Raw genomic sequence first — 57,429 nt, 5'->3', positions numbered from 1 at the left:
CCCTGGCCAACGTCCGGGCGATTGTCGCCGCCAGCGACCTGCCGGTCGCGGTTGATCTGGAAAACGGGTTTGCCGATGATCCTGCCGAGTGCGCCAAAAGCATTGTGCGGGCCGCCGAAGCGGGTGCCGTCGGCGGCTCCATCGAGGACTTCACTGGCCGTGAAGACAGCCCGATCTATTGCTTCGAGCATGCCGTGGCGCGCATCGAGGCTGCCGTCGCTGCCGCTCGCAGCTTGCCTTTCCCTTTCACACTGACGGCCCGGGCCGAGAGTTTTCTGCATGGTAATCCTGATCTTGATGACACGATCCGCCGCTTGCAGGCCTTTGCTGAAGCCGGCGCGGACGTGTTGTACGCGCCGGGTCTGCGCAGCGCCGAAGACGTACTGGCGGTGGTCCGCGCCGTGGCGCCGAAACCGGTCAATGTGCTGATGTCCGGCGGCTTGAAGCTGACGGTGCAGGAGCTTGGCGAAATGGGCGTCAAGCGCATCAGCGTCGGCTCGGCGCTGGCATTGGCGGCGCTGGGCGAGTTCTACCGCGCCGCCGAAGAGATCCAGAAATCGGGCTCGTTCGGGTTCACGTCGCGGTCCATGCCGTACGCCCAAGCCAATCAATTGTTCAAAGGCTGACGATGCGGTTGCGGTGGTGGCTGTTGCTGATGCTGTCGGTCATCGGCGCGGCGGGGGTGAGTGTCTGGCGGGGATGGGTGTCGCTGCCGCCGCAGTGGAATCCCTGGGCGCCGCTGGATGTGAAGGCGCCCCCGAATCTGCTGACCCGCTACAAACTGATGCGCCTGCGCGATGACCCGCAGCTGTGTGACCAGGCTTTGAGCAGTTCAGGATTGCGCGTGACCCGTCAGGCAGACAGCCCCGACGCCAAGTGTCCGCTGACCGATGCCTTGCGTGTACAGGGCGGCGATGTGGCGCTGAGCAGCAGTTTCCTCGCCAGTTGTCGCCTGGCCGTGTCGTTTGCACTGTTCGAGCATCACGCCCTGCAACCGGCGGCGCAAGCGGTCTATGGGCAGGCGGTCGCGCGGGTGGATCATCTGGGCAGCTTTGCCTGCCGCAACGTCTATGGCCGTGAGAATGGCAGGCTCAGCCAGCATGCATCGGCCAATGCGCTGGACATTGCCGGTTTCCGCCTGGCCGATGGTCGAGCCATCAGCGTACTCAAGGATTGGCCCAAGGATAATCAGGATGCGCAGTTTCTAAGGCAGGTCCGCGATGGCGCCTGCGGTTTGTTCAGCGTGGTGTTGAGCCCGGATTACAACGCCGCCCATCGCAACCACTTTCATCTGGACGTCGGCCCGTGGTGGCGTTGTCGATGATCAGGCCGCCAGGCGCAGGTTCTGCAGGATGATCGGGCGCGCCCAGCCGTTATCGAAGTCGAGTTGTTTCTGTTGCTCGACCAGTTCTTCAGGCGAGAACGGCGGGAAGGGCTTGTCCAGCAGGTCGAGTTCGAACTCGGCGATCGGCAAGTGCAGCGGACGCGGTTGCGGTGCCGGGCCAGCTTCCGGCAAAGGCTGGCCGGCGGTCAGTACAATCGGACGCACCCAGCCGCTTTCGAAGTCCTGCTGTTTCTGCTGGGCGACGATTTCTTCCGGCGGGAACGGTGGGAACGGCTTGTCGGCCAGGTCCATTTCAAATTCGGCAATCGGCAGGAACAGCGGCTCGGGCGGACGAATTTCAGTGTCTTTCACGTCGCATTCGCGCTGGGAAATGATGTGTGCCAGCAGATCGCTGCCGACAGTGGGTTCGACCGGGCTTTGGAGATCCACCGGTGGAAAATTCAGCGATTGCGGCAGCACTTCACCCGACTGTTCGGCCAGCGCCCGGGCAAAGAAATCCTGCCAGATGTGGCTGACGCCGCTCAGTGCCTGGGTGTTTCGCAGGTTGTAGTCGCCGTAGGGCGAGATAAAACCTGTGAATGTGGGTTGAATGTCTGACATTTCTCTCGGTCGACGCTCAGCTCTGGCAAAATGCTCGATAGTTTTGTTATCGGCAGTTTTTGCCGATCATTAATTTTTTGAGCGTGTTTTCCCATGATTGAGCAACCGGCGGCGTGCCGCATCCATGTCGAAGCCTTGGGCGCGACCTTTCAGCCACAGGCCGAGCACTGGGCCGAGCGCCTGGGCCTGCCGCTGCAGGTGGATGACGGTGAGTTCGCGTTGCAGGTGGGCGATCAGGGCTTGCAGTTGCAACAGCTCGGCCCGGATGCACCGGGGCCGGTGCGGGTGGACTTCGTCGAGGGTGGCGCGGCCCATCGCCGGTTGTACGGCGGTGGCAGCGGGCAGATGATCGCCAAGGCTGTGGGCGTTGCTCAGGGCGTGCGTCCGCGGGTGCTGGATGCCACGGCCGGGCTGGGCAAGGACGCGTTCGTGCTGGCCAGCCTGGGCTGCGAGATGAGTCTGATCGAGCGTCAGCCGTTGATCGGGGCGTTACTCGAAGATGGTTTGGCCCGTGGCGCGGAAGATTTCGAGGTGGCCCCGATCGTGGCGCGCATGCGCTTGCTCAAGGGTAATTCGATCGAGGTGATGCGCAATTGGGAGGGTGAGCCGCCGCAGGTGATCTACCTCGACCCGATGTTCCCGCACCGTGAGAAAACCGCGCTGGTGAAAAAGGAAATGCGCCTGTTCCGGCCGCTGGTGGGCGATGACCCGGATGCGCCGGCATTGCTTGAAGCTGCACTGGCCCTGGCCACGCACCGGGTCGTGGTCAAACGCCCGCGCAAGGCGCCGTGCATTGAAGGACCCAAGCCGAGTCATGCGCTGGATGGCAAATCCAGTCGGTATGACATCTACCCGAAAAAGGCACTCAAGCCCTGAGATCGCGGCGCCTTCTTCGCGAGCAGGCTCGCTCCCACAGGGGATCTACGACATAGAACCAGTGTGGGAGCGAGCCTGCTCGCGAAGGCGTCAGACCAGTCGATCGAAATTTGTCAGGCTAATCCGGCCTGTAAGCCCGCATAAACAACTCCACAACCTCCCGCACATGGCTCTCCGCCGCTTCCCCGGTCAATGGCTCGCCACAGCCATACAACAACCGGAAATTCGCCGCCCCCTTGAGCAGGCAGAAGAAGTGTTCCGCCGCATTGCGCGGTTTATCGATACGTAGTACGCCACTCTGATCGACCTTGCTCAGCAACCGCTCCATACCGTGCAGCATGCGCTCCGGGCCGGCCTCGAAGAAGATCAGCGAGAGTTTCGGGTCCTGGCTGCCCAGGGTCATGATCAAGCGGTGCAGGTTCACCGACTCGTCACTGTTGATCAGCAGGTGAAAACCGCGGGCGATGTTCAGCAGCACGGTTTCCACCGCCACGCCGTCCGGCAATTCGAAAAACAGCGTCGGCAGTTGCTCTTCGCACTTGGCCACCACGGCGGCGGAGAACAGCGTCTCCTTGTCGTTGAAATGGCTGTAGACCGTGAGCTTCGACACATTGGCCTGCGTGGCGACAGCATCCATGCTGGTGTTGGCATATCCCTTGGTCAAAAACAGCGTCTTCGCCGCGTCGAGGATCGCCTGGCGCTTGGCCAGATCCTTGGGGCGGCCGGGTCCGCTGGGTGCTGAAAGATTGTTCGGCATATGCGCTTTTATTACTGGACTGGTGAGTTTGCTATTAATAACATACTGGTCAGTATAATTATTCCAAGCACCATTAGCGAAAGGTCCTTCACCATGTTCCGCTATGCCTTGCCCCTCGCGTTGCCAGTCACCCTGGCGTTTTTATTGACGGCGTGTGGTCACGAAGAGGCTCCCCAAACCAGCGTTCGCCCGGCCATGGTGGTGCAGCCAGAGCCTTCGGCCCAGGCGACGGAAAGCTATCCCGGCGAAGTCCGCGCCCGCTATGAGCCAGACCTGGCATTCCGCATCGGCGGCAAAGTCAGCCGACGACTGGTCGAGGAAGGGCAGCGGGTCAAGGCCGATCAGCCCTTGGCTGAGCTCGATCCGCAAGATGTGCGTCTGCAACTGGAGGCCACCCGCGCCCAGGTCGCGGCCGCCGAAGCCAATCTGAATATGGTGCGCGCCGAGCGCGACCGTTACAAAACGCTGATGGAGCGTCAGTTGGTCAGCCGCTCGCAGTACGACAATCATGAAAATCTTTACCGTTCCGGCGAAGCCCGTCTCAAGCAGATCAAAGCCGAATTCAACGTGTCCAGTAACCAGGCCAGCTACGCGGTATTGCGTGCACCGCAGGACGGCGTCGTAGCCAAGCGTGCGGTGGAAGTCGGGCAGGTGGTGGCTGCCGGGCAAACGGTGTTCACCCTGGCTACTGATGGTGAGCGTGAAGTGTCGATCAGCCTGCCGGAGCAGAACTTCGGTCGCTTCAAGGTCGGCCAGCCAGTGTCGGTGGAGTTGTGGACGCAGCCGGATCAGCGCTTCGCCGGGAAAATTCGCGAACTGTCTCCTTCTGCCGATCCGAAGTCCCGCACTTTCGCTGCCCGCATCGCGTTTACCGGTGGCAAAGTCCCCGCCGAACTGGGCCAGAGCGCCCGGGTGTTCGTACAGTCCGCCGAAGTGGTTCCGCTGTCGGTGCCGCTGTCTGCGCTGACCGCGGAAAACGGCGTGACCTACGTCTGGGTCGTCAGCGCCAATAACACTCTGAAGAAGACCCCGGTGCGGGTCGGCGCTTTTGGTGAGAAAACCGTTCCGGTGCTTGAAGGCCTCAACGCCAGCGACTGGGTGGTGGCCGCTGGCGTCCATGTGCTTCTCGACGGGCAGCAGGTGCGCCCGGTGGATCGCTCCAACCGCGTGGTCAATCTGGCGGACAAGGAGTAATCCCCGATGGGCTTCAATCTTTCCGAATGGGCGTTGCGTAATCGCCAGATCGTACTGTTCCTGATGCTGTTGCTGGCCATCGTTGGCGCACTGTCCTACACCAAGCTCGGCCAAAGCGAAGACCCGCCGTTTACCTTCAAGGCCATGGTGATCCGTACCAACTGGCCGGGCGCCACGGCGCAGGAAGTTTCGCGCCAGGTCACCGAACGCATTGAAAAGAAGCTGATGGAAACCGGCGAGTACGAACGCATCGTGTCGTTCTCGCGCCCGGGTGAATCCCAGGTGACGTTCATTGCCCGCGATTCCATGCACTCGGTGGACATCCCGGAACTCTGGTATCAGGTGCGCAAGAAGGTCAGCGACATCCGTCACACCCTGCCGCCGGGTATTCAGGGGCCGTTCTTCAACGATGAATTCGGCACCACCTTCGGCAATATCTACGCCTTGACCGGCGACGGGTTCGACTACGCCGTGCTCAAGGATTACGCCGACCGCATCCAGATCCAGCTGCAACGGGTCAAGGATGTGGGTAAGGTCGACCTGCTCGGCTTGCAGGATGAAAAAATCTGGATCGAGCTGTCCAACGTCAAGCTGGCGACCCTGGGTTTGCCGCTGGCCGCGGTGCAGCAGGCGCTTGAAGAACAGAACGCGGTGTCCACCGCCGGCTTCTTCGAAACCAGCAGCGAGCGATTGCAGCTGCGGGTCTCAGGGAATTTTCAGACTGTCGACGAGATAAAAAACTTTCCGATCCGGGTCGGGGATCGCACCTTCCGCATCTCCGATGTCGCCGATGTGCGCCGTGGTTTCAACGATCCACCGGCGCCGCGCATGCGCTTCATGGCTGAGGACGCTATCGGACTGGCCGTGGCCATGAAGGACGGCGGCGATATTCTTGTCTTGGGCAAAGCCCTGGAAATCGAATTCGCCCGCATCCAGAAAAACCTTCCGGCCGGCATGCAGCTGCGCAAGGTTTCCGACCAACCGGCGGCGGTGAAGACCGGTGTCGGCGAATTCGTCCGGGTATTGGTGGAGGCCCTGGCGATTGTGTTGCTGGTGAGCTTTTTCTCCCTGGGCGTGCGCACCGGCATGGTGGTCGCCCTGGCGATTCCGCTGGTGTTGGCGATGACCTTCGCCACCATGTATTACCTCGGCATCGGCCTGCACAAGATTTCCCTCGGCGCGCTGGTGCTGGCGCTGGGCTTGCTGGTCGACGACGCGATCATCGCCGTGGAAATGATGGCGATCAAAATGGAGCAGGGCTTCGACCGTGTCAAAGCGGCGAGCTATGCCTGGACCAGCACCGCGTTCCCGATGCTCACTGGTACGCTGATCACCGCGGCCGGGTTCCTGCCGATCGCCACCGCGCAATCCGGTACTGGCGAATACACTCGCTCGATCTTTCAGGTGGTGACCATCGCACTGCTGGCGTCGTGGGTGGCGGCGGTGGTGTTCGTGCCGTATCTCGGGGAAAAACTCCTGCCGGATCTGGCGAAAATTCACGCGGCCAAACACGGGCCTGATCAGCCGGATCCTTACGGTACACCGTTTTATGAACGGGTCCGGCGGCTGGTGGAGTGGTGCGTGCGTCGGCGCAAAACCGTGATCGCGGCGACGGTGATTTTATTCGTCGCCTCCGTGGTCCTGTTCCGTTTTGTGCCGCAGCAATTTTTCCCGGCGTCGGGCCGACTGGAGTTGATGGTCGATCTGAAGCTGGCCGAAGGCGCTTCCCTGAGCAACACCGCCGAGGAGGTCAAACGCCTCGAAACGCTGCTCAAGGACAAGGCCGGGATCGACAACTATGTGGCTTACGTCGGCACCGGTTCGCCGCGTTTTTACCTGCCGCTGGATCAGCAACTGCCGGCAGCGAGCTTCGCCCAATTCGTGGTGCTGGCGAAGACCATCGAGGAGCGCGAAACCTTGCGCACCTGGTTGATCGCCACGCTCAACGAACAGTTCCCGGCTCTGCGCTCGCGGGTCACGCGCCTGGAAAACGGCCCGCCGGTTGGTTATCCCGTGCAGTTCCGGGTGACCGGTGAACACATCGAAGAAGTCCGCGCACTGGCCCGCAAAGTCGCGGCCAAGGTTCGAGAGAACCCGCACGTGGCCAACGTCCACCTGGACTGGGAAGAGCCGAGCAAGGTCGTTTACCTGAACGTCGATCAGGACCGCGCCCGGGCACTGGGCGTGAGCACGGCGAACCTGTCGAGGTTCCTTCAGAGCTCGCTCACCGGTTCCAGCGTCAGTCAGTATCGCGAAGACAACGAATTGATCGAGATCCTGTTGCGCGGCACCTTGCATGAACGCACCGAACTGTCGTTGCTGCCGAGCCTGGCGGTACCGACCGACAACGGTCGCAGCGTCGCCCTGTCGCAGATCGCGACCCTGGAGTACGGCTTTGAAGAAGGTGTGATCTGGCATCGTAATCGCCTGCCCAACGTGACCGTGCGCGCCGACATCTATGGCAAGGAACAACCGGCGACGCTGGTGCAGCAAATCATGCCGACCCTCGACCCGATCCGCGCCGAATTGCCGGACGGCTATTTGCTGGATGTCGGTGGCACCGTGGAAGATTCCGCGCGCGGGCAGAACTCGGTGAAGGCCGGTGTGCCGCTGTTCATCGTGGTGGTGCTGACATTGCTGATGCTGCAACTGCGCAGTTTCTCACGCACGGTGATGGTGTTTCTGACGGCGCCATTGGGGTTGATCGGGGTGACGCTGTTCCTGATGGTGTTCCGTCAGCCGTTCGGTTTTGTCGCCATGCTCGGGACCATCGCCTTGTCGGGGATGATCATGCGCAACTCGGTGATTCTGGTGGATCAGATCGAGCAGGACATCGCTGCCGGGCTCAAGCCTTGGCAGGCGATCATCGAGGCCACGGTGCGGCGGTTCAGGCCGATTGTGCTGACGGCACTGGCCGCGGTTCTGGCGATGATTCCGTTGTCGCGCAGTGTGTTTTTCGGGCCGATGGCGGTGGCGATCATGGGTGGGTTGATTGTGGCTACGGCTTTGACGCTGTTGTTCCTGCCTGCTTTGTATGCGGCGTGGTTCAGGGTCAAAAAAGAGCCGGCGTGAGTGGCTGGACTTGGCGGCCTTCGGGCCGACCAAGCTCCTGATTGATCGAGTACATATCCGTTTCTGCGGTAACGGCCACTTATGGTTTCGCCCTTACGGCGAGTCACTTTTTTTACAAGCGCCTAAAAAAAGTAACCAAAAAAACGCTCGCCCCGAGCGTCCGGCCCCTCGCCAGGGCTCGGGGTTCCTTCGCTCCGGCATTCATCCGGGGGCATTGCCCTCCGGTTGGCTTCGCTGCACCTACATGCAATGGGTTCGACTGCGTCGAACGGCGCTGCGCGCCAATCCCCGGATGAACGCCTCCACTCAGCCTTCCGATGGGGCGGGTGGATCAAGATCAAGAGCTTAAGGCGAGCTAACGCTCGGCCTGATGAGTGGTGAAGAGCGGGGGTGGTGTTTGTGGTTTGCTCTTGCTCTTGCTTTTGCTTTTGCTCTTGCTCTTGCTCTTGCTCTTGCTCTTGCTCTTGCTTTGCTTGCCCGGGATGGCTGCCTTGCAGCCGACCACTTTCTTGCAGATATACCCGGATCCCCTGTGGGAGCGAGCCTGCTCGCGAAGACGGCTTGGCGGCTGAGGATGTTTACCGCTCAATCAAACGAGTCATGGCCATCTAGAGCAAGCTTTACTCCTACAATTATCTCAGAACCGTCCGATATTGAGACTCGGATGTCCGGATGTTGTACTCAAAACTCGGTTTCACGAGTTTTTGAGACAGTGCCAATGAAAAAACCACCCATATTCAGGGGCAGGTCAGACCCGGTTTTTGATCTACTGATAACATCGCCGCACAAGGAACGCCTCTCGGACTACCTCGCTCTACTCAAGCCTCTGGACGACCAGGGGCGATATCTGTCGTTCGATGATTTGCGCTATCGCTGGGCGCCGGGGCTGGATTCGAATCTGTGCTGGGCCTTGGTCAAGAAGGCCCGAACAGCGCAGTACTCCAGCCTGTTGCCATTGGGTGAGCCGATGCGGTGGGGAAACTTCATACTGACGCCCGTGGCACAAAAAGCGATTTCTGCCGTGGACCGACAGGCCACCACTGCCGCGCTGGAGTACATGACCAGCCAGATCGGCGAGCGCGCGCATTTCAGTTATCTGCTTAATGATTTGATCGAAGACGAAGCCATCAGCAGCAGTCAGCTCGAGGGCGCGGCGACTACCACCCGGGTGGCCAAGGACATGCTTAAGCGCCATCGCCTGCCGCGTACGCCGGATGAGCGAATGGTGATCGACAATTACAAGATGATGAACTTCGCTTGGGAAAAACGTTATGAACCGCTGAGTATCGAGCTGGTCAAGGCACTGCATCGTGTTGGCGTATCAGGTATCGATGACGGGCAATATTCGCCGGGGGATTTGCGGGTCAACGATGACGTGGTGGTGCAGGACGGACAGGGCAATACGGTTCATGTGCCGCCTCCTGCTGCCGGGCTCGCCGGGCGTTTGCAGGTGCTGTCGGCATGGATCAATCAATCCCACAACGATCCTCATCGGACGGACTATCTGCATCCGCTGATCAAGGGCATTGCGCTGCATTTTGCGTTGGGTTATGAGCACCCGTTTCGCGATGGCAACGGCCGCGTCGCTAGGGCGTTGTTCTACTGGTTCATGTTCAAGAATGATTTCTCGGCGTTTCGTTACATTGCCATCAGCGTCTTGCTGCGCAGTGCGCCGGTGAAGTACGGGCGCTCGTATCTGAAAACCGAAGCGGACGATCTGGACCTGACGTATTTCATCGATTTCCAGTGTTCGGTGGTGTTGCGTGCTGTCAGCAGTTTTACCGAGGCTTATAGGAAGAGTCTGATAAATGCCGAGTGCTTTGATCGTTGGTTGTCGGAGTCTGGATTTTTCGATCGGCTGACCGAAAAGCAGCGGACGATATATCAGGTGGCCAAGAGTGGCATGGCCAAGGAGTTTACGGCGGTCAATGTGAAGGCGAATCTGGGGTGTTCCTACAACACGGCGTCGACCACGTTGAATGGATTGGTGGGTCTGGAGTTGTTTGAAAAGCGCAAGCTGGGGCGGGAGTGGGTGTTTTTTCTACGACCCGGATCGGCGGCCTGAACCATTGTGGGAGCGGGCTCGCTCGCGAAGGCGGTGTCTCAGTCAACATAGACTTTGACTGAGACACCGCCTTCGCGAGCAAGCCCGCTCCCACAGGTTTTTTGTTGATGCTTAGAGCGTGCCGAAGACCTTCTTCGCCAAACTGGTCGCCGCAGCCGCCGGGTTGTTGCGGATGGTTTCTTCCTGCTTGCCGATCATTTCGAACAAGCCGTTCAGCGCCTGTTCGGTGACGTAGCTTTCGATGTTGGCATTCTTCGTATCGATCACGCCCATGGTCGCAGCTTGCCCGGCGAACGAGTTGTACTGCTGGGCCAGGCCGACCTGGTCGGTGGCTTGTTTGACGATCGGCAGGAACTTGGCGCGGATCTGTTCGCGGCTGGTTTTGTTCAGGTACTGGGTGGCCGAGTCGTTGCCGCCGCTGAGGATGCCCTTGGCATCATCTACCGTCATCTTTTTCACGGCATCGACGAGGATTGGCTGGGCTTGGACGACAGCGTTTTCCGCCGCTTTGTTCATGCTGGTTTCCAGTTGATCGACCTGATCACCCATGCCGAACTGTTTCATCTTGCTGGCGACTTTTCCCAGCTTGCCTGGCAGCTCGATTTTCACGTCCGGGTTGTTGCTGAATCCCCCCGGTGTGCCGAGTTGTTTCACGGCCAGTTGCGCACCTTGGGTCAGGGCGTCCTTGAGACCGCCGGTGGCGTCTTTTTGTGAAAGGTCGCTGAGCGACAGCGCCATTGCGCTGGCGCAGATCATCAAACCTGCGCACAGGCCGGCAAAGCGAAGGGTAGGGCGGAGCATGGCAACTTCCTTTCTCAAAAAGACTTATCGGGCCGCGTCGACGCGGACCTTCACAGGCTGTGGATCGGTGCCGTCCAGTCGCACGGCGTGATTCTCGGTGGTGATGAACAGCAATTTGCCATCGACTTCAATGCGCGCGTTGATCGAATAACGGTGATTGGGCTCGATCTGCGACGGGTCGTAGGTCAGGTGAAAGGGCAGCGGCACCTGGCCTTTGACCGGGCCTTTCTGCTCGTCGAGGACGACCGCAGGTGCGTCGGCCAAGGACACATCCTGCAAGCTGACGCTCAATGTCGCTGAGGGTGGCAGGGCGATACGTTGCAGATAAAAGACTTCGCCATCGAGGCTGGCCTTGGGGGCGGGGTGAGGTGTCTGGCAGGCACCCAGTAAAAGGGTAAGCCCAAGGATAGAGAGTTTTTTCATGTGGCGGATCCTTGTCATTGGCGCCCGAAGAAGACCGGCGTCAATGACAATTTAACGGATTCCACCGGCAATATCGCCCGCAAGTTTGCAGCGAGCGTGCAGCCTGTATTGCATGCTGGACGGTTCAGCCGATGTTTGAGCGGTGGTAGGGCTTAGTTGCTGACAGGGCTGACCAGTACTTCCTGCCCTTGCACGTAGTCGACGCCCAATTCCACCGAGTGATGGTGAGTAGTGGTGAAAATCAGTTCGTCGTCGGTTCTGATGTTTGCCCAGATTGCATAGGTGTGACCGGGCAGGACATCCGCCAGGCTATACGTGAGGTTGAAACTCAAACCCGCGGTTTCCGCGTGAGGCGTCACTTGACTGGCAAGCTCTTTGGCCGGGGCATCTGCCAGAGAGACATCTCGCAGGCTGACATAAAGGGTCGAGTTTGGCGGCAATGCAATCTTTTGCAGATAGCGCACGGAGCCGCCGATGGTTTTTACGGATTCGTTGATCATATTGATTTCCTTATCAGTTAGATCGTCGGAAATGACGAACGCTGATCCTACCGTCATTGCAATCGAACCTAGTGTAGGAATGCTCGTCGGGGCCGATGCGAAATCTTGACGCTCTACATCGGAAGCCTCCTTGCTCCTGAGGATGTTGGCAGCTCAGACGCGCCCGACAAGATCCGCAGCATCTTCACTGCGATGCAACGCCACCTGCTGGATCGACAAGCGAATCTCCGCCGGCAACACCCGTTTCGCCGCGCCCTCGGCCAGTTCGCCGAGCAGTTCGTGATAGCCCAGCTTGCCGGCCTCGTCGCGCTTGAACACTTCCAGATCGAGCATAGTCTGGATGAAGTGGCGGAACAGGCTCTTGTCGAAGAACTCCGGGGCGTTGAGGCCATGCAGGATCGACAGGCGTTGGGCCATGACCGTGCACAGGTCCTCCAGTTCTTCGGCGCTGATGCTGTTCTGGCCGCTGTTGAGCAGCAGGGAAACGGTCATGTAGAAGCGCTGCAAGGTCTGGGCGATGCTTTTCGACAGCAGCGTCAGCAGCACGAAATGCCGCGAGCTCGGCGCCGGACGCAGGTAAACGTCGTTCTCGAAGCGCAGCAGGCCTTGTTCGACGAACGCCTCCAGCCATTGATCGATCACCCCGTCCAGTTCGTCCAGCGACCAGCGAATGAACAACTCGGCTTGCAGGTACGGGTACAGCGCGCGGGTGTAGCGCAGGATCTGTTCGCGGCTCATGCGCGATGCGCTCTGGAAGAAACTTGCCAGTAGTGCCGGCAGTGCGAAGATGTGCAGCACGTTGTTACGGTAGTAGGTCATCAGGACGGCGTTCTGCTCGTCCAGATAGAGAATCTTGCCCAGGGCATCGCTCTGCTCGGACAGCAGATCCATATCCTTCACGTGCTCGATCAGCGCCCGGCCGTCGCCCTCAGGCAGCGTGGTGTGCGGCGAGTAAGGCACCTTGCGCAACAGCGCCAGATAGAGGTCGAGCACCCGCGCCATGGCGCGATCGTCCAGCGCCAGGCGGCTGGTCGACAACAGCGCCAGCGCTACGAGGTTGACCGGGTTGATCGCTGCTGCTTCGTTCAGATGTTGCGCGACTTTCTGGCCGAGGCGGTTGGTGGTTTCGTTGAGCCAGGCCGGTTTGAACTGCGGACCGAGTTCCTGTTTACGCCAGTCCGGCTGTTCGCTGTCGAGGAACTCCGCCAGTTTGATCGGTTCGCCGAAGTTCACCGCCACCTGGCCGAAACGCTGCTTGAGCGCGGCGATGACTTTGAAGATGTCGAAGATCGATTCCTTCTTCTTGCTTGCCCCACGCAATTCACCCAGATAAGTGCGACCTTCCAGCACGCGCTCATAGCCGATGTACACCGGCACAAACACGATCGGCATGCGCGAGGAGCGCAGGAAACTGCGCAGGGTGATCGCCAGCATCCCGGTTTTCGGTTGCAACATGCGCCCGGTGCGCGAGCGGCCGCCTTCGACAAAGTACTCCACCGGGAAGCCCTTGGTGAACAGGGTGTGCAGGTATTCGTTGAACACCGAGGTGTACAGCGGGTTGCCCTTGAAAGTGCGGCGCATGAAGAACGCACCGCCACGGCGCAGCAGGCCGCCGATCCCGGGCATGTTCAGGTTGATCCCTGCGGCGATGTGCGGCGGGGTCAGGCCGTTGCGGAACAACAGGTAGGACAGCAGCAGGTAGTCGATGTGGCTGCGGTGGCAGGGCACATAGATCACTTCATAACCCGGAGCGACCTTCTGCACGCCTTCGATGTTGTTGACCTTGATACCGTCGTAGATCTTGTTCCAGAACCAGCTCAGCACCACTTCCATGAAGCGGATCGCGGTGTAGGTGTAGTCCGAGGCGATTTCGTTGCCGTAGCGCAGGGCCTGGGCCTTGGCTTTCTCCGGGGAGATGTTTTCGCGCTCGGCTTCGTCGAGTATCGCCTGCTTGACCAGAGGCTGGTTGACCAGGCCCTTGACCAGGTTGCGCCGGTGGGAAATGTCCGGGCCGATCACGGCCGCTTTGAGGTTGCGGAAATGCACCCGCAGGATGCGTTGGGCCATGCGTACGGTGCGCTCGTGGCCCTTGTTGTGCTCGATCAGCTCGCGCAGATGGATCGGCGCGGAGAACTGCACGCGGGTCTTGCGACCCAGCACGATGATGCTGAGCAAGCGACGCAGACGCCCGGTGACCGCCCAACTGTCGGCGAACAGCAGCTTCCACGGGCTCGACTCGCTGTCCGGCGACTGGCCCCAGAACACGCTGACCGGAATGATCTGTGCGTCTTCGGCGGCGTTTTGGCTCAGGGCGCTGACCAGGCGGGTCAGGGTCGGCGGCGCACCTCGCTTGTCCTGGCGACCGAGCCAGTCCGGATCCGGCGTCAAGTAGAAGAACGCCGCCGGTTCCAGCAGGTTGCCCACCGACACCGGCAGCACCGGACGTGGCAGGCCGGCCTTGCTGCATTCGGTGTCGACCACGGCGAGGTCGGTCAGCGAAGGATTTTGCAGGACGTAGAACACCGGGCGACTGCGGTCGAGGTTGAGGGTGAACGACGACTGGTTGATCGTCTCCGAGCGAACCCAGAGGTACAACAGTCGGCGCAGGGTGCCAAACACTAGACGGCGGAGCGGGGAACGGGTCATACGGCATCTGCATGAGTGAATGAAAAAAACCGAGCGTTTGCTCGGGCGGTCGATAGTGTGCCGGATTCGCCGAAAATCGGCAAAAAAGCGGCAATCAAAGTGCTATTGAGAGATTAAACGTCTGACATATACTCGGCGCTCTGTCGCCGCTGCCCTTCAGGGGACGGCATGTGCAGGCTGACGTTCCGAGGCTTTCCTGCGAAAAGCCCGATCAATAATAAAAAGGGAGTATGAACAGATGGCAACACGTGAAACCGGCAACGTGAAGTGGTTCAACGACGCCAAGGGCTACGGCTTCATTCAGCGCGCGGACGGGGTGGATGTGTTCGTGCACTACCGCGCGATTCGCGGTGAAGGCCACCGTTCACTGACCGAAGGCCAGCAGGTCGAGTATGCGGTGGTGGAAGGGCAGAAGGGGCTGCAGGCTGAGGATGTGGTGGGGCTTTAAAGCCGATCTTCAGAACACAAAAAACAATGTGGGAGCGAGCCTGCTCGCGAAAGCGGTGGATCAGTCGACATCAATGTTGAATGACTCACCGCCTTCGCGAGCAGGCTCGCTCCCACAGTTGGTTTGTGTACGGGGTTAAGCCGTTTTCCAGGTGATTTCTTCTTCACCGTCGGCGCTGATGCGAATCCAGCGATCAGCCGTCTCCTCACCTTCTTCCTCGACCCAGCTGCCCGGCGCGCAGCGCACTTCGACGTTCAGCGCGGCAAACGCGGCGCGGGCGCAGGCGATGTCGTCTTCCCACGGGGTCTGGTCACTTTCCAGGTACAGGCTGTTCCATTTTCCAACGGCCTTGGGCAACCAGGTCACCGGCACGTTACCGGCCTTGCACTTGTAGGTCTGGCCTTTCCGCACCCAGTCGGTGCACGGGCCCAATGCCTCGCCGAGCCAGGCGGAGACGGCCTTGTGGTCGACGTCGGCGTCTTTCAGGTAAATCTCGATATCGGGCTGGCGCATGGATGTCCTCACTGCGTGTCTGAAAAATCCATTCGCGGATTTAGCCGGCCTTGAGCCGTTGCTCAAGACCAAAATTAGTAATTATTGAAGAACGAAATAATCGTAGCGCATCGAGACGGTGACCTCGAATGGCTCCGCCTGTTCGATGACCGCTGCCCGGCGTTCGGCACTGGCACGCCAGCCGTGGGGCGTCATGGCCAGCAGGTTCGCCCGGTCCTGACCGCTGGCGAGCGTCAATTTGAATGCCAGGGTTTCGCTGTGTTGCAACGCCATACCTTCAGGCACCAGAGCCAGGTGCTTGTCGTCGGTGTATTCGCGGACCTCGTCGTACAGCCGCTCGCGCAGTTCCATCAGGTGGCCGCTGGTGGGTCCGACTTTCATCAGGCCGCCGCCGGGGCTGAGCAGGCGTTTGGCTTCGTTCCAGTCCAGTGGACTGAAAACGCTGGCCAGGAACTGGCAACTGCCCGACGCCAACGGCACGCGGGCCATGCTGGCAATCAACCAGGTCAGCCGCGGGTTGCGCTTGCAGGCGCGCTTGACCGCCTCCCGGGAAATGTCCAGGGCGTAGCCATCGGCGTCTGGCAAGGCCTCGGCGATTTGCGCGGTGTAGTAACCCTCGCCGCAACCGATGTCGACCCAACGCTGCGGCGCTACACCTGCCGCCAGCTCCGCCAGCCGCCTGGCCACCGGTGCGTAATGCCCGGCGTTGAGGAAGTCGCGGCGGGCTTCGACCATTGCCAGGTTATCCCCAGGGTCACGGCTGTTCTTGTGCTGTACCGGCAACAGGTTCAGGTAACCCTGGCGCGCACGGTCGAAACGATGCCCGGCGGGGCAGGCCACACCGTTGTCCACCGCATTGAGCGGTTCGCTGCAGATCGGGCAAGCGAGCATCAGGCGAGCAACTTGATCAGGGTCTGGTAGTAGATTTCGGTCAGCACATCGAGATCGGCTGCCAGCACGCGTTCGTTGACCTGGTGAATGGTCGCGTTGACCGGCCCCAGCTCAACCACTTGCGTACCCATGGTCGCGATGAAGCGCCCGTCGGAGGTGCCGCCACTGGTGGACGCCTTGGTTTCGCGGCCGGTGATGTCCTTGATGCTCGACGACACCGCGTCGAGCAGCGCGCCCGGTTCGGTGAGGAACGGCAGGCCGGACAGCGCCCAGTCGATGTGCCAGTCCAGGCCATGCTTGTCGAGGATGTCGGCGACGCGCTTTTGCAGGCCTTCGACAGTGGACTCGGTGGAGAAGCGGAAGTTGAACACCGCCACCAGGTCACCCGGAATCACGTTGGTCGCGCCGGTGCCGGAGTTGACGTTGGAGATCTGGAAACTGGTCGGCGGGAAGAAATCGTTGCCATGGTCCCAATGCTCGGCGGCAAGTTCGGCCAAAGCCGGGGCGGCGAGGTGGATCGGGTTTTTCGCCAGGTGCGGGTAGGCGACGTGGCCCTGCACGCCGCGCACGGTCAGTTTGGCACCCAGGGAACCGCGACGGCCGTTCTTGACCACATCACCCACCAGGGTGGTGCTCGACGGTTCGCCGACGATGCACCAGTCCAGACGCTCCTTGCGCGCGGCCAGGCGTTCAACCACCGCCTTGGTGCCGTGGTGTGCCGGACCTTCTTCGTCGCTGGTGATCAGGAAAGCGACCTTGCCCTTGTGATCCGGGTAGTCGGCGACGAAACGCTCGGCCGCCACGGTCATGGACGCGAGGCTGCCTTTCATGTCGGCCGCGCCACGGCCGCAGAGCATACCGTGCTCGTCGATGACGGCGTTGAACGGATCGATCTGCCAGGCGGTCACCGGACCGGTCGGCACCACGTCGGTGTGACCGGCGAAGCACAGCACCGGACCGTCGTGTTTGCCGTGGGTGGCCCAGAAGTTATCCACATCTTCGATGCGCATGGGCTCAAGCATAAAACCGGCATCGCCCAGGCGCTGCATCATCTGCTTCTGGCAATCGGCGTCGACGGGCGTCACGGACGGACGGCGGATCAGATCGATGGCGAGTTGAAGGGTCGGCGAAAGGTCGGCGTGGGCCGTCATGGAAAACTCCGAAAATCATGAATGTGGGCATGAACTCACTGTGGGAGCGAGCCTGCTCGCGAATGCTGTGTGTCAGTCAACATAAACGTTGATTGTTACAACGCCTTCGCGAGCAGGCTCGCTCCCACAGGGATTAAGTCCGGCCATTGGGCCGCAGGCCCCGCAAAATGGCGGTTATCTTAAAGCAAAACGGCGACCATTGGCCGCCGTTTAGTGCATCGGTGAAGATTTAGACCGCTGGTGCCGTTTCGGTTTCGGCTGTCGGTTTCGGCAGCGACGACAGGAACGCCATGATCAGCGCCGCCAGGTACGGCAGCGACTGCACCAGCAACATGGCCACCCAGAAGCGCATGTCGTTGCTCGGCATACCGTTGACCAGGAAGATCCCCAGCGCCGCGCCCCACAGCAACAGCATGATGAACAGCTCTTCCCGGGCTTCGGAAATCGCCACCCAGAAGCCGTGGTTATCGGCGTTCTTCGGCGTGCGGAAAAACGGAATGCTGCTGGTGAAGAAGCCGTACAGCACCGCTTTGGCGATGGTGTGCGACAACGCCAGCCCCGCCAGTGCCGCGCAGAATGCATCCTTGAGGTTTACGCCCACCGCGCGACGGTAGAGGAAGATGATCTTGCCGACCTTGAACACGAACAGCGCCAGCGGCGGGATCGCGAAAATCAACAGCGGCGGATCGACCCGCTGCGGCACGATGATCATCGCCGCCGACCACAGCAGCGCGCCGACGGTGAAGAAGATGTTCATGCCGTCCGCCACCCACGGCAACCAGCCCGCGAGGAAGTGATAGCGCTGGCCGCGGGTCAGCTCGGTGTCCTTGCCGCGCAGCAGGCTGCGGGTGTGACGCTTGATGATCTGGATCGCGCCATAGGCCCAGCGGAAGCGCTGTTTCTTGAAGTCGATGAAGGTATCGGGCATCAAACCTTTGCCGTAGCTGTCGTGGTAATACGCCGCCGACAGGCCTTTTTCGAAGACCCGCAGGCCCAGCTCGGCGTCTTCGCAGATGCACCAGTCGGCCCAGCCCAGTTCTTCGAGCACCGAGCGACGGGTCATGGTCATGGTGCCGTGCTGGATGATCGCGTCACGGTCGTTGCGCGTCACCATGCCGATATGGAAGAAACCTTTGTATTCCGCGTAGCAGAGCTTTTTGAAGGTGCTTTCGTTCTGGTCGCGGTAGTCCTGCGGCGATTGCACCACGGCGATTTTCGGATCGGCGAAGTGCGGCACCATGTGCTTGAGCCAGTTCGGGTGCACGCAGTAATCGGAGTCGATCACCGCGATTACCTCGGCATCCTTGGCGGTGTGCGGGATCAGGTAGTTCAGTGCACCGCCCTTGAAACCGGCCAATGGCGCGACGTGGAAGAACTTGAAGCGCGGGCCCAGGGTTTCGCAATAATCACGCACCGGTTCCCAGACCGCCGGGTCCTTGGTGTTGTTGTCGATGATCAGGACTTCGAAATCCGGATAGTCGAGGTTCGCCAGGGCGTTGAGGGTCTGTTTGACCATCTCCGGCGGCTCGTTGTAGCAGGGCACGTGAATCGAGACTTTCGGTCGATAGTTCGAATCGCCGACCACCGGCAGGAATTCCCGGCGCCGCTTGTGGATCCAGACTGCTTCGGCCAGTTCGTGGGCCTCGGTCAGCAACACGATGAACACACCGAGCGCGCCGAGGGCGAGCAGGAATCCTACCGTCAGGCTGAACCAGGTGCTGTATTGCTGGCTGTAGTCGTAGCCGATCCACACCAGCACCGAACCGCAGAGGAACGCGATAAAGGTCAGGAAGGTACGGCCACGCTGGCGCAGGGCCGAGCCGTCGATCATCAGCAGGGTCAGCGACAGCAGAGCCAGCACTACCGAGCCGATGGCCAGCACGCGCCATTGCGGAATGGCGACCACCGGGCCTTCGAAGTTGAATTTCTGCTGGCGCGCGGCGTTGAACACACCCCAGTAAGCGCCCACCGAACCTTCGTCACTGACTTTCCACGGCTGGTCGAAGGCTTCGATCACGAAGTAGTTGAAACCCTGGCGGTTGAGCTTGTTGACCAGGGTCCGCAGGTAAATCGCCTGGTCCGCCGGCGACGCGTCGGCGCCGCCGCGCATGCGGCCATTGCTCGGCCAGCCGACCTCGGACAGCAGCAGCGGTTTTTTCGGGAACATCTTTTTCAGGTCGCGGGCACGGTCGAGGACGAACTGCCCGGCCTTGTCCATCGGGATGAATTCCCAGTAAGGCAGAACGTGCGCGGCGATCAGGTCGACGTGCTTGGCCAGTTCCGGATGCTCTTCCCAGACGTGCCACTGCTCGGAGGTGGTCACCGGCACTTTCACCGCAGCGCGGACGCGATCAAGGATCACGCTCAGTTCGGCAGCGGTGATTTCCTTACGGAAAATGGCTTCGTTACCGACAACGACGCGGACGACGCTGCGCGAAGAATTGGCGATTTCGATGGCGCGGGTGATCTCCCGCTCGTTGCGTTCCTGATCCGGACTGATCCAGATCCCCAGCGTCACCCGCAGGCCGAATTCTTCCGCCAGTTTGGGGATGTTCTCCAGCGTTCCGTCGACCGAGTAAGTACGGATGTTGTCCGTCAGCTTGCTCATGATCTCCAGGTCGCGACGCATCTGATCGTCGGTCGGATACTGTTCTTTCTGTGGGAATTGACCTTGCTGGAACGGCGAATACGAGAAGCCGGAGATTTGCTCGGGCCAGTTGGGCGTGGTGACCGGGCGATTGATCAGCGCCCAGAAGCCGGTAAACAAGGCAGCGATGGCGAGCACCACCACCAGGTTGAGTCCAAATTTACGCGATGACATGGTTATTTCGGGTTCCAAAGGCTGTGGAACGAGGGAACGATCGGCTGCCGCCAAGAGGGCGCGCATCCTACACCGGTAATTCACTGAACGTACATCGGACAGGGAAATGCCGGACGTTGGGCAATCCAAGTCGATTTAAGTTCTTTCGTTAGAGCGTGTAGGGCAAATCTTCGTTCGATGCAGTTTTATGGACGATGTCCGGTCATAGCGTAATGATGTGCTTGACGCCCGACGGCCCTATAATGCGCGCCGGTTTTTTAGGTAATGGTCATGAGTACAGAAGATCCGCGGTTTGCTGGCATCGCCCGTTTGTATGGCATCGAAGGGCTCGAGCGCCTGCGCGCGGCCCATGTGGCGATCGTTGGCGTGGGTGGCGTCGGCTCCTGGGCGACGGAAGCCATGGCCCGTTGCGGTGTGGGCGAGATTTCGCTGTTCGACCTCGACGACGTTTGCGTCAGCAACGCCAACCGTCAGTTGCATGCGCTGGACAGCACGGTCGGCAAGCCCAAGGTCGAGGTGATGGCTGAGCGCCTGCGCGGGATCAATCCCGACTGCACGGTGCACGCAGTGCCGGATTTCGTCACCCGCGAGACCATGGCCGAGTACATCACCCCGAATATCGACTGCGTGATCGACTGCATCGACAGCGTCAACGCCAAAGCGGCGCTGATCGCCTGGTGCAAGCGCCGCAAGATCCAGATCATCACCACCGGCGGTGCGGGCGGGCAGATCGACCCGACGCTGATCCAGGTCTGCGACCTGAACCGTACCTTCAACGACCCGTTGGCCTCGAAAGTACGCTCCACCTTGCGCCGCGACTATGGTTTCTCTCGCACCGTAACCCGCCATTACAGCGTGCCGTGCGTGTTCTCCACCGAGCAACTGCGCTACCCGAAACCGGACGGCAGCATTTGCCTGCAGAAGAGTTTTGTCGGCGACGGCGTGAAGCTCGACTGCGCCGGAGGCTTTGGCGCGGTGATGATGGTGACGGCGACGTTCGGCATGGTCGCGGCGACCAAGGCCGTGGACAAGATCGTGGCGGGTGTGCGTCGGCCGGCGGATCGGATCAAACCTCAGGCTTAAGTATTGCTGCTGATGACCTCTTCGCGAGCAGGCTCGCTCCCACATTGGAATGCTTTCCCTTGTGGGAGCGAGCCTGCTCGCGAAGGCGATTATCCAGCCAACTCATTCATCCGCTGAAGCACTGCATTCAAGCCATTGCTGCGCGACTGGGACAACTGCCGGCCCAGCCCCAACTGATTGAACCAGTCCGCCAAGTCCACCTGCTGCAACCCGGCCGCCGACAACCCGTTGACCCGCGCCAGCAGCAGCGCCACCAAGCCGCGAATCAAACGTGCATCGCTGTTGGCCCTGAACAGCCAGCGGCCATCCTGCAACTCGCCCACCAGCCACACCTGGCTTTCACAGCCGTGCACTCGATTGGCCTCGCACATGTCGACATCGCTCAACGCGGGCAGACGTTCGCCCCATTGCATCAACAGGCGCGCCCGTTGTTCCCAGCCAGGTGCGTTCTGAAACGCTTCCAGAGCGGTCACGGCCTCGGCAGGCAAGCTCATCGCAGCAACTCCAGCGCTTGATCCAGCGCTTCAAAGAACCGTTCCAGATCTTCGGAATCGTTGTACAACGCCAACGACACCCGAATCGCCCCGGCCAGGTGCAGGCTTTTAAGCAGGGGCATGGCGCAATGATGGCCGGCGCGCACTGCGATCCCTTGTTCGGTCAGCAAATGCGCCAGATCCGAGTTATGCACACCGTCAATGGTAAAACTGGCCAGCGCCACTTGCGGCTTGCCCAGCAGGCGGATGCCATTGCGCGCTTCCAGGCCCTTGAGCAGGTAGTCATGCAGTGCCGCTTCATGGGCAGACACGGCGTCCTGATCGAGCCCGGCGAGATAATCCAGGGTCGCGCCCAAGCCGATTACGCTGGCGATCGGCGGCGTGCCTGCCTCGAAACCCAGCGGCGCGGGACGAAAGCGGGCGTCCTGGTAGTTGGCGTCCAGCACCATCTCGCCACCGAACTGCCAGGGGCGCAGCTGTTGCAGCGCTTCGTTGCGTCCGAACAACATGCCCAGGCCATCGGGGCCATAGAGTTTGTGACTGGAAAACACATAGAAGTCACACCCCAGTGCCTGCACGTCATGCCGGCCATGGACCACGCCCTGGGCGCCGTCGATCACGGTCAAGGCGTTATGCGCCTTGGCTATCGCCAGCAGTGCGGGCAGGGGTTGCCAGGCGCCGATCACGTTGGACAACTGGCTGATCGCCAGCAGGCGCGTGCGTGGGCCGATCAACCCTGTAGCGGCTTGAAGGTCGATCACGCCGTCGGCATCCAGCGGCAGGATTACCAGCTTCAGCTCGCGACGGTGTGCCAGTTGCTGCCACGGCAGCAGGTTGGCGTGATGTTCCAGGGCGCTGATGACAATTTCATCGCCCGGATGGAATAGAGGTTCCAGGCCATAAGCCAGGAGGTTCAGCGCAGATGTCGCGCCGTGGGTGAAGATAATCTGCCCGCTGTCACCGGCATTGAGCCATTGCGCGGCTTTGCGACGGCTGTCCTCGAACGCCTGGGTGGCGTGGGCGCCTGGCAGGTGTTGCGCCCGATGCACATTGGCCGCGCCGTTGGCGTAGTAATGCGCCAGGGCATCCAGCAGGGCTTGAGGTTTTTGCGTGGTGGCGGCGTTGTCCAGATAGGTCTGGTCTTGCCGTTGCAGAGCGGCGATGGCCGGAAAATCGGCGCGCCAGGGGGAGGCAATCATCATGGTGTTCGGCCTTTACGCCTGACCCCTGTAGGAGCGAGCTTGCTCGCGAAGAACGCTTGGACGACACGGGGTGTCTGGTGCCGCGTGTTATCGCTTACGTTCATCGCGAGCAAGCTCGCTCCTACATAGGTGGTCGTGTAACGCTTAGTTGTGAGCGTGCAGCGCTTCGTTCAGTTCGATGGCCGATTTGTGGGTTTTGCATTCCACGGCACCGGTTTCCGAATTGCGGCGGAACAGCAGATCGGTCTGACCGGCCAGTTCACGGGCCTTCACGACTTTGACCAACTGGTTTTTCTCGTCCAGCAGCGCCACTTTGGTGCCGGCGGTGACGTACAGGCCCGACTCGACGGTGTTGCGGTCGCCCAGCGGGATACCGATACCGGCGTTGGCGCCGATCAGGCAACCTTCGCCAACCTTGATCACGATGTTGCCACCGCCCGACAGGGTACCCATGGTCGAGCAACCGCCACCCAGGTCCGAACCCTTGCCGACGAATACGCCAGCGGATACGCGGCCTTCGATCATGCCCGGGCCTTCGGTGCCGGCGTTGAAGTTGATGAAACCTTCGTGCATCACAGTGGTGCCTTCGCCCACGTAGGCGCCCAGGCGCAGACGTGCCGCATCGGCGATACGCACGCCGGCCGGAACCACGTAGTCGGTCATTTTCGGGAACTTGTCCACCGAGAACACTTCCAGCAGCTCGCCGCGCAGGCGTGCTTCGAGCTGATGCTCGGCCAGCTCGGCCAGATCGATGGCGCCCTGGCTGGTCCAGGCCACGTTCGGCAGCAACGGGAAGATGCCAGCCAGGTTCAGGCCGTGTGGCTTGACCAGGCGATGGGACAGCAGGTGCAGCTTGAGGTAAGCCTCAGGGGTGGACGACAGCTGGGCGTCTTCGGCCAGCAGGGTGGCGACCAGTGGCTTGTGGCTCTCGGCCAGACGGGTCAGCAGGGCAGCCTGGGTTGCATCGACGCCTTTGACGGCTTCAGCCAGTTGCGACGCCTGGGCGGTGGTGAAGGCGATGGCCTGATTGCCTTCGCTGTAGCCCAGAATCGGCGCGATGGCAGCGACCAGTTCGGCCGACGGGTTGAGCAATGGCTGAGCGTAAAACACTTCCAGCCATGCGCCTTGACGGTTTTGAGTGCCGACACCAAAGGCCAGGCTGAACAGGGTAGTGGACATGTTGATACCTCTAACAAATTGAAACGGGCCGCTTACTTCAGAGCTGCCGCGTAGATATCTGGCTTGAAGCCAATCAGGGTTCGTTCACCGAGATCGAGCACCGGGCGCTTGATCATCGAAGGTTGTGCGAGCATCAGTTCGATGGCTTTCGACTGGTCGAGATCGGCTTTGCGTTCGTCGTCGAGCTTGCGAAAGGTCGTGCCTGCACGGTTCAACACCACTTCCCAGCCGTGCTCGTTGCACCATTGGGTCAGGTGTTCACGGTCGATACCGACCGCCTTGTAATCATGAAAGTCATAGCGGACAGCGTGTTCATCGAGCCAGGTGCGCGCCTTTTTCATGGTGTCGCAGGCTTTGATGCCGAAAAGGTGCAACGTTTTGCTTGAAACGGTCAAGGAATCGCCCCCTTTACAGGTGCTGGAGAAAAAAGGTGTCGGATTATGCCATGACCGGACGGTTTCGCGGCGGCTGTGGTCGGGTTTGTATGTGTGCCATGGCATAAAACCTGACCCTGTACCTGTGGGAGCGAGCCTGCTCGCGAAAGCGGTGTGGAAAACAACAGAGAGGATGTTGAATGTCAGTCCGCCTTCGCGAGCAGGCTCGCTCCCACCGGGACTACGGTGATCGCTTGCGACATAGGTGCAAGGGTCGTACGCAGTCTAAGCGGCTAATATGACGCCTCAATGCTGTCGATTCTCCGGGAACCCCGCTTTATGCAAACCGCTTATACCGTCCTGATCATGCTCATGTTGGTTGGCGTTTCGCGCCTGATCGGACGGGTGATTCCGCTGCCGTTGCCCTTGGTGCAGATTGCCGCTGGCGCCTTGCTCGCCTGGCCGACGCTCGGTCTGCATGTGGCACTGGATCCCGAGTTGTTTCTCTTTCTGTTCCTGCCGCCGCTGTTGTTTTCCGACGGCTGGCGCATGCCCAAGCGCGAATTCTGGCGTTTGCGCGGGCCGATCCTGACGCTGGCGGTGGGCTTGGTGCTGTTTACCGTGGTCGGTGCCGGGTATTTCATTCACTGGTTGCTGCCGAACATCCCGTTGCCGGTGGCGTTTGCCCTGGCGGCGGTGTTGTCGCCCACGGATGCCGTGGCGGTTTCGGCGATCTCCCAGAACCGCCTGCCGACACCCTTGATGCATATGCTGCAAGGCGAGGCGTTGATGAACGATGCCTCGGGCCTTGTGACCTTCAAGTTCGCCCTGGCAGCGGCGGTGACCGGCGTGTTCTCGCTGGCCAACGCCAGCGTGACCTTCGTGCTGGTGGCGGTCGGTGGCCTGGCCATCGGTGTGGCGTTGAGCTGGCTGGTCGGGCGTTTGCGCTCGTGGATGATTGCCCGCGGCTGGGATGACCCGGCCACCCACGTCGTGTTCATGTTGTTGCTACCGTTTGCCGCTTACGTTCTGGCCGAGCGCGTGGGCGCGTCGGGCATTCTGTCGGCGGTGGCGGCGGGCATGATGCAAAGCTGGCTCGATCTGCTGCCGCGCCAGACCAACACCCGTCTGCTCAATCGCAGCGTTTGGTCATTGCTGGAGTTCGCCTTCAACGGCTTGATCTTCCTGCTGCTGGGCCTGCAGTTGCCGGACATCATCAAGGCTGTGGCCAGTCACGAACCTTCCTTGTGGCCGACACTGCTTTATCGCTGCCTGGATGTGCTGGCGATTTTCCTGGTGTTGCTGGTGTTGCGGTTTGTCTGGGTGCAAAGCATCTGGCGCCTGTCCATTTTTGTTCGGCGCTTGCGCGGCAAGGACGAGATCACCCGGGTGCCGAGCGCGCGCTCCTGCTGGTTGCTGACCGTCGGTGGCGTGCGAGGTGCGGTGACGCTGGCGGGTGTGATGTCGGTGCCGATGCTCATGGGCGGCGGCGCATTTCCCGAGCGCGACCTGCTGATCTTCATCGCCGCCGGGGTGATTTTGTTGTCATTGATTGCCGCGTGCATTGCCTTGCCGTTGCTGCTGCGCGGTATCGAGAAAAGCCCCGACGACAAACGCCGCAACGAAGTGCGCGACGCCTGGCGCAAGACCGCCGAGGCCGCCATTCATGCGCTGGAAACTGAAGAGGTCAATCCGCAGGACGCCACTCAGGCGGCGCTGGCGGCCGAACTCAAGGCGCGGATCATGTCCGAGTATCGCCATCAACTGGAAGTGTTCAACGATTCTGCCGAAGCCCAGGCCCTGGCGTTTCAGATGGATCTGCTGGAGCGGCGGTTACGCTTGAAGGCGCTGCGGGCGCAGCGCCTGGAGTTGTACAGCCTCAGCCGCCAGCACCAGGTTGGCGATGACGTGTTGCGTGAGGTGTTGGGGGAGCTGGATTTGAGCGAGGCCAAGCTTGGCCAGGTGAAATAAAGCAGCCGGGAGACGCTCGATTGCTCGCGAAGAACGTGTGGACGACACGGGGTGTCTGGTGCCGCCCGTTATCGTTCACGTCCATCGCGAGCAAGCTCGCTCCTACAGGTCCGAATTTATCGGCGGCGCTGGATGAAATCGCGAATCCGCTCGGCGGCTTCAACGCACTCGGCCAACGGCGCGACCAACGCCATGCGCACACGCCCGGCACCCGGATTGACGCCATCCACATCCCGGGACAGGTAAGAACCCGGCACCACCGTCACATGCTCTTGCTCGAACAGGTCGCGGCAGAAGGCTGCATCGTCACCGGCCACATTCGGCCACAGGTAGAAACTGCCATCGGGGCGTTGTACGTCCAGGACCGGGCTGAGGATTTCCAGTACGGCGTCGAATTTCTCGCGATACAGTGCCCGGTTGGCGCGCACGTGCACTTCGTCGTTCCATGCCGCCACGCTGGCCAGTTGCGTCTGAACCGGCATCGCGCAGCCGTGGTAGGTGCGATAGAGCAGGAAGCCTTTGAGGATGTCCGCATCGCCAGCAACAAAACCGGAACGCAGGCCCGGCAGGTTGGAGCGCTTGGACAGGCTGTGGAACACCACGCAGCGCTTGAAGTCCTTGCGGCCCAGTTCCGCGCAGGCGCTGAGCAGGCCCGGCGGCGGGGTTTGTTCGTCGAAGTACAGTTCGCTGTAGCACTCGTCCGCGGCAATCACGAAGTCATGTTCGTCGGCCAGGGCGATCAGTTTTTTCAGGGTTTCGACCGGGATCAACGCGCCGGTCGGGTTGCCTGGCGAGCACAGGAACAGGATTTGGCAGCGCTTCCAGATGTCCGGCGACACCGCATCGAAATCCGGGTTGAAGCCGTTTTCATCCAGGCACGGCAGGTAATGCGGCTTGGCCCCGGCGAGGAAGGCTGCCCCTTCGTAGATTTGATAGAACGGATTCGGGCTGACCACCAGCGCGTCATCGCCACGATTGACCACGGTCTGGGTGAAGGCGAACAGGGCTTCACGGGTGCCATTGACCGGCAGCACGTTGCGCGCCGGGTCGATCCAGCCGTTCGGGACGTTGAAACGACGTTCACACCAGGCAGCAATGGCTTCGCGCAGCTCCGGAATGCCGAGGGTGGTCGGGTACACCGCCATCTTTTCCAGATTACTGGCCAGGGCTTCGGCGACGAAGCTCGGCGAACGGTGCTTCGGCTCGCCAATGGACAACGCGATAGGGCGTTTGTCCGGGTTGGGGGTGACGCTACCGAGCAGGGCGCGGAGTTTCTCGAACGGGTAGGGCTGGAGCTGGGACAAAGCGTTGTTCATGGGGGCCTCTTGTAGGGGAGCGGGCTTGCTCGAGTGTCAGTCCGGGCGCAAAACTGTGGGAGCGAGCCTGCTCGCGAGGAGGGTGGCAGTTCAACATCCTAGTGTGCTGATCCACCGCTTTCGCGAGCAGGCTCGCTCCCACATTGGGTAAATAGGCCCATTCCCACAATGGAGAAGTGGGGGTGATTCAGATACTGATGCGCGACAGTTTGATATCGGGTTCCTGGTTGACGCTCAGTTGTTCAACGATCGCATCCTGCAGGCGGCTGCACAGCAGCGGATCGGACAGCGGTTGATTGTTGGCATCGGTGATGAAGAACACGTCTTCCACGCGTTCGCCGAGGGTGGCGATCTTGGCGTTCTGCAACGACAGGTCGAACTCCAGGAAGATCGTGCCGATCCGCGCCAGCAGGCCAGGGCGGTCGGGGGCTGTCAGCTCCAGCACCGTCACCGGGCGCTGCGCATCGTTGTGGATGGTCACCTGCGGTGCGAAAGCGAAATGCTTGAGCTGGCGCGGTACCCGTCGCTGGATGATCGTCGGGTAGTCGTCCGGGTTGCGCAAGGCTTCGGTCAGGCCATCGCGGATCTGCTTGACCCGCGCCGGATTATCGCCGATCGAGTCGCCGTCGGTGTCGAGCACGATGTAAGTGTCGAGGGTGAACTGGCTGCTGGAGGTGATCACCCGGGCATCGTGGATGTTCAGGTTGAGCTGGTCCATCGCGGCCACGGTCACGGCGAAGAAGTCGTGCTGGTCCGGCGCGTAGATGAAAATCTGCGTGCCACCCTCGAATTCTCGTTGCGTGGTTTCCTTGATCAGTACCAGCGGCCCGCCGTCGGCGGGTTGCTGGAGGATCGCTTCGGTGTGCCAGGCGACGTCGCCGGCGGTGTGACGCAGGAAGTAGTCGTCACCCAACTGCGCCCACAATTGCTCGACATCGTCCGGATCGGTGCCGCCTCGCACCAGGATGTCCAGAGCGGCGCTTTGGGTCTGGCGGATCTGCTCTTCGCGGTCCACCGGGTTTTCCAGGCCGCGTCGCAATGCGCGTTTGGTCTCGGTGTAGAGCTGACGCAACAGGCTGGCGCGCCAGGAGTTCCAGAGCGTCGGGTTGGTGGCGTTGATGTCGGCGACGGTCAGCACGTACAGATAGTCGAGGTGGGTTTCGTCACCGATGATCTGCGCGAAATCGTGGATCACCTGCGGGTCGGACAAGTCCTTGCGCTGGGCGGTGGTCGACATCAGCAAATGGTTTTGCACCAGCCAGACGATCAGGCGGCTGTCCCACACGGGAAGTTGGTGACGCTGGCAAAACGCCTCGGCGTCCACGGCGCCGATTTCCGAGTGGTCGCCATGCCGGCCCTTGCCGATGTCGTGATACAGGCCGGCCAGGTAGATCAATTCGGGCTTGGGTAGCTTGCCCATGAGTTTGCTGGCCAGCGGGAATTTTTCCGACACCTGGGTGTACTGCAACTTACGCAGGTGTTTGATCAGGTTCAGGGTGTGCGCATCGACCGTATAAATGTGAAACAGGTCGTGCTGCATCTGTCCGACGATGAACCCGAACTCCGGCAGATAGCGCCCGAGGATGCCGTAACGGTTCATCCGGCGCAGGTTGCGGTGGATGCCGATCTTGCACTTGAACAGTTCGATGAACAGGCTGGTGTTGCGGATGTCGTTGCGGAAATCGTCGTCGATCAGGTGGCGGTTTTCCCGCAGCAGACGAATGGTGTCGGCGCGCACGCCTTTGATTTCCGGCTGCTGGGCCATCAGCACAAAGATTTCCAGCATGGCGAACGGGGTGCGGCGGAACACGTTGTCGTTGCGTGCCTCGATGTAACCATCGTGCAACTGGAATCGCGAGTTGATCGGCTGTGGCGGCGCCTCATCTTCCGGCGCGAGGATGACTTCCTCGAAGTGCTGGATGATCAGGTCACTGAGCTGGGCAATGCTCATCACCACCCGATAATACTGCTGCATGAAGTTTTCGACGGCCTGTTTGGCGTCGTCACCTTCGAATCCCAGCAGCTTGGCAATGGTGCGCTGGTGATCGAACAGCAGGCGGTCTTCGGCGCGTCCGGCGAGCATGTGCAAGGCGTAACGCACTTTCCACAGAAACTCCTGGGAGGAGGCCAGCAGGGCGTTTTCGCTCTCCACGAGGAAGCCTTCGCCCGCCAGTGCCCGCAGGTTCAGGGTGCCGTACTCGCGACGGGCCACCCAGAGAATCGTCTGGATATCCCGCAGACCGCCAGGCGAACCTTTGACGTTGGGTTCCAGGTTGTATTCGGTGTCGTTGTACTTGTGGTGGCGGGCCTTCTGCTCCGCGCGTTTGGCCAGGAAGAAGTCCTTGCTCGGCCACATGTGCGCTGTGCTGGTGACATCCAGCATGCGCTGGCGCAGGTGCTCCGGCCCGGTGATGGTGCGGCTCTCCATCAGGTTGGTCACCACCGTCAGGTCGGCGCGGGCCTCGACGGCGCACTCTTCGACCGAGCGCACGCTCTGACCGACTTCCAGGCCGATGTCCCACAGCAGCGTCAGAAAACGCTCGATGGAATCGCGGAAGACTTCATGGTCGGCGCTGTCCAGCAGGATCAGCAAATCGATGTCGGAGTAGGGATGCAGCTCGCCGCGACCGTAGCCGCCGACGGCGACCAGTGCGATATCGGCGTCTTCACTCCAGTTGAACTGCTCCCAGGCCTTTTGCAGGATGTTGTCGACGAACCAGGCGCGATCCTCGATCAACCGGCGAATGTCCCGACCGCTGCGAAAGCGTCCGTCGAGCACCTCGCGGGCCTGGCGGATCGCCTTCTTGAAGGCCGCGATCGGGCTTGCCTTCAGGGCCAGTTCAGCCTGGAACTGGCCGCGGTCGAAGAGTTCGGGATCCACCTGCGGCATCGATTGGCTTTCCTCTATAGGGCTGGGAGCTGTGCGGTTGGATCAGGCCGATGCGCGCGGGATGGTGTCATCGCTGCGCAAGGTGAAGATTTCGTAACCGGTCTCGGTCACCAGCAGGGTGTGTTCCCATTGTGCCGACAGCTTGCGGTCCTTGGTGATCGCAGTCCAGCCGTCACCCAGCACCTTGGTGTCGGCGCGGCCCTGGTTGATCATCGGTTCGATGGTGAAAGTCATGCCGGCCTTCAGTTCCATGCCGGTGCCGGCGCGGCCGTAGTGCAGGATCTGCGGTTCTTCGTGGAAGACTTTACCAATGCCGTGGCCACAGAACTCGCGAACCACCGAGAAACCGTTCTTCTCGGCGTGTTTCTGGATCACTTCGCCGATATCGCCCAGGCGGCAACCCGGCTTGACCAGTTGAATGGCCTTGTACATGCATTCCTGGGTCACTTGCGACAGGCGTTCGGCCCAGACCGGTACGGTACCGACGTGGAACATGCGGCTGGTGTCGCCGTGGTAACCGTCCTTGATGACGGTGACGTCGATGTTCAGGGTGTCGCCATCCTTCAGCGGTTTCTCGTTCGGGATGCCATGGCAGACCACATGGTTGATCGAGGTGCAGATGGACTTCGGGAAGCCCTTGTAGTTGAGAGGGGCAGGGATGGCCTTCTGCTCGTTGACAATATAATCGTGGCAGATGCGGTCGAGTTCTTCGGTGGTCACGCCCGGTTTGACATGTTCGGCGATCATTTCCAGCACATCGGCGGCCAGTTTGCCGGCGATGCGCATTTTTGCGATGTCCTCGGGGGTTTTGAGGGTGACGGTCATACAGGCTCTCTCTGCGCCAGGCGGCGCTTTACAAACGGAATGGGCGTTGCGCGATCGAATTTCGCGGCCCTGAAAAACGCGATTCTAACAGACGCTCGGCGCAATTCGGCGCCTCTGTGCATCGCTTCTCTCTATAGAATGGTGCATTCTGGGCCGATTCCAAGGGGCGGAATGCCACGCCCGCCCGGATTTCAGAATCCGGGTTCCGTTTTTCCCTGCCCTGTGATATAAAATGCGCCGCTTTCCGGGGATGCCCCGAAAAGCCTAAATCCACACACGTGTCGACACGATGACCTGGGTGCCTTCAGCTGATGCTGCTGGTTGGTCATTGGGATACGTGGAGGCCAAACCCGACTTATTAAGGAACTATCATGTCCCAAGTCAACATGCGCGATATGCTGAAGGCCGGTGTGCACTTCGGTCACCAGACCCGTTACTGGAACCCGAAAATGGGTAAATACATTTTCGGCGCGCGTAACAAGATCCACATCATCAACCTTGAAAAAACCCTGCCAATGTTCAACGAAGCTCTGACTTTCGTAGAACGCCTGGCCCAGGGCAAAAACAAGATTCTGTTCGTCGGCACCAAGCGTTCCGCTGGCAAGATCGTTGCTGAAGAAGCAGCACGTTGCGGTTCGCCGTACGTCGATCACCGCTGGTTGGGCGGCATGCTGACCAACTTCAAAACCATCCGTGCTTCCATCAAGCGTCTGCGTGACCTTGAAGTACAAGCCGAAGACGGTACTTTCGCCAAGCTGACCAAGAAAGAAGCGCTGATGCGCTCCCGTGACCTGGAAAAGCTGGATCGTTCCCTGGGTGGTATCAAGGACATGGGCGGTCTGCCAGACGCTCTGTTCGTTATCGACGTTGATCACGAGCGCATCGCGATCACCGAAGCCAACAAGCTGGGCATCCCGGTTATCGGCGTAGTCGATACCAACAGCAGCCCGGAAGGCGTTGACTACATCATCCCAGGCAACGATGACGCAATCCGCGCTATCCAGCTGTACATGGGTTCGATGGCTGACGCTGTTATCCGTGGTCGCAACAACGTTGCTGGCGGCACCGAAGTGTTCGTTGAAGAAGCTCCGGCAGCTGCAGCTGAGTAATTGACGCCCTGGCGTTGACTCAGTAAGCAAAAAGGGGGCTTGGCCCCCTTTTTGCCACCTCGAAAACCATTTGTCGGCGCCCACTGCCTTATTTGTAATGTGCGGCAGCTAACAAGGGTGGTTCGGGAAGAATTGAACGCCCGTTCGATCGGGTGGAATGGTTGATAACCTATCCAAGAGGAATTTTGAAATGGCAGAGATTACTGCAGCGTTGGTCAAAGAACTGCGCGAGCGTACCGGCGAAGGCATGATGGATTGCAAAAAGGCCTTGACCAAGGCTGGCGGCGACATCGAGAAAGCCATTGATGACATGCGTGCTTCGGGCGCCATCAAGGCAGCCAAGAAAGCAGGCAACGTTGCCGCTGAAGGCGCCATCGCCATCAAGGCTGACGACAAGTCCGCCGTACTGCTGGAAGTGAACTCGCAGACCGACTTCCTGGCCCTGCAAGACGACTTCAAGAACTTCGTTGCTGCCAGCGTAGAAAAAGCCTTCGCCGAAAAACTGACCGACGCAGCTCCGCTGATCGCCGCTCAGGAATCGGCTCGTGAAGCCCTGGTGGCCAAAGTTGGCGAAAACGTCAACATCCGTCGCCTGGTGCGCGTAGAGGGCGACGTTGTCGGCACCTACCTGCACGGTAACAAGATCGGTGTTGCTGTTGTCCTGAAGGGCGGCGACGTCCAGCTGGCCAAGGAAATCGCCATGCACGTGGCGGCAAGCAACCCTGAGTTCCTGCTGCCATCGCAGGTTTCGCCAGAAGCCATCGAGCGCGAAAAGGGCGTCTTCATGTCTTTGAACGAAGACAAGATGAAAGGCAAGCCAGCTGAAATCGTCGAGAAGATGATCGCCGGCCGTATCACCAAGTTCCTGGCTGAAGCCAGCCTGGTCGAGCAAGCTTTCGTCATGAACCCGGAAGTCACCGTTGGTGCTCTGGCCAAGAAAGCCGGCGCTGAAATCGTTTCCTTCACCTACTTCAAAGTTGGCGAAGGCATCGAGAAGCCAGTAGACAACTTCGCTGAAGAAGTTGCCGCACAGCTGGCTGCCGCCAAGCAATAAGACGGTTTTATAACTGTCGCCCTGAAGAGGCTGCCCGCTCACGCGCGCAGCCTCTTTTCAGATGGGCCACCAATTTTTATTGGTTTCCTATTGGAACTGGCTTACAAAGCCATGTTCCGATGGCGCTGAAGCAGCGCCACGCTAGAGTGAACGCCAGCTGAAAACAGCTCGCAAAGAATTTTTAAAATACGCCGCAGGAGAGATTCGCAATGGCTCAGCAGGGCAGTGGTTATCAGGCTCGCTATAAACGCATTCTACTCAAACTTAGCGGCGAGGCCCTGATGGGCTCGGAAGAGTTCGGGATCGATCCGAAGGTTCTGGATCGCATGGCGCTGGAAGTTGGCCAGCTGGTCGGCATCGGTGTCCAGGTCGGTCTGGTGATCGGCGGCGGCAACCTGTTCCGCGGGGAAGCCCTGAGCAAGGCCGGCATGGATCGGGTCACCGGTGACCACATGGGCATGCTGGCCACTGTGATGAACGCCCTGGCCATGCGCGATGCGCTGGAACGTGCCAATATCTCGGCCATCGTGATGTCGGCCATTTCCATGGTAGGCGTGACCGATCATTACGATCGTCGCAAGGCCATGCGTCACCTGAACTCCAAGGACGTGGTAATTTTCGCTGCCGGTACCGGCAACCCGTTCTTCACCACGGACTCGGCCGCCTGCCTGCGTGCGATCGAAATCGATGCCGATGTCGTGCTCAAGGCAACCAAGGTCGATGGCGTCTACACCGCTGACCCGTTCAAAGACCCGCATGCCGAGAAGTTCGATCATCTGACCTACGATGAAGTGCTGGATCGCAAGCTGGGTGTTATGGATCTGACGGCCATTTGCCTGTGCCGCGACCATAAGATGCCGTTGCGCGTATTTAACATGAACAAGCCCGGCGCCCTGCTGAACATCGTGCATGGCGGCGCTGAAGGGACCCTGATCGAGGAAGGCCAACAATGATCAATGAAATCAAGAAAGACGCTCAAGAGCGCATGCAGAAATCCGTGGAATCGCTGGCGCACAACTTCGGCCGTATTCGTACCGGCCAGGCGCACCCAAGCATTCTGGAAGGTGTGATGGTGCCTTACTACGGTGCCGATACCCCCATCAAGCAAGTGGCGAACATCACTGTTAAAGACGCCCGTACCCTGCAAGTCGTTGCCTTTGAACGCAACATGCTGGGTGCCGTCGACAAGGCCATCGGTAGCGCCGGTCTGAACCTCAACCCGACCAACCTGGGTGAGTTGTTGCTGATCTCCATGCCTGCCCTGACCGAAGAAACCCGCAAGGGCTTCACCAAGCAGGCTCGCGATGTTGCCGAAGACGCCCGTGTTGCAGTGCGCAACATCCGTCGTGATGCAAACAGCCAGCTCAAGGATCTGGTCAAGGAAAAAGAAATCAGCGAAGACGAAGAGCGTCGCGCCACAGGCGAAATCGATGATTTGACCAAAAAGTTCGTGGCCAAGATCGACGCTGATCTGGCGCAGAAAGAAAAAGACCTGATGGCCGTATAAGGGTCACGTTTTTAATGGATAAGACTAAGCAGACTGCACCGTCCGCGGTGCCGCGCCATGTCGCGATCATCATGGATGGTAATAATCGCTGGGCGAAAAAACGCTTTATGCCGGGTGTCGCTGGGCATAAAGCGGGTGTGGATGCAGTTCGCGCGGTTATCGAGGTGTGTGCCGAAGAAGGGGTCGAAGTATTGACCCTGTTCGCGTTCTCCAGTGAAAACTGGCAGCGGCCGGCCGATGAGGTCAGTGCCCTGATGGATCTGTTCTTCAAGGCATTGCGTCGCGAGGCCAAGCGCCTGAACGATAACAACATCAGTTTGCGCATCATTGGCGATCGATCGCGTTTTCATCCGGAGCTTCAGGCAGCCATGCGTGAAGCCGAGGCGATGACTGTCGGCGCCAATCGCTTCGTCCTGCAGATCGCTGCCAATTACGGCGGTCAGTGGGATATCGCACAGGCCGCACAGCGGCTGGCGCGGGAAGTACAGGCCGGACATTTGCGTCCGGAGGACATCACCCCGGATCTGCTGCAAACCTGTCTGGCTACAGGTGATCTGCCGTTGCCGGATTTGTGTATCCGAACCGGGGGCGAGCACCGCATCAGCAACTTCCTGTTGTGGCAGCTGGCTTATGCCGAGTTGTACTTCTCCGACCTTTTCTGGCCGGACTTCAAACACGACGCCATGCGTAACGCGCTGGCCGATTTCGCATCTCGCCAGCGCCGCTTCGGTAAAACGAGCGAGCAGGTCGAGGCTGGAGCCCGGATTTAATGCTTAAACAACGAATCATCACTGCGCTGATCCTGCTGCCGATTGCCCTGGGCGGGTTTTTCCTGCTCGAGGGGTCCGGCTTTGCACTGTTCATCGGGTTGGTCGTGACCCTCGGTGCATGGGAGTGGGCGCGTCTGGCGGGCTTCAATGCCCAGCCGATGCGCGTGGCCTACGCCGCGGTTGTCGCATTGATGCTGTTTGTCATGCATCTTCTGCCCGGCCTCGCGCCTTGGGTGTTGGGCGCCTCGGTGCTCTGGTGGGGGGTCGCCACCTATCTGGTGCTGACGTATCCACGCTCCAGCGAGCTATGGGCAAGCGCAGCTTGCAAGCTGGTAATCGGCCTGTTGATTCTGTTGCCGGCCTGGCAGGGCCTGGTAGAGATCAAGAAGTACCCCTTGGGCAACTGGCTGATCATGGCAGTGATGGTGCTGGTCTGGGGTGCCGATATCGGCGCGTATTTTTCCGGCCGGGCCTTCGGCAAGCGCAAGCTGGCGCCGCAGGTCAGTCCAGGCAAGAGCTGGGAAGGCGTCTACGGCGGCTTGGTCCTGAGTCTGGTCATTACCGTCATTGTCGGATTCGTTCGTGACTGGACCGTTGCCGAGCTGTTCAAGGGCTTGATCGGCGCGGCCGTGATCGTGTTTATTTCGGTCGTGGGCGACCTCACCGAAAGCATGTTCAAGCGCCAGTCCGGGATCAAGGACAGCAGCAATCTGCTGCCTGGTCACGGCGGGGTACTGGACCGGATCGACAGCCTGACCGCGGCCATTCCCGTGTTTGCCGTACTGTTGTGGATGGCTGCACCATGAGCCGCCCTCAGCAGATTACCGTTCTGGGGGCGACCGGCTCGATCGGTCTGAGCACCCTCGATGTCATCGCTCGTCATCCCGAGCGTTATCAAGTGTTTGCCTTGAGCGGTTTTACCCGTTTAAACGAATTGCTGGCACTGTGTGTGCGTCATACCCCGCGATTCGCCGTCGTGCCTGAGGCCGGTGCCGCTCGCGCGCTGCAGGATGACTTGAGTGCGGCAGGCCTTTCGACCCGTGTGCTGGTGGGCGAGGAAGGTTTGTGTCAGGTCGCTGCCGATCCTGAAGTGGATGCGGTCATGGCGGCCATTGTCGGAGCGGCGGGGCTGCGTCCGACACTGGCAGCGGTCGAAGCCGGCAAGAAGATTCTTCTGGCCAACAAAGAAGCACTGGTCATGTCCGGTGCACTGTTCATGCAGGCCGTTCGCAAGAGCGGTTCGGTGTTGCTGCCGATCGACAGTGAGCACAACGCGATCTTCCAGTGCATGCCGCAGGATTTTGCCCGTGGTCTTGGCGCGGTCGGTGTGCGTCGGATTTTGCTGACAGCTTCCGGCGGACCGTTCCGTCAGACACCCCTCGCGGAGCTGGCGCATGTTTCACCCGAACAGGCCTGTGCTCACCCCAACTGGTCCATGGGACGCAAGATTTCGGTTGATTCCGCCAGCATGATGAATAAAGGGCTTGAGTTGATCGAAGCCTGCTGGCTGTTCGATGCCAAGCCGTCCCAGGTTGAAGTGGTGATTCATCCGCAGAGCGTGATTCATTCGCTGGTCGATTACATCGATGGCTCGGTATTGGCCCAGTTGGGCAATCCGGACATGCGCACGCCAATCGCCAATGCGCTGGCGTGGCCTGAACGAATCGATTCGGGTGTGCCACCGCTTGACCTGTTTGCCGTCGCCCGTCTGGACTTCCAGGCGCCGGATGAAGAGCGTTTCCCTTGTCTGCGCCTGGCCCGTCAGGCCGCCGAGGCGGGCAACAGCGCCCCGGCAATGCTGAATGCGGCAAATGAGGTTGCCGTTGCGGCGTTTCTCGACGGACGGGTTCGTTACCCGGAAATCGCGAGTATCATCGAAGAAACACTCAATCTCGAGCCTGTGGTAGCAGTGAAGGATCTGGAAGCAGTGTTTGCGGCAGATGCGAAGGCGCGTGTGCTGGCCGAACAGTGGCTGAGTCGTCACGGGCGGTAAGTGTTGCAATGCGTTGGCCCTTGCAGCACCAGATAGGAATGCGGAGAAAGTAGATGAGCGCGCTCTATATGATTGTCGGCACCCTGGTGGCTTTGGGCGTGCTGGTCACCTTCCACGAGTTCGGCCATTTCTGGGTCGCGCGTCGCTGTGGGGTCAAGGTGCTGCGTTTCTCCGTAGGCTTCGGCATGCCGTTGCTGCGCTGGTACGACAAGCAGGGCACCGAGTTCGTGGTGGCTGCGATCCCGCTGGGCGGCTACGTGAAGATGCTCGATGAGCGTGAGGGCGAGGTCCCGGCCGATCAGGTCGATCAATCCTTCAATCGCAAATCGGTCCGTCAGCGCATTGCGATCGTGGCGGCCGGGCCGATCGCCAACTTTTTGTTGGCGTTCGCGTTCTTCTGGGTGCTGGCCATGCTCGGTAGCGAGCAGGTACGCCCGGTCATCGGTGCAGTTGAGTCCGGCAGTATTGCCGCCAAGGCCGGTTTGAGCGCGGGCCAGGAAATTATCTCGATCGACGGCGAGCCGACTTCCGGCTGGGCGGCGGTGAATTTGCAACTGGTTCGTCGTCTGGGGGAAAGTGGTTCCCTGCAGGTGCTGGTCCGTGAACAAGGCTCCTCAATTGATTCGCCCCGTGAACTGACACTGGATAAGTGGCTCAAGGGCGCAGACGAGCCTGATCCGATTCGATCGCTGGGGATTCGTCCTTGGCGTCCGGCGCTGCCACCGGTTTTGGCGGAACTTGATCCGAAAGGCCCGGCGCAGGCCGCCGGCCTGAAAATGGGTGACCGGTTGCTGGCCCTCGATGGCAAGTCGCTGGATGACTGGCAGCAGGTGGTCGATACCGTCCGTATGCGTCCTGATACCAAAATCATGCTGCGGGTCGAGCGCGATGGTGCTCAAATCGACGTCCCTGTCACGCTGGCTGCACGCGGCGAGAAAAAGGCACCGAGTGGCTATCTGGGGGCTGGTGTGAAAGCGGTCGATTGGCCGCCGGAGATGATTCGCGAGGTCAGTTACGGTCCTTTGGCCGCGATTGGAGAGGGGGCTCAACGCACCTGGACCATGAGCCTGCTGACCCTCGATTCACTGAAGAAAATGTTGTTCGGCGAGCTCTCGGTAAAAAACTTGAGTGGACCGATAACCATTGCTAAAGTGGCGGGCGCTTCGGCCCAGTCGGGCGTCGCTGATTTCCTGAATTTCCTTGCTTATCTGAGTATTAGCCTGGGGGTTCTGAATTTGCTGCCCATTCCTGTGCTGGATGGGGGGCATTTGTTGTTTTATCTGATTGAGTGGGCGCGTGGTCGTCCCTTGTCGGATCGGGTGCAAGGTTGGGGGATACAGATCGGTATCAGTTTGGTGGTCGGAGTGATGTTGCTCGCTCTGGTCAATGATCTAGGCCGTCTGTAACGTCGCTGAATTGCGAATCTGCCGCATTTTGCGGCAGTTTGTTTATTGCCAGTTGGAATAAGAAAGGACTTCATGAAACGTCTGCTGCTAACTGCGGTTCTCACCGTATTGATGATCGCCGAAGTTCACGCCGAGTCCTTCACTATCTCTGATATTCGCGTCAATGGCCTCCAGCGGGTCTCCGCGGGTAGCGTCTTTGGTGCTTTGCCGTTGAACGTCGGTGAACAGGCGGATGATCGACGCCTGGTGGAATCCACTCGTGCGCTGTTCAAAACCGGGTTCTTTCAAGATATCCAGCTGGGCCGCGATGGCAACGTCCTTGTCATCACGGTAGTCGAGCGTCCGTCGGTTGCAAGTATCGAGATCGAAGGTAACAAGGCGATCTCCACTGAAGACCTGATGAAAGGCCTTAAACAATCCGGTCTGGCCGAAGGCGAGATCTTCCAGCGCGCCACTCTCGAAGGTGTACGTAACGAGCTGCAACGCCAGTACGTCGCGCAGGGCCGCTACTCGGCGACCGTCGACACCGAAGTCGTGCCGCAGCCGCGCAACCGCGTAGGCTTGAAAGTCAACATCAACGAAGGCACCGTTGCGGCTATCCAGCATATCAACGTGGTAGGTAACACGGTCTTCCCTGATGAGGACCTGATCGATCTGTTCGAGCTCAAGACAACCAACTGGTTGTCGTTCTTCAAGAACGACGACAAGTATGCTCGTGAGAAACTCTCCGGTGACCTGGAGCGCCTGCGTTCCTACTACCTGGACCGTGGCTATATCAACATGGATATCGCTTCGACCCAGGTGTCCATCACCCCGGACAAGAAGCACGTCTACATCACTGTCAACATCAACGAAGGCGACAAGTACACCGTTCGTGATGTCAAGCTCAGCGGTGACCTGAAAGTCCCTGAAGACCAGGTCAAGTCGCTGCTGCTGGTACAGAAAGGCCAGGTGTTCTCGCGCAAGCTGATGACCACCACTTCCGAGCTGATCACCCGTCGCCTGGGTAACGAAGGCTATACCTTCGCCAACGTCAACGGCGTGCCACAGCCCCATGATGAAGATCACACCGTAGACATCACCTTCGCGGTCGATCCGGGCAAGCGTGCGTACGTCAACCGCATCAACTTCCGTGGCAACACCAAGTCCGAAGACGAAGTGCTGCGACGCGAAATGCGTCAGATGGAAGGCGGCTGGGCTTCGACCTACCTGATCGACCAGTCCAAGACCCGTCTTGAGCGCCTGGGCTTCTTCAAGGAAGTCAACGTTGAAACCCCGGCTGTACCGGGTGTCGACGACCAGGTTGATGTCAACTACAGCGTGGAAGAACAAGCGTCCGGTTCGATTACCGCCAGTGTCGGTTTCGCCCAGAGCGCGGGCCTGATCCTCGGTGGTTCGATCACCCAGAACAACTTCCTCGGTACCGGTAACAAGGTCAGCATCGGCTTGACCCGCAGCGAATACCAGAGCCGCTATAACTTCGGTTATGTCGACCCCTACTGGACGGCTGATGGCGTGAGCCTGGGTTACAACGCGTTCTACCGTACCACTGACTATGATGATCTTGATGTCGACGTAGCCAGCTATTCCGTAGACAGCCTGGGTGCGGGTGCAAGCGTCGGTTATCCGATCAGTGAGACGTCGCGTCTGACCTTCGGCTTGACTGTCCAGCAGGACGAGATCAAGACGGGTGTGTATACCGTCGATGAGATTTTCGACTTCGTTAACAAGGAAGGCGATAAGTACCTGAACTTCAAGGCGTCGGCCGGCTGGTCCGAGTCCACCCTGAACAAGGGCGTACTGGCGACCCGCGGTCATTCCCAGAGCCTGGTGCTGGAAACCACGACGCCAGGCAGCGACCTGTCGTTCTTCAAGCTTGATTACCGTGGCCAGCTGTTCCAGCCATTGTCCGAAAACTACACCATGCGCCTGCATACCGAATTGGGTTATGGCGATGGTTACGGTTCGACCGATGGCTTGCCATTCTATGAAAACTACTATGCTGGTGGTTTCAACTCGGTTCGTGGCTTCAAGGACAGCACTTTGGGTCCTCGCAGTACACCAAGTACCGGCAAGAACCCTGGCACTGCTGTCGACCCGGACCAGGACCCGCTGCCGTTCGGTGGTAACGTCCTGATCCAGGGCGGTGTGGAAGTGTTGTTCCCTCTGCCGTTCGTCAAGGACCAACGCTCCCTGCGTACTTCGGTATTCTGGGATGTGGGTAACGTATTCGATTCCAAATGCTCGGATGTCGTTAATGCCGATGGCACTAAGTCCAATACCCAGTGCAACGACATCAGTCTGAGCAACATGGCAAGTTCCGTCGGTGTGGGTGTGACCTGGGTCACCGCGCTGGGTCCTCTGAGTTTCGCGTTGGCCATGCCAGTCAAGAAACCGGATGACGCTGAAACTCAAGTGTTCCAATTCTCCCTCGGCCAGACGTTCTAAGCGTCTGACCCAAGATAACGACAATGGATTTTGTAGGAGTGCATCGTGCGTAAGTTGACTCAATTGGTTCTCCTGGCTTCCGTACTGGTAGCAGGTCCGGCATTTGCCGACATGAAAATCGCCGTTCTGAACTATCAGATGGCCCTGCTGGAATCCGATGCAGCCAAGAAATACGCTGTGGATGCCGAGAAAAAGTTCGGTCCTCAACTGACCAAGCTCAAGTCGCTGGAAAGCAGCGCCAAGGGTATTCAGGATCGTCTGATGGCCGGTGGCGACAAAATGCAGCAAGGCGAGCGTGAGCGTCTGGAGCTTGAATTCAAGCAAAAGGCTCGTGACTTCCAGTTCCAGTCCAAGGAGCTGAACGAAGCCAAAGCCGTTGCCGACCGCGAAATGCTGAAGCAGCTCAAGCCGAAACTGGACAGCGCTGTGGAAGAAGTCATCAAGAAAGGTGCTTTTGACCTGGTCTTCGAGCGTGGTGCAGTGATTGATGTCAAGCCTCAGTACGACATCACGCGCCAGGTTATCGAGCGCATGAATCAGCTGAAGTAATCCATGACCGCGACCATTAAGCTCGGCCAATTGGCCGAGTTCCTCGGCGCCACCCTGCGTGGCGACCCGGAGACAGCAATTACTGGGCTGGCCACCTTGCAGGAGGCTGGCCCAGCTCAGTTGAGCTTTCTCGCAAATCCCCAGTACCGCAAGTATCTGGCGGGCAGCCAGGCTGCAGCTTTGTTGCTCAAAGCCGCTGACGCTGAAGGTTTTGCCGGGAATGCGTTGGTAGTACCTGATCCGTACGCCGCTTACGCTCGTGTTTCCCACCTGTTCGATCCCAAGCCCAAGGCGGCTGCCGGCATTCATCCGACAGCGGTGATTGCGGCGGACGCGGTGGTTGATCCAGCGGCGAGCATCGGTGCCTTTGTGGTCATCGAAAGCGGAGCGCGAGTGGATGCGGGTACGACCATCGGCGCGCATTGCTTCATCGGTGCGCGCAGTGTGATCGGCGAAGGTGGCTGGCTCGCACCGCGGGTCACCCTGTATCACGACGTGCGCGTCGGCAAGCGGGTAGTGATTCAATCCGGTGCCGTGCTCGGTGGCGAAGGCTTCGGATTTGCCAACGAGAAAGGTATCTGGCAGAAAATTGCCCAGATCGGTGGTGTACTGGTCGGCGACGACGTGGAAATCGGCGTGAATACCGCCATCGACCGTGGCGCGTTGGCCGATACCATCATCGGTAATGGCGTGAAACTCGACAACCAGATCCAGATCGCCCACAACGTTCAAGTCGGTGATCACACCGCCATGGCCGCGTGCGTGGGGATCTCCGGCAGCACCAGGATCGGCAAGCACTGCATGCTCGCCGGTGGCGTAGGGCTGGTGGGTCATATCGACATTTGCGACAACGTTTTCATCACCGGCATGACCATGGTGACCCACTCGATCACCGAGCCGGGTGCCTATTCTTCCGGTACGGCAATGCAGCCGGCAGCCGAGTGGCGCAAAAGCGCGGCACGAATCCGTCAGCTCGATGACATCGCGCGACGTTTGCGACAGCTGGAAAAGCAGGCAGGGGAAGTGACCCCTGGCGGTAATGCTTCATCAGATGGCTGATACCATTTCCATATCAAGTGTGCACAGCCGCTAGACTGCGTCCTTGATTTGCTAGAGGAGTGCGCGTCAGTCGCGCGTTCCCAATCTTTACATAGGCTTCCCCCCGAAATGATGGACATCAACGAGATTCGCGAATACCTGCCTCACCGTTACCCGTTCCTGCTGGTGGACCGGGTAGTGGATCTGGATGTGGAAGGCAAGCGCATTCGCGCCTACAAGAATGTCAGCATCAACGAACCGTTCTTCAATGGTCACTTTCCCGCGCATCCAATCATGCCGGGCGTGCTGATCATCGAAGCGATGGCTCAGGCTGCCGGGATCCTTGGTTTCAAAATGCTCGACGTGAAACCGGCCGATGGCACCCTTTACTACTTCGTCGGCTCCGACAAGCTGCGCTTCCGCCAGCCGGTGTTGCCGGGTGATCAGTTGATCCTTGAAGCCAAGTTCATCAGCTGCAAGCGCCAGATCTGGAAGTTCGAGTGCCAGGCTTCGGTCGATGGCAAGCCGGTCTGCTCTGCTGAAATCATCTGTGCGGAACGCAAGCTATGAGTTTGATTGACCCTCGCGCAATCATCGATCCGACGGCCGTCCTGGCTGACGGTGTCGAGGTCGGCCCGTGGTCGATCATCGGCGCAGGTGTGGAAATCGGCGAGGGAACAGTCATCGGGCCGCACGTGATTCTCAAAGGCCCGACCCGAATCGGTAAGCACAACCGCATCTACCAGTTCTCTTCGGTAGGCGAGGACACGCCGGACCTGAAGTACAAGGGCGAAGAAACGCGCCTGGTGATTGGTGACCACAACGTCATCCGCGAAGGCGTGACGATTCACCGTGGAACCGTTCAGGACCGCTCGGAAACGACCCTGGGCGATCACAACCTGATTATGGCCTACGCCCACATCGGTCACGACAGCGTTATCGGCAACCACTGCATTCTGGTCAACAACACCGCACTGGCTGGCCATGTGCACGTTGAGGACTGGGCCATCCTGTCCGGTTTTACCCTGGTTCACCAGTATTGCCACATCGGTGCCCACAGCTTTTCCGGCATGGGAACCGCCATCGGCAAGGATGTTCCTGCGTACGTCACGGTGTTCGGCAACCCGGCCGAGGCCCGCAGCATGAACTTTGAAGGCATGCGTCGTCGGGGTTTCAGCGAAGACGCCATCCACGCCCTGCGGCGTGCCTATAAGGTCGTTTATCGTCAGGGCCTGACGGTCGAGCAGGCGCTCGCCGAACTGGCTGAGTCGTCAGCCCAGTTCCCGGAAGTCGCAGTGTTCCGTGACTCCATCCAGTCTTCGACTCGCGGCATTACCCGCTAACCATGGCCAATCTGCGTATTGCGCTGGTGGCGGGGGAGGCTTCCGGCGACATTCTCGGCGCGGGCCTCATGCGCGCACTCAAGACCCGTCATCCGGCAGTCGAGTTCATCGGTGTCGGTGGTCCGTTGATGCAGGCAGAAGGCCTGCAGTCCTACTTCCCGATGGAGCGCCTGTCGGTCATGGGCCTGGTGGAAGTGCTGGGTCGGTTGCGCGAGTTGCTGGCGCGCCGCAAGAAGCTGGTGGCAGACCTGATCGCCGCGAAGCCGGACGTGTTCATCGGGATCGATGCCCCGGACTTCAACCTCAATATCGAACTCAAGCTGCGTCAGGCCGGGATCAAGACCGTGCATTACGTCAGCCCGTCGGTCTGGGCCTGGCGGCAGAAGCGGGTGCTGAAGATTCGCGAAGGTTGCGACCTGATGCTGACGCTGTTCCCGTTCGAAGCGAAATTTTATGAAGAGAAGGGTGTCCCGGTGCGGTTTGTTGGACACTCCCTGGCCGATGCGATTCCCCTTGAGGCCGATCGCGCCGCCGCGCGGGCCGAACTGGGCTTGCCCGACGGGCCGCTTGTGGCATTGATGCCGGGCAGTCGTGGTGGTGAAGTCGGCCGCCTCGGTGCGCTGTTTCTCGACACCGCGCAGCGCCTGCGGGCCATGCGCCCTGGTGTGCGCTTCGTCATGCCTTGCGCCAATCCCGAGCGCCGTGCGCAGCTGGAAGAAATGCTGGCCGGTCGCGATCTGCCGCTGACCTTGCTCGATGGCAAATCCCATCTGGCCCTGGCTGCATGCGACGCGGTGCTGATCGCATCCGGAACCGCAACGCTGGAAGCCTTGCTGTACAAGCGGCCCATGGTGGTCGCCTATCGCCTGGCGCCGCTGACGTTCTGGATTCTCAAGCGCATGGTGAAAAGTCCCTATGTCTCCTTGCCGAACTTGCTGGCCCAGCGCTTGCTGGTGCCCGAGCTGCTGCAGGACGACGCGACGGTCGAAGCGTTGGCCCAGACCTTGTCGCCGCTGATCGAAAATGGCCAGGAGCAGACCCGCGGTTTTGACGAAATCCACCGTACCTTGCGTCTGGATGCCTCCAACCAGGCGGCGGATGCAGTCCTGAATCTGATCGGCCAGGTAAAATGAGTAAAACAAGCATGCAGATGGGGCTGGATTTCACCTTGGTCGCTGAAGTCGAAGAATTGGTTGCCGGTGTCGACGAAGTCGGTCGTGGTCCGCTTTGTGGCGCAGTCGTGACCGCCGCAGTGATTCTCGATCCGAGTCGGCCGATTCTCGGCCTTAATGATTCGAAGAAGCTCACCGAAGCCCGCCGCGAAAAGCTCTACGACGAAATCTGCGAAAAAGCCCTGAGCTGGTGCATTGCCCGCGCGGAAGTCGAAGAGATCGACGAGTTGAACATCCTGCACGCCACCATGCTGGCCATGCAGCGCGCCGTCGCCGGGCTGCACGTTCAGCCGAAACTGGCGATGATCGACGGCAACCGTTGCCCGAAACTGCCGATGCGCGCTGAAGCCGTGGTTAAAGGCGACAGCAAGGTCCCGGCGATCGCGGCAGCGTCGATTCTGGCGAAGGTCAGCCGTGATCGTGAAATGTCTGCTTTCGAATTGATCTACCCGGGCTACGGCATCGGCGGCCACAAAGGCTACCCGACACCCGTTCATCTGGAAGCGCTCGCCCGCCTTGGGCCAACGCCGATTCACCGGCGTTCGTTTGCCCCAGTACGCCTCGCTTATGAAGCACGGGAAAGCCTGATCGAGAGTTAGTCGCAAGGCTGATTTTTTATAGCAAGGCCCGGTACAATCCGGCGTCTTAAAGCGCAGTAGCTTTAAACGCCGGATTTCCGGGCATTGTTGTTTTCACGTTTTAGACAGGATCACTATGCCGGCTTCATTCGTTCACCTACGCCTGCACACTGAATACTCCCTGGTCGACGGTCTGGTGCGAATCAAACCGCTGGTCAAGACCCTGGTCGGCATGAACATGCCTGCCGTGGCGGTCACCGATCAGAACAACATGTGTTCCCTGGTCAAATTCTATAAAAACGCCATGGGTGCCGGGATCAAGCCGATCTGCGGCGCCGACCTGTGGCTGTCGAACAAGGACCCGGATAACCCGCTTAGCCGGATCAGCCTGCTGGTGATGAATGCCGAGGGTTACCGCAATCTCACCGAATTGATTTCCCGCGGTTTCATCGACGGCCAGCGCAATGGCGCGATCATCATTGAGCGCGAATGGGTGGCCGAAGCCAACGAAGGCTTGATCATGCTGTCGGCGGCGAAAGAAGGCGAAATCGGCCAGGCCATGATCAGTGGCAATCCCGACGAAGCCGAAACCCTGGCGCGTGAGTGGATGGCGGTGTTTCCGGACCGCTTCTACCTGGAAATCCAGCGTACCAACCGCCCTAATGATGAAGAGCAACTGCACGGCGCGGTGGCCCTGGCCGAGAAGATCGGTGCGCCGCTGGTCGCGACCAACGATGTGCGCTTCATCAAGCAGGAAGACTTCGCCGCCCACGAAACCCGCGTGTGCATCGGTGAGGGGCGCGCCCTCGACGATCCGCGGCGTTCGAAGAATTACAGCGATCAGCAGTACCTCAAAAGCGCCGAGGAAATGGCGGAACTGTTCAGCGACATTCCTGAAGCGCTGGAAAACACCGTCGAGATCGCCAAGCGCTGCAACATCGAAGTGAAGCTGGGCACGCACTTCCTGCCCAACTTCCCGATCCCCGATGGCATGACCATCGATGAGTATTTCCGCAAGGTTTCGTTCGAGGGCCTGGAAGAACGTCTTTCCGTTCTGCTGCCCAAAGACACCACTGAAGACTACGAAGCCAAGCGTCAGGTCTATGTCGACCGGTTGAATTTCGAACTGGATATCATCATCCAGATGGGCTTCCCCGGTTACTTCCTGATCGTGATGGACTTCATCCAGTGGGCCAAGAACAACGGCGTGCCGGTGGGGCCAGGGCGGGGGTCGGGTGCCGGGTCGCTGGTGGCCTATGTGCAGAAGATCACCGACCTTGATCCGTTGGAATACGACCTGCTGTTCGAACGTTTCCTTAACCCGGAACGGGTTTCCATGCCCGACTTCGACGTTGACTTCTGCATGGACGGTCGCGACCGGGTCATCGACTACGTGGCCGAGAAATACGGCCGCAACGCGGTCAGCCAGATCATCACCTTCGGTTCCATGGCGGCCAAGGCTGTGGTGCGGGACGTGGCGCGGGTACAAGGCAAGTCCTATGGCCTGGCGGATCGACTGTCGAAGATGATTCCGTTCGAAGTCGGCATGACCCTGGAAAAGGCCTACGAACAGGAAGAAATCCTGCGTGACTTCATCAAGGTGGATGAAGAAGCCGCGGAAATCTGGGAAATGGCCCGCAAACTTGAAGGCGTTGTGCGTAACGTCGGCAAGCACGCCGGTGGTGTGGTGATCGCGCCGACCAAACTGACCGACTTCTCGCCGATCTATTGCGACGAAGCCGGTGACGGCCTGGTAACCCAGTTCGACAAGGACGACGTCGAAGCGGCCGGCCTGGTGAAGTTCGACTTCCTCGGTCTGCGGACCCTGACGATCATCGACTGGGCGCTGAAAACGATCAACCGCGACCGCGCCAAGGTCAACGAACCGCCGCTCGACATCGCGTTCATCCCGCTGGATGACAAACCGACTTATACCCTGCTGCAGAAAGCCGAAACCACGGCGGTGTTCCAGCTCGAATCCCGCGGCATGAAAGAGCTGATCAAAAAGCTCAAGCCCGACTGCCTGGAAGACTTGATCGCACTGGTGGCACTGTTCCGTCCCGGCCCGCTGCAATCGGGCATGGTGGACGACTTCATCAACCGTAAGCACGGTCGCGCCGAACTGGCGTACCCGCACTCGGACTACCAGTACGAAGGCCTCAAGCCCGTATTGGCGCCGACCTACGGCATCATCCTGTATCAGGAACAGGTGATGCAGATTGCCCAGGTCATGGCTGGCTATACCCTCGGCGGTGCGGACATGCTGCGTCGGGCCATGGGTAAGAAAAAACCCGAGGAAATGGCCAAGCAGCGCGGCGGTTTCATTGAGGGTTGCGCCACCAACAACATCGATGCCGACCTGGCCGGTAACATTTTCGACCTGGTGGAGAAATTCGCCGGTTACGGCTTCAACAAATCCCACTCCGCTGCCTACGGCCTGGTGTCGTACCAGACCGCGTGGCTGAAAGCGCACTACCCGGCGCCGTTCATGGCGGCAGTACTCTCGGCGGATATGCACAACACCGACAAGGTCGTGACCTTGATCGAAGAAGTGCGCACCATGAAGCTGCGCCTCGACGCGCCGGACGTGAACACCTCGGAGTTCAAGTTCACGGTAAACGACGAAGGCCGGATCATTTATGGTCTGGGTGCGATCAAGGGGGTGGGCGAGGGGCCGGTCGAGGCAATCACCGAGGCGCGTCTGGACGGTCCGTTCAAGGATTTGTTCGATTTCTGCGCCCGGGTCGACCTCAAGCGTATCAACAAGCGGACCCTCGACGGCTTGATCCGTAGTGGTGCGCTGGATCGTCTGGGGCCGTATTTCCACGACGAGCCGAAGGCGTATCAAGCCAACATCGACCGCAACCGCGCGGTGTTGCTGACCGCGATGGAAGAGGCGATCAAGGCGGCCGAGCAAACTGCCCGGACCCACGACAGTGGCCATGCGGACCTGTTTGGCGGTCTGTTCGTTGAAGAAGACGCCGACGTCTACGCCAATCACCGCAAGGCCAAGGAGCTGACCCTCAAGGAACGGCTCAAAGGCGAGAAAGACACCCTGGGCCTGTACCTGACCGGGCACCCGATTGACGAATACGAAGGTGAAATCCGTCGTTTCGCCCGTCAACGCATCATCGACCTGAAGCCGGCGCGTGATACCCAGACCGTTGCCGGCATGATCATCGCCCTGCGGGTGATGAAGAACAAAAAGGGCGACAAGATGGGGTTCATCACCCTCGACGACCGCTCCGGACGGATCGAAGCGTCGCTGTTTGCCGATGCGTTCCATTCCGCGCAATCGCTGTTGCAGACCGATGCGATGGTGGTGGTCGAAGGTGAAGTCAGCAACGACGACTTCTCCGGTGGCCTGCGGTTGCGGGTCAAGCGGGTGATGAGCATGGAAGACGCGCGCACCAACCTGGCCGAGAGCCTGCGCCTGAAGTTGCATGCCAAGGACCTCAAAGGCGATCAGCTACGCTGGCTGGGTGAACTGTTGAAGCGCCACCGCGGTGCGTGCCCGATCACCATGGACTACACCAGTCCCGATGCGAAGGCCCTGCTGCAGTTCGGCGAAGGCTGGCGAATCGATCCGGCGGATGCGTTGATTCAAGCCCTGCGTGACCAGTTCGGGCGAGACAACGTCTTCCTCCAATACCGTTGACGGTGAGGTGGCATTACGCTTCCTTTATCGTGACCAAATTTTTTTAATCTCGACCTGAACGCGCCTCTCCCTTAAGGTAGGGCGCGAATAGACAACCGGCCGGCCCAAGCTCTCTTGGACGTCGACCCAAGACGGACGCCTATGAACCCGAATTTTCTAGATTTCGAACAGCCGATCGCCGACCTGCAAGCCAAGATCGAAGAGTTGCGCTTGGTCGGTAATGACAATTCGCTGAATATCGGCGATGAGATCTCCCGCCTGCAGGACAAAAGCAGCACGCTGACCGAAGACATCTTCGGCAAGCTGACCAGCTGGCAGATCGCGCGCCTGGCGCGTCATCCGAAACGTCCGTACACCCTGGACTACATCGAACACATCTTCACCGAGTTCGATGAGTTGCACGGCGACCGCCACTTCTCCGACGACGCTGCCATCGTGGGCGGTATCGCTCGTCTGGATGACCAGCCTGTGATGGTGATCGGTCACCAGAAAGGCCGTGAAGTTCGCGAGAAGGTTCGCCGCAACTTCGGTATGCCGCGTCCGGAAGGCTACCGCAAGGCCTGCCGTCTGATGGAAATGGCCGAACGCTTCAAAATGCCGATCCTGACCTTCATCGACACCCCGGGTGCCTACCCTGGCATCGACGCTGAAGAGCGTAACCAGAGCGAAGCGATTGCCTGGAACCTGCGCGTCATGGCTCGCCTGAAAACCCCGATCATCGCCACTGTGATCGGTGAAGGTGGTTCCGGCGGTGCGCTGGCGATCGGCGTTTGCGATCAGCTGAACATGCTGCAGTACTCGACCTACGCGGTGATCTCGCCGGAAGGTTGCGCTTCGATTCTGTGGAAAACCGCGGAGAAAGCACCGGACGCCGCTGAAGCCATGGGCATCACCGCCGAGCGCCTCAAAGGCCTGGGCATCGTGGACAAGGTGATCAGCGAGCCGCTGGGCGGCGCGCACCGTGATCCGGCCGCTGCGGCTGCCTCGATTCGTGCCGAGTTGAGCTCGCAACTGGCGATGCTCAAGAAGCTCGACCACAAGGCACTGCTGGACCGTCGTTACGAGCGTCTGATGAGCTACGGTCTCTGATCTGACCGGGCTACGATGCAAAACCCTGTGGGAGCGAGCCTGCTCGCGAAAGCTGTATAACAGCCAACAAATTTGTTGAATGTTAAATGGAATTCGCGAGCAGGCTCGCTCCCACATTGGTTCTATGTGAAGCGACCGATCTATGAATGCTTCGAAATTTGATCTGCCAGCCAGGCTTCTCCCGAATCTCGCTCCGTGGCGCAATGCCAAAACCTGGCGCATCGCCTTCTCCGGTGGCCTCGATTCCACTGTCCTGCTGCACCTTCTCGCACACCTCGCGAAAACCGAATCCCTGCCTGCGCTAAGCGCTATCCATGTGCATCACGGCCTTCAGGCTGCGGCAGACGCATGGCCGGAGCATTGCCGATCGGTGTGTGAGGGGCTGGGTGTGCCGCTGCAGGTCGTTCGGGTTCAGGTTCAATCCGGTGCCAGCCTTGAACGCGCGGCCCGGGACGCGCGTTATGCCGCGTTCACCGAAGTGACCCAGGCCAAAGAAGTACTGCTGACTGCCCAGCATCGTGACGATCAGGCAGAAACCCTGCTGTTTCGCCTGTTGCGTGGGGCGGGGGTGAGGGGGTTGTCGGGAATGCCGAGCCTGCGTCCGCTGGGTCGGGGGCATTTGCTGCGGCCACTGCTCGATATCACCCGTGCGGAGCTTGAGGCCTACGCGGCGGAGCATCAACTGAGCTGGATCGAGGATCCTTCCAACCAGGATCGACAGTTCTCGCGCAACTACCTGCGGCATCAGGTTTTCCCTGTGATGAGTGCACGTTGGCCCCAAGCGGTGGCGACCATGGCCCGCAGTGCTGCGCACATGAGCGAAGCGCAGGGATTGCTCGATGAGCTGGCACAAATTGATTTGAGCCAGGCGAGAACGACCAGCGAGTTCGATTGGCTGGGGTTGCCCTCGCTTGAATTGTCGTCCCTGGAAAAGCTTTCGCTCGCACGTCAACGCAATGCACTCAGCCACTGGCTCGAACCACTGACACGACTGCCGGACAGCGACCATTGGTCGGGTTGGGAAGATTTGCGTGATGCCACCGGCGATGCGCGGCCGATCTGGCGGCTGGCGGAGGGCGAATTGCATCGGGCGGGCGGACGGATCTGGTGGTTGTCCGGTAGCTGGTTGCGCGGTTCGCCCCCGGTTGCCGCATGGCCCGAGCCCTCGCTGCCGTTGGCGTTGCCCGGCAATGGCGTGCTCACGCTCAGCGGGCAAATCCCCGATGGCCCTTTGCAGATCCGCTATCGTGAAGGGGGAGAGGTGATGGAGTTGCCGGGTCGAGGGCATCGCGACTTGAAACGTTTGCTCAACGAACGTGGGGTGCCGCCGTTCGTGCGCGGCAGATTGCCGCTGTTGTTCAAGGGCGGGCAATTGCTGGCGGTGGCGAGCCTGCCCGGGCTGGATGGCAGTGCGGCGGGTGGCTGGAATTTGCATTGGCGGCCAATGGGCGAAGATCAAGGTTTGAGCTGAAAGGGGCTTTCCGGTAGACTACGCTCCCTTCTTGATACAACTTCTGTGGATTCGCCTGAATTGCAGGAGTTGCCGATTACCAAGCAGTCTTTGCTGGGCGATTCCAAAAAATGTGTAGCGAGCAACGTACCGGTGTTTCATCTTCCGGTCTGTCCCAACGCGGCGGTTTTTTTGAAAGGTGCACTGTGATTAATGCAGGTGATCGGGGGCTTCGGCCTTCCTTCGCTTTCCCCGGCGGCTCGGACCGCTTTAACGCAGACTTCTAGGGTTTTTCATGACGCGCTACATATTCGTCACGGGCGGTGTTGTTTCTTCATTGGGGAAAGGCATTGCATCGGCATCATTGGCGGCCATCCTGGAGGCGCGGGGACTTAAGGTCACCATGCTGAAGCTGGATCCGTACATCAACGTCGACCCGGGCACCATGAGCCCGTTCCAGCACGGTGAAGTGTTCGTCACCCACGACGGCGCCGAGACCGACCTGGACCTGGGCCACTACGAGCGGTTCATCCGCACGACCATGACCCAGAACAACAACTTCACCACCGGCCGTGTCTACGAGCACGTGCTGCGCAAAGAGCGCCGTGGCGATTACCTGGGCGCCACCATTCAGGTGATCCCGCACATCACCGACGAAATCAAGCGCCGCATCATCAAGGGCGCCGGCGATGCCGACGTGGCCATGGTCGAGATCGGTGGCACCGTGGGTGACATCGAGTCGCAGCCGTTCCTCGAAGCCATCCGTCAACTGCGTTTCGAAGTCGGTGCCAAGCGCGCGATGCTGATGCACCTGACGCTGGTGCCGTACATCGCCACCGCCGGCGAAACCAAAACCAAGCCAACCCAGCACTCGGTCAAGGAGCTGCGCTCCATCGGCCTGCAACCTGACGTGCTGGTGTGCCGCTCCGATCACCCGATCGACATTTCTTCGCGTCGCAAGATCGCGCAATTCACCAACGTTGAAGAGCGTGCGGTCATCGGCCTGGAAGACGCCGACACCATCTACAAGATCCCGGGCATCCTGCACGCCCAGGGTCTGGACGATTTCGTCGTCGAGCGTTTCGGCCTGCAATGTGGCGGTGCCGATCTGTCCGAATGGGAAAAGGTCGTCGATGCCAAGCTCAACCCTGAGCACGAAGTCACCATCGCCATGGTCGGCAAGTACATGGAGCTGCTGGACGCCTACAAGTCGCTGATCGAAGCGATGAGTCACGCCGGCATCAGCAACCGTACCAAGGTCAACCTGCGCTACATCGATTCCGAAGACATCGAGAACCAGGGCACCGCGCTGCTGGAAGGCGTCGATGCGATCCTGGTCCCTGGCGGCTTCGGTCTGCGTGGCGTGGAAGGCAAGATCACCGCCGTTCAATACGCTCGCGAAAACAAGGTTCCATACCTGGGTATCTGCCTGGGCATGCAAGTGGCCGTGATCGAGTTCGCTCGTAACGTCATGGGCTGGAAAGACGCCAACTCCACCGAGTTCGATCGTGCAAGCGGTCACCCGGTCGTGGGTCTGATCACCGAGTGGGAAGATGCCACCGGTGCCGTCGAAATCCGTACCGAAGCGTCCGACCTGGGCGGCACCATGCGCCTTGGCGCTCAGGAATGCCTGCTCGAAGCCGGCTCCAAGGTGCACGATTGCTACGGCAAGGACGTCATTGTCGAGCGTCACCGCCATCGCTACGAAGTGAACAACAACCTGCTGCCGCAAATCATGGAGGCCGGCCTGAAAATCTCCGGCCGTTCCGGTGATGGCGCGCTGGTCGAAGTGGTAGAAGCGCAGGATCACCCTTGGTTCGTGGCTTGCCAGTTCCACCCGGAGTTCACCTCGACGCCACGCGACGGTCACCCGTTGTTCAGCGGTTTCGTTAAAGCAGCTTTGGCTCAACACCAGAAGAAGGCTTGAACCTTATGGCGCAGAAGATCATCCGTGTAGGCGATATCGAGATTGCCAACGACAAGCCTATGGTGCTGTTCGGTGGCATGAACGTGCTGGAAAGCCGCGACATGGCGATGCAGGTCTGCGAAGAGTACGTGAAGGTTACCCAGAAACTGGGTATCCCTTACGTGTTCAAGGCCAGTTTCGACAAGGCCAACCGCTCCTCCGTGACCTCTTACCGTGGCCCTGGCCTGGAAGAGGGCATGCGGATTTTCCAGGACATCAAGCAAGCTTTCGGCGTGCCGATCATCACCGACGTTCACGAGCCTGACCAGGCTGCGGTCGTCGCTGAAGTCTGCGACATCATTCAGCTGCCGGCCTTCCTGTCGCGCCAGACCGACCTGGTGGTCGCGATGGCAAAGACCGGTGCGGTGATCAACATCAAGAAAGCCCAGTTCCTCGCGCCTCAGGAAATGAAACACATCCTGAACAAGTGTGTGGAAGCGGGTAACGATCAGTTGATCCTCTGCGAGCGTGGTTCGAGCTTCGGCTATAACAACCTGGTCGTCGACATGCTCGGTTTCGGGATCATGAAGCAGTTCGAATACCCGGTGTTCTTCGACGTGACCCACGCCCTGCAAATGCCGGGCGGTCGCGCTGATTCCGCTGGCGGTCGTCGCGCCCAGGTCCTCGATCTGGCGAAAGCCGGCATGAGCCAGTCCCTGGCCGGCCTGTTCCTCGAGGCCCATCCGGACCCGGACAACGCCAAATGCGACGGCCCTTGCGCCTTGCGTCTGGACAAACTGGAGCCATTCCTGGCCCAGCTCAAAGCTCTGGACGAACTGGTGAAGAGTTTTCCGACGGTAGAAACCGCGTAATCCTCATTTCTCCGGTAAAGTACCGCACGATTAAACGCTCAGGCCCTCGGGCTTGAGCCTTATCGTCCGCAAGTCTGCCCGCTGCAACTCACTTGCCGGCGATACAAGATTTCCTCTAGCTGCGTCGTTTTCGTCAACTTTGGAGTGTTTACAACAATGGCTAAAATCGTCGACATCAAAGGTCGTGAAGTTCTCGACTCCCGTGGCAATCCCACCGTGGAAGCGGACGTGCTTCTCGATAACGGCATCATCGGCAGTGCCTGCGCGCCGTCCGGTGCTTCCACTGGCTCGCGTGAAGCGCTCGAGCTGCGTGATGGCGACAAGAGCCGTTACCTGGGCAAGGGTGTACTCAAAGCCGTTGCCAACATCAACGGTCCGATCCGCGACCTGTTGAAAGGTACAGATCCAAGCGACCAGAAAGCGCTCGATCTGGCGATGATCAAGCTGGACGGTACTGAAAACAAAGGTTCCCTGGGCGCCAACGCCATCCTCGCCGTTTCCCTGGCCGCGGCCAAGGCAGCAGCACAGGACCAGGACCTGCCGCTGTACGCGCACATCGCCAACTTGAACGGTACCCCGGGTGTTTACTCGATGCCGGTTCCGATGATGAACATCATCAACGGTGGCGAGCACGCCGATAACAACGTCGACATCCAGGAGTTCATGGTTCAGCCGGTTGGCGCCAAGTCTTTCTCGGAAGGCCTGCGCATGGGCACCGAGATTTTCCATCACCTCAAAGCCGTACTGAAGGCCCGTGGCCTGAGCACTGCCGTGGGGGACGAAGGCGGTTTCGCGCCAAACCTGGCGTCCAACGAAGATGCACTGAAAGTGATCTCCGAAGCCGTGGCCAACGCCGGTTACAAGCTGGGCACCGACGTGACCCTGGCCCTGGACTGCGCAGCCAGCGAATTCTACGAAGACGGCAAGTACAACCTGTCCGGCGAAGGTCAGGTGTTCACCGCTGAAGGTTTCGCCGATTACCTCAAAGGCCTGACCGAGCGTTACCCGATCATCTCCATCGAAGATGGCCTGGACGAATCCGACTGGGCTGGCTGGAAAATCCTCACCGACAAGATCGGCGAGAAGACCCAACTGGTAGGCGACGACCTGTTCGTAACCAACACCAAGATCCTGAAAGAAGGCATCGACAAAAAGATCGCCAACTCGATCCTGATCAAGTTCAACCAGATCGGCACCCTGACCGAAACCCTGGAAGCCATCCAGATGGCCAAGGCCGCCGGTTACACCGCCGTGATCTCGCACCGCTCCGGCGAAACCGAAGATTCGACCATTGCCGACCTGGCTGTGGGCACCTCGGCTGGCCAGATCAAGACCGGTTCGCTGTGCCGCTCCGACCGCGTTTCCAAGTACAACCAACTGCTGCGTATCGAAGAGCAGTTGAACGGCAAAGCCAAGTACAACGGCCGTGGTGAATTCCGCGGCTAATGGAAAAAGACACCGGATTGTGTCGGAAAAATCGCAGCAGCGACGTTTTTGCCACTAATCTGATGCCTTATCAGCACAAGCCTGGTTCTTCCAGGCTTCGTGCTATCAGTAGCTTCATGTTTTGGTATGGCTGTCTTTTTTCACTGGATACCTGATATTCGATGCGCAGTCCCAATTGGTTGTTCCTCGTCTTGCTATTGCTGCTGGCTGGCCTGCAGTACCGCCTGTGGGTGGGCAATGGCAGTCTGGCGCAAGTGGCCGAGCTGACTCAGCAGATCGCGGATCAGCAGGCTGAGAACCAGACATTGCTGGAGCGCAATCGGGTGATGGACGCTGAAGTCAGTGAGTTGAAAAAGGGCATGGAGACCGTTGAAGAGCGGGCTCGCCATGAGTTGGGCATGGTCAAGGACGGTGAAACCCTTTACCAGTTGGCCCAATGAACCTCGATCTGCCGGCCTTCTGGGCCGTGATTCCTGCCGCGGGCGTCGGAGCCCGAATGGCCGCGGACCGTCCCAAGCAGTACTTGCAACTGGGCGGGCGCACTATTCTCGAACACAGCCTTGGCTGTTTCCTTGATCATCCTTGCCTCAAGGGCGTGGTGGTC

At 59.8% G+C, this 57,429-nt stretch carries 49 protein-coding genes (2 of these 49 cut by a window edge); 32 read left to right on the top strand and 17 right to left on the bottom strand.

The window, feature by feature from the left end; all coding sequences use genetic code 11:
- Positions 1-626, top strand: the 3' portion of a protein-coding gene (locus CKW21_RS28110) for an oxaloacetate decarboxylase (RefSeq protein WP_095197117.1). The gene continues 196 nt to the left of window position 1, outside the view; only the last 626 of its 822 coding nucleotides appear in the window; the start codon falls outside the window, past its left edge; it ends in the stop codon at positions 624-626.
- Positions 627-628: 2 nt separating this feature from the next.
- Positions 629-1,324 carry an extensin family protein gene (locus CKW21_RS28105; protein WP_095197116.1) on the top strand — a complete coding sequence of 232 codons (696 nt, stop codon included), beginning with the start codon at positions 629-631 and terminating at the stop codon, positions 1,322-1,324.
- Here CKW21_RS28105 and CKW21_RS28100 read toward each other — a convergent pair whose 3' ends face one another.
- A complete protein-coding gene (locus CKW21_RS28100; protein ID WP_095197115.1) occupies positions 1,325-1,945 on the bottom strand; it encodes an energy transducer TonB in 621 nt (206 codons plus the stop codon).
- A gap of 93 nt (positions 1,946-2,038) precedes the next feature.
- On the opposite strand from CKW21_RS28100, the gene CKW21_RS28095 reads away from it, so the two are divergent.
- On the top strand, positions 2,039-2,821 hold the full coding sequence (locus CKW21_RS28095; protein ID WP_095197114.1) for a class I SAM-dependent methyltransferase: 783 nt from the start codon (positions 2,039-2,041) through the stop codon (positions 2,819-2,821).
- A gap of 118 nt (positions 2,822-2,939) precedes the next feature.
- On the opposite strand, the gene CKW21_RS28090 is transcribed toward CKW21_RS28095, so the two are convergent.
- Positions 2,940-3,578, bottom strand: a complete 639-nt coding sequence (locus tag CKW21_RS28090; RefSeq protein WP_095197113.1) for a TetR/AcrR family transcriptional regulator — start codon at positions 3,576-3,578, stop codon at positions 2,940-2,942.
- A gap of 93 nt (positions 3,579-3,671) precedes the next feature.
- Between CKW21_RS28090 and CKW21_RS28085 the strand changes: the two genes are divergently transcribed.
- The 3 genes from CKW21_RS28085 to CKW21_RS28070 all read left to right on the top strand — a co-directional run bounded on the left by CKW21_RS28085 (position 3,672) and on the right by CKW21_RS28070 (position 9,909).
- Positions 3,672-4,772 carry an efflux RND transporter periplasmic adaptor subunit gene (locus tag CKW21_RS28085; RefSeq protein ID WP_095197112.1) on the top strand — a complete coding sequence of 367 codons (1,101 nt, stop codon included), beginning with the start codon at positions 3,672-3,674 and terminating at the stop codon, positions 4,770-4,772.
- Between the two features lie 6 nt (positions 4,773-4,778).
- On the top strand, positions 4,779-7,844 hold the full coding sequence (locus tag CKW21_RS28080; RefSeq protein WP_095197111.1) for an efflux RND transporter permease subunit: 3,066 nt from the start codon (positions 4,779-4,781) through the stop codon (positions 7,842-7,844).
- Positions 7,845-8,562: 718 nt separating this feature from the next.
- Positions 8,563-9,909 (top strand): Fic family protein, encoded by a 1,347-nt coding sequence (locus CKW21_RS28070; RefSeq protein ID WP_095197110.1) that lies wholly within the window; start codon positions 8,563-8,565, stop codon positions 9,907-9,909.
- A gap of 111 nt (positions 9,910-10,020) precedes the next feature.
- On the opposite strand, the gene CKW21_RS28065 is transcribed toward CKW21_RS28070, so the two are convergent.
- The 4 genes from CKW21_RS28065 to plsB all read right to left on the bottom strand — a co-directional run bounded on the left by CKW21_RS28065 (position 10,021) and on the right by plsB (position 14,279).
- On the bottom strand, positions 10,021-10,710 hold the full coding sequence (locus CKW21_RS28065) for a DUF4197 domain-containing protein (protein ID WP_095197109.1): 690 nt from the start codon (positions 10,708-10,710) through the stop codon (positions 10,021-10,023).
- Positions 10,711-10,734: 24 nt separating this feature from the next.
- On the bottom strand, positions 10,735-11,133 hold the full coding sequence (locus CKW21_RS28060) for a YbaY family lipoprotein (protein WP_095197108.1): 399 nt from the start codon (positions 11,131-11,133) through the stop codon (positions 10,735-10,737).
- Between the two features lie 152 nt (positions 11,134-11,285).
- Complete coding sequence (locus CKW21_RS28055; protein ID WP_095197107.1) at positions 11,286-11,633, bottom strand: YbaY family lipoprotein; 348 nt, start codon at positions 11,631-11,633, stop codon at positions 11,286-11,288.
- Between the two features lie 153 nt (positions 11,634-11,786).
- Positions 11,787-14,279, bottom strand: a complete 2,493-nt coding sequence (plsB, locus tag CKW21_RS28050) for a glycerol-3-phosphate 1-O-acyltransferase PlsB (RefSeq protein WP_095197106.1) — start codon at positions 14,277-14,279, stop codon at positions 11,787-11,789.
- Positions 14,280-14,517: 238 nt separating this feature from the next.
- Between plsB and CKW21_RS28045 the strand changes: the two genes are divergently transcribed.
- Complete coding sequence (locus tag CKW21_RS28045) at positions 14,518-14,727, top strand: cold shock domain-containing protein (RefSeq protein ID WP_019647794.1); 210 nt, start codon at positions 14,518-14,520, stop codon at positions 14,725-14,727.
- A 135-nt stretch (positions 14,728-14,862) separates the two neighbouring features.
- On the opposite strand, the gene CKW21_RS28040 is transcribed toward CKW21_RS28045, so the two are convergent.
- The 4 genes from CKW21_RS28040 to CKW21_RS28025 all read right to left on the bottom strand — a co-directional run bounded on the left by CKW21_RS28040 (position 14,863) and on the right by CKW21_RS28025 (position 20,103).
- Positions 14,863-15,240 carry a hypothetical protein gene (locus CKW21_RS28040; protein ID WP_095197105.1) on the bottom strand — a complete coding sequence of 126 codons (378 nt, stop codon included), beginning with the start codon at positions 15,238-15,240 and terminating at the stop codon, positions 14,863-14,865.
- An 81-nt stretch (positions 15,241-15,321) separates the two neighbouring features.
- The gene (locus CKW21_RS28035) at positions 15,322-16,131 is read right to left on the bottom strand and encodes a putative RNA methyltransferase (RefSeq protein ID WP_095197104.1); all 810 of its coding nucleotides are present in this window, start codon (positions 16,129-16,131) and stop codon (positions 15,322-15,324) included.
- Positions 16,131-17,282: a succinyl-diaminopimelate desuccinylase gene (gene dapE, locus CKW21_RS28030; RefSeq protein ID WP_095197103.1), complete on the bottom strand. Its 1,152-nt coding sequence runs from the start codon at positions 17,280-17,282 to the stop codon at positions 16,131-16,133. The genes CKW21_RS28035 and dapE overlap by 1 nt, the downstream gene beginning before the upstream one ends.
- Positions 17,283-17,511: 229 nt before the next feature.
- Complete coding sequence (locus tag CKW21_RS28025; RefSeq protein ID WP_095197102.1) at positions 17,512-20,103, bottom strand: glycosyltransferase; 2,592 nt, start codon at positions 20,101-20,103, stop codon at positions 17,512-17,514.
- Between the two features lie 264 nt (positions 20,104-20,367).
- Between CKW21_RS28025 and tcdA the strand changes: the two genes are divergently transcribed.
- Entirely contained in the window at positions 20,368-21,186 is an 819-nt protein-coding gene (tcdA, locus tag CKW21_RS28020) for a tRNA cyclic N6-threonylcarbamoyladenosine(37) synthase TcdA (protein WP_095197101.1), read from the top strand.
- An 89-nt stretch (positions 21,187-21,275) separates the two neighbouring features.
- Here the strand turns inward: tcdA and CKW21_RS28015 are convergent, their stop codons facing one another.
- From CKW21_RS28015 to CKW21_RS28000, 4 genes are all read right to left on the bottom strand, one after another.
- A complete protein-coding gene (locus tag CKW21_RS28015; protein WP_095197100.1) occupies positions 21,276-21,680 on the bottom strand; it encodes a SufE family protein in 405 nt (134 codons plus the stop codon).
- Positions 21,677-22,882, bottom strand: a complete 1,206-nt coding sequence (locus tag CKW21_RS28010; protein ID WP_095197099.1) for an aminotransferase class V-fold PLP-dependent enzyme — start codon at positions 22,880-22,882, stop codon at positions 21,677-21,679. The genes CKW21_RS28015 and CKW21_RS28010 overlap by 4 nt, the downstream gene beginning before the upstream one ends.
- 144 nt (positions 22,883-23,026) lie before the next feature.
- On the bottom strand, positions 23,027-24,061 hold the full coding sequence (dapD, locus tag CKW21_RS28005; protein ID WP_095197098.1) for a 2,3,4,5-tetrahydropyridine-2,6-dicarboxylate N-succinyltransferase: 1,035 nt from the start codon (positions 24,059-24,061) through the stop codon (positions 23,027-23,029).
- Positions 24,062-24,093: 32 nt separating this feature from the next.
- Positions 24,094-24,456, bottom strand: a complete 363-nt coding sequence (locus CKW21_RS28000; protein WP_095197097.1) for an ArsC family reductase — start codon at positions 24,454-24,456, stop codon at positions 24,094-24,096.
- 318 nt (positions 24,457-24,774) lie between these two features.
- On the opposite strand from CKW21_RS28000, the gene CKW21_RS27995 reads away from it, so the two are divergent.
- Positions 24,775-26,406 carry a Na+/H+ antiporter gene (locus CKW21_RS27995; RefSeq protein WP_095197096.1) on the top strand — a complete coding sequence of 544 codons (1,632 nt, stop codon included), beginning with the start codon at positions 24,775-24,777 and terminating at the stop codon, positions 26,404-26,406.
- A 116-nt stretch (positions 26,407-26,522) separates the two neighbouring features.
- On the opposite strand, the gene dapC is transcribed toward CKW21_RS27995, so the two are convergent.
- From dapC to map, 3 genes are all read right to left on the bottom strand, one after another.
- Positions 26,523-27,722: a succinyldiaminopimelate transaminase gene (dapC, locus tag CKW21_RS27990; RefSeq protein ID WP_095197095.1), complete on the bottom strand. Its 1,200-nt coding sequence runs from the start codon at positions 27,720-27,722 to the stop codon at positions 26,523-26,525.
- 187 nt (positions 27,723-27,909) lie between these two features.
- The gene (locus CKW21_RS27985) at positions 27,910-30,612 is read right to left on the bottom strand and encodes a [protein-PII] uridylyltransferase (RefSeq protein WP_095197094.1); all 2,703 of its coding nucleotides are present in this window, start codon (positions 30,610-30,612) and stop codon (positions 27,910-27,912) included.
- Positions 30,613-30,654: 42 nt separating this feature from the next.
- Positions 30,655-31,437, bottom strand: a complete 783-nt coding sequence (map, locus tag CKW21_RS27980; RefSeq protein ID WP_095197093.1) for a type I methionyl aminopeptidase — start codon at positions 31,435-31,437, stop codon at positions 30,655-30,657.
- Positions 31,438-31,808: 371 nt separating this feature from the next.
- Between map and rpsB the strand changes: the two genes are divergently transcribed.
- From rpsB to ispD, 23 genes are all read left to right on the top strand, one after another.
- Entirely contained in the window at positions 31,809-32,546 is a 738-nt protein-coding gene (gene rpsB, locus CKW21_RS27975; protein WP_008057307.1) for a 30S ribosomal protein S2, read from the top strand.
- Positions 32,547-32,736: 190 nt separating this feature from the next.
- Positions 32,737-33,600, top strand: coding sequence for a translation elongation factor Ts (gene tsf / locus CKW21_RS27970; protein WP_075946741.1), 864 nt, complete (start codon positions 32,737-32,739; stop codon positions 33,598-33,600).
- A 209-nt stretch (positions 33,601-33,809) separates the two neighbouring features.
- Positions 33,810-34,553, top strand: a complete 744-nt coding sequence (gene pyrH / locus CKW21_RS27965; RefSeq protein WP_003222124.1) for a UMP kinase — start codon at positions 33,810-33,812, stop codon at positions 34,551-34,553.
- Positions 34,550-35,107, top strand: a complete 558-nt coding sequence (gene frr, locus CKW21_RS27960; RefSeq protein ID WP_095197092.1) for a ribosome recycling factor — start codon at positions 34,550-34,552, stop codon at positions 35,105-35,107. The genes pyrH and frr overlap by 4 nt, the downstream gene beginning before the upstream one ends.
- Positions 35,108-35,121: 14 nt before the next feature.
- Complete coding sequence (gene uppS / locus CKW21_RS27955; protein ID WP_095197091.1) at positions 35,122-35,877, top strand: polyprenyl diphosphate synthase; 756 nt, start codon at positions 35,122-35,124, stop codon at positions 35,875-35,877.
- On the top strand, positions 35,877-36,683 hold the full coding sequence (locus CKW21_RS27950; RefSeq protein WP_095197090.1) for a phosphatidate cytidylyltransferase: 807 nt from the start codon (positions 35,877-35,879) through the stop codon (positions 36,681-36,683). The genes uppS and CKW21_RS27950 overlap by 1 nt, the downstream gene beginning before the upstream one ends.
- Positions 36,680-37,870, top strand: coding sequence for a 1-deoxy-D-xylulose-5-phosphate reductoisomerase (gene ispC / locus CKW21_RS27945; RefSeq protein WP_095197089.1), 1,191 nt, complete (start codon positions 36,680-36,682; stop codon positions 37,868-37,870). Before CKW21_RS27950 ends, ispC begins: the two co-directional genes overlap by 4 nt.
- A gap of 53 nt (positions 37,871-37,923) precedes the next feature.
- Positions 37,924-39,276 carry a sigma E protease regulator RseP gene (rseP, locus tag CKW21_RS27940; RefSeq protein WP_095197088.1) on the top strand — a complete coding sequence of 451 codons (1,353 nt, stop codon included), beginning with the start codon at positions 37,924-37,926 and terminating at the stop codon, positions 39,274-39,276.
- Positions 39,277-39,348: 72 nt separating this feature from the next.
- Positions 39,349-41,724 (top strand): outer membrane protein assembly factor BamA, encoded by a 2,376-nt coding sequence (bamA, locus tag CKW21_RS27935; protein WP_095197087.1) that lies wholly within the window; start codon positions 39,349-39,351, stop codon positions 41,722-41,724.
- A 45-nt stretch (positions 41,725-41,769) separates the two neighbouring features.
- The gene (locus CKW21_RS27930; protein ID WP_095197086.1) at positions 41,770-42,273 is read left to right on the top strand and encodes an OmpH family outer membrane protein; all 504 of its coding nucleotides are present in this window, start codon (positions 41,770-41,772) and stop codon (positions 42,271-42,273) included.
- A gap of 3 nt (positions 42,274-42,276) precedes the next feature.
- Positions 42,277-43,332: a UDP-3-O-(3-hydroxymyristoyl)glucosamine N-acyltransferase gene (lpxD, locus tag CKW21_RS27925; protein WP_095197085.1), complete on the top strand. Its 1,056-nt coding sequence runs from the start codon at positions 42,277-42,279 to the stop codon at positions 43,330-43,332.
- A gap of 108 nt (positions 43,333-43,440) precedes the next feature.
- Positions 43,441-43,881 (top strand): 3-hydroxyacyl-ACP dehydratase FabZ, encoded by a 441-nt coding sequence (gene fabZ, locus CKW21_RS27920; RefSeq protein WP_007940511.1) that lies wholly within the window; start codon positions 43,441-43,443, stop codon positions 43,879-43,881.
- Positions 43,878-44,654, top strand: coding sequence for an acyl-ACP--UDP-N-acetylglucosamine O-acyltransferase (gene lpxA / locus CKW21_RS27915; RefSeq protein ID WP_095197084.1), 777 nt, complete (start codon positions 43,878-43,880; stop codon positions 44,652-44,654). The genes fabZ and lpxA overlap by 4 nt, the downstream gene beginning before the upstream one ends.
- 2 nt (positions 44,655-44,656) lie before the next feature.
- Positions 44,657-45,787 (top strand): lipid-A-disaccharide synthase, encoded by a 1,131-nt coding sequence (gene lpxB / locus CKW21_RS27910; RefSeq protein ID WP_095197083.1) that lies wholly within the window; start codon positions 44,657-44,659, stop codon positions 45,785-45,787.
- An 11-nt stretch (positions 45,788-45,798) separates the two neighbouring features.
- Positions 45,799-46,425 carry a ribonuclease HII gene (rnhB, locus tag CKW21_RS27905; RefSeq protein ID WP_095197082.1) on the top strand — a complete coding sequence of 209 codons (627 nt, stop codon included), beginning with the start codon at positions 45,799-45,801 and terminating at the stop codon, positions 46,423-46,425.
- 115 nt (positions 46,426-46,540) lie between these two features.
- Positions 46,541-50,062 carry a DNA polymerase III subunit alpha gene (gene dnaE, locus CKW21_RS27900; protein WP_095197081.1) on the top strand — a complete coding sequence of 1,174 codons (3,522 nt, stop codon included), beginning with the start codon at positions 46,541-46,543 and terminating at the stop codon, positions 50,060-50,062.
- A 141-nt stretch (positions 50,063-50,203) separates the two neighbouring features.
- The gene (locus CKW21_RS27895; protein WP_095197080.1) at positions 50,204-51,151 is read left to right on the top strand and encodes an acetyl-CoA carboxylase carboxyltransferase subunit alpha; all 948 of its coding nucleotides are present in this window, start codon (positions 50,204-50,206) and stop codon (positions 51,149-51,151) included.
- A 142-nt stretch (positions 51,152-51,293) separates the two neighbouring features.
- A complete protein-coding gene (gene tilS / locus CKW21_RS27890; RefSeq protein ID WP_095197079.1) occupies positions 51,294-52,622 on the top strand; it encodes a tRNA lysidine(34) synthetase TilS in 1,329 nt (442 codons plus the stop codon).
- A 274-nt stretch (positions 52,623-52,896) separates the two neighbouring features.
- A complete protein-coding gene (locus tag CKW21_RS27885) occupies positions 52,897-54,528 on the top strand; it encodes a CTP synthase (protein ID WP_095197078.1) in 1,632 nt (543 codons plus the stop codon).
- A 5-nt stretch (positions 54,529-54,533) separates the two neighbouring features.
- A complete protein-coding gene (kdsA, locus tag CKW21_RS27880; RefSeq protein WP_008019782.1) occupies positions 54,534-55,379 on the top strand; it encodes a 3-deoxy-8-phosphooctulonate synthase in 846 nt (281 codons plus the stop codon).
- A 156-nt stretch (positions 55,380-55,535) separates the two neighbouring features.
- On the top strand, positions 55,536-56,825 hold the full coding sequence (eno, locus tag CKW21_RS27875) for a phosphopyruvate hydratase (protein ID WP_095197077.1): 1,290 nt from the start codon (positions 55,536-55,538) through the stop codon (positions 56,823-56,825).
- 161 nt (positions 56,826-56,986) lie between these two features.
- Positions 56,987-57,265 carry a cell division protein FtsB gene (ftsB, locus tag CKW21_RS27870; protein WP_008057335.1) on the top strand — a complete coding sequence of 93 codons (279 nt, stop codon included), beginning with the start codon at positions 56,987-56,989 and terminating at the stop codon, positions 57,263-57,265.
- On the top strand, positions 57,262-57,429 hold the 5' portion of the coding sequence (gene ispD, locus CKW21_RS27865; RefSeq protein WP_095197076.1) for a 2-C-methyl-D-erythritol 4-phosphate cytidylyltransferase. Its footprint extends 540 nt past the window's final position; only the first 168 of its 708 coding nucleotides appear in the window; its start codon is at positions 57,262-57,264; the stop codon falls past the right edge of the window. Before ftsB ends, ispD begins: the two co-directional genes overlap by 4 nt.

Source organism: Pseudomonas sp. Irchel 3A7 (genome assembly GCF_900187565.1).
Lineage (GTDB): Bacteria > Pseudomonadota > Gammaproteobacteria > Pseudomonadales > Pseudomonadaceae > Aquipseudomonas.
This window is presented reverse-complemented; position numbering and strand designations above follow the sequence as displayed.

What these genes read in the sequence shown, in the direction of transcription:
- CKW21_RS28105 (WP_095197116.1), top strand. Translation starts at nt 629, where the DNA reads ATGCGGTTGCGGTGGTGGCTGTTGCTGATGCTGTCGGTCATCGGCGCG.
- CKW21_RS28100 (WP_095197115.1), bottom strand. Translation starts at nt 1,945, where the DNA reads ATGTCAGACATTCAACCCACATTCACAGGTTTTATCTCGCCCTACGGC.
- CKW21_RS28095 (WP_095197114.1), top strand. Translation starts at nt 2,039, where the DNA reads ATGATTGAGCAACCGGCGGCGTGCCGCATCCATGTCGAAGCCTTGGGC.
- CKW21_RS28090 (WP_095197113.1), bottom strand. Translation starts at nt 3,578, where the DNA reads ATGCCGAACAATCTTTCAGCACCCAGCGGACCCGGCCGCCCCAAGGAT.
- CKW21_RS28085 (WP_095197112.1), top strand. Translation starts at nt 3,672, where the DNA reads ATGTTCCGCTATGCCTTGCCCCTCGCGTTGCCAGTCACCCTGGCGTTT.
- CKW21_RS28080 (WP_095197111.1), top strand. Translation starts at nt 4,779, where the DNA reads ATGGGCTTCAATCTTTCCGAATGGGCGTTGCGTAATCGCCAGATCGTA.
- CKW21_RS28070 (WP_095197110.1), top strand. Translation starts at nt 8,563, where the DNA reads ATGAAAAAACCACCCATATTCAGGGGCAGGTCAGACCCGGTTTTTGAT.
- CKW21_RS28065 (WP_095197109.1), bottom strand. Translation starts at nt 10,710, where the DNA reads ATGCTCCGCCCTACCCTTCGCTTTGCCGGCCTGTGCGCAGGTTTGATG.
- CKW21_RS28060 (WP_095197108.1), bottom strand. Translation starts at nt 11,133, where the DNA reads ATGAAAAAACTCTCTATCCTTGGGCTTACCCTTTTACTGGGTGCCTGC.
- CKW21_RS28055 (WP_095197107.1), bottom strand. Translation starts at nt 11,633, where the DNA reads ATGATCAACGAATCCGTAAAAACCATCGGCGGCTCCGTGCGCTATCTG.
- plsB (WP_095197106.1), bottom strand. Translation starts at nt 14,279, where the DNA reads ATGACCCGTTCCCCGCTCCGCCGTCTAGTGTTTGGCACCCTGCGCCGA.
- CKW21_RS28045 (WP_019647794.1), top strand. Translation starts at nt 14,518, where the DNA reads ATGGCAACACGTGAAACCGGCAACGTGAAGTGGTTCAACGACGCCAAG.
- CKW21_RS28040 (WP_095197105.1), bottom strand. Translation starts at nt 15,240, where the DNA reads ATGCGCCAGCCCGATATCGAGATTTACCTGAAAGACGCCGACGTCGAC.
- CKW21_RS28035 (WP_095197104.1), bottom strand. Translation starts at nt 16,131, where the DNA reads ATGCTCGCTTGCCCGATCTGCAGCGAACCGCTCAATGCGGTGGACAAC.
- dapE (WP_095197103.1), bottom strand. Translation starts at nt 17,282, where the DNA reads ATGACGGCCCACGCCGACCTTTCGCCGACCCTTCAACTCGCCATCGAT.
- CKW21_RS28025 (WP_095197102.1), bottom strand. Translation starts at nt 20,103, where the DNA reads ATGTCATCGCGTAAATTTGGACTCAACCTGGTGGTGGTGCTCGCCATC.
- tcdA (WP_095197101.1), top strand. Translation starts at nt 20,368, where the DNA reads ATGGTCATGAGTACAGAAGATCCGCGGTTTGCTGGCATCGCCCGTTTG.
- CKW21_RS28015 (WP_095197100.1), bottom strand. Translation starts at nt 21,680, where the DNA reads ATGAGCTTGCCTGCCGAGGCCGTGACCGCTCTGGAAGCGTTTCAGAAC.
- CKW21_RS28010 (WP_095197099.1), bottom strand. Translation starts at nt 22,882, where the DNA reads ATGATGATTGCCTCCCCCTGGCGCGCCGATTTTCCGGCCATCGCCGCT.
- dapD (WP_095197098.1), bottom strand. Translation starts at nt 24,061, where the DNA reads ATGTCCACTACCCTGTTCAGCCTGGCCTTTGGTGTCGGCACTCAAAAC.
- CKW21_RS27995 (WP_095197096.1), top strand. Translation starts at nt 24,775, where the DNA reads ATGCAAACCGCTTATACCGTCCTGATCATGCTCATGTTGGTTGGCGTT.
- dapC (WP_095197095.1), bottom strand. Translation starts at nt 27,722, where the DNA reads ATGAACAACGCTTTGTCCCAGCTCCAGCCCTACCCGTTCGAGAAACTC.
- CKW21_RS27985 (WP_095197094.1), bottom strand. Translation starts at nt 30,612, where the DNA reads ATGCCGCAGGTGGATCCCGAACTCTTCGACCGCGGCCAGTTCCAGGCT.
- map (WP_095197093.1), bottom strand. Translation starts at nt 31,437, where the DNA reads ATGACCGTCACCCTCAAAACCCCCGAGGACATCGCAAAAATGCGCATC.
- rpsB (WP_008057307.1), top strand. Translation starts at nt 31,809, where the DNA reads ATGTCCCAAGTCAACATGCGCGATATGCTGAAGGCCGGTGTGCACTTC.
- tsf (WP_075946741.1), top strand. Translation starts at nt 32,737, where the DNA reads ATGGCAGAGATTACTGCAGCGTTGGTCAAAGAACTGCGCGAGCGTACC.
- pyrH (WP_003222124.1), top strand. Translation starts at nt 33,810, where the DNA reads ATGGCTCAGCAGGGCAGTGGTTATCAGGCTCGCTATAAACGCATTCTA.
- frr (WP_095197092.1), top strand. Translation starts at nt 34,550, where the DNA reads ATGATCAATGAAATCAAGAAAGACGCTCAAGAGCGCATGCAGAAATCC.
- uppS (WP_095197091.1), top strand. Translation starts at nt 35,122, where the DNA reads ATGGATAAGACTAAGCAGACTGCACCGTCCGCGGTGCCGCGCCATGTC.
- CKW21_RS27950 (WP_095197090.1), top strand. Translation starts at nt 35,877, where the DNA reads ATGCTTAAACAACGAATCATCACTGCGCTGATCCTGCTGCCGATTGCC.
- ispC (WP_095197089.1), top strand. Translation starts at nt 36,680, where the DNA reads ATGAGCCGCCCTCAGCAGATTACCGTTCTGGGGGCGACCGGCTCGATC.
- rseP (WP_095197088.1), top strand. Translation starts at nt 37,924, where the DNA reads ATGAGCGCGCTCTATATGATTGTCGGCACCCTGGTGGCTTTGGGCGTG.
- bamA (WP_095197087.1), top strand. Translation starts at nt 39,349, where the DNA reads ATGAAACGTCTGCTGCTAACTGCGGTTCTCACCGTATTGATGATCGCC.
- lpxD (WP_095197085.1), top strand. Translation starts at nt 42,277, where the DNA reads ATGACCGCGACCATTAAGCTCGGCCAATTGGCCGAGTTCCTCGGCGCC.
- fabZ (WP_007940511.1), top strand. Translation starts at nt 43,441, where the DNA reads ATGATGGACATCAACGAGATTCGCGAATACCTGCCTCACCGTTACCCG.
- lpxA (WP_095197084.1), top strand. Translation starts at nt 43,878, where the DNA reads ATGAGTTTGATTGACCCTCGCGCAATCATCGATCCGACGGCCGTCCTG.
- lpxB (WP_095197083.1), top strand. Translation starts at nt 44,657, where the DNA reads ATGGCCAATCTGCGTATTGCGCTGGTGGCGGGGGAGGCTTCCGGCGAC.
- rnhB (WP_095197082.1), top strand. Translation starts at nt 45,799, where the DNA reads ATGCAGATGGGGCTGGATTTCACCTTGGTCGCTGAAGTCGAAGAATTG.
- dnaE (WP_095197081.1), top strand. Translation starts at nt 46,541, where the DNA reads ATGCCGGCTTCATTCGTTCACCTACGCCTGCACACTGAATACTCCCTG.
- CKW21_RS27895 (WP_095197080.1), top strand. Translation starts at nt 50,204, where the DNA reads ATGAACCCGAATTTTCTAGATTTCGAACAGCCGATCGCCGACCTGCAA.
- tilS (WP_095197079.1), top strand. Translation starts at nt 51,294, where the DNA reads ATGAATGCTTCGAAATTTGATCTGCCAGCCAGGCTTCTCCCGAATCTC.
- CKW21_RS27885 (WP_095197078.1), top strand. Translation starts at nt 52,897, where the DNA reads ATGACGCGCTACATATTCGTCACGGGCGGTGTTGTTTCTTCATTGGGG.
- kdsA (WP_008019782.1), top strand. Translation starts at nt 54,534, where the DNA reads ATGGCGCAGAAGATCATCCGTGTAGGCGATATCGAGATTGCCAACGAC.
- eno (WP_095197077.1), top strand. Translation starts at nt 55,536, where the DNA reads ATGGCTAAAATCGTCGACATCAAAGGTCGTGAAGTTCTCGACTCCCGT.
- ftsB (WP_008057335.1), top strand. Translation starts at nt 56,987, where the DNA reads ATGCGCAGTCCCAATTGGTTGTTCCTCGTCTTGCTATTGCTGCTGGCT.